Origin of the sequence: Mesorhizobium sp. LNHC232B00 (assembly GCF_000502435.1) — a bacterium.
In the GTDB taxonomy this organism is placed as follows: Bacteria; Pseudomonadota; Alphaproteobacteria; order Rhizobiales; family Rhizobiaceae; genus Mesorhizobium; species Mesorhizobium opportunistum.
Window position 1 is genome coordinate 57,672 of the sequence record NZ_AYWP01000036.1, and the last position, 57,671, is coordinate 115,342.

General features: G+C 59.2%; 46 protein-coding genes, 10 pseudogenes and 1 riboswitch (1 of these 57 only partly in view). Of the genes and pseudogenes, 28 read left to right on the forward strand and 28 right to left on the reverse strand.

What is annotated here, in order from left to right; genetic code table 11:
• Positions 1-352 precede the first annotated feature (352 nt).
• On the forward strand, positions 353-730 hold the full coding sequence (locus tag X743_RS141530; protein WP_156934529.1) for a hypothetical protein: 378 nt from the start codon (positions 353-355) through the stop codon (positions 728-730).
• A gap of 284 nt (positions 731-1,014) precedes the next feature.
• Positions 1,015-2,670 (forward strand): MFS transporter, encoded by a 1,656-nt coding sequence (locus X743_RS141525; protein WP_031258578.1) that lies wholly within the window; start codon positions 1,015-1,017, stop codon positions 2,668-2,670.
• Between the two features lie 208 nt (positions 2,671-2,878).
• On the opposite strand, the gene X743_RS141520 is transcribed toward X743_RS141525, so the two are convergent.
• Positions 2,879-3,430 carry a valyl-tRNA synthetase gene (locus X743_RS141520; RefSeq protein WP_023768651.1) on the reverse strand — a complete coding sequence of 184 codons (552 nt, stop codon included), beginning with the start codon at positions 3,428-3,430 and terminating at the stop codon, positions 2,879-2,881.
• Between X743_RS141520 and X743_RS1000000170030 the strand changes: the two genes are divergently transcribed.
• The gene (locus tag X743_RS1000000170030; RefSeq protein WP_023768652.1) at positions 3,429-3,977 is read left to right on the forward strand and encodes a hypothetical protein; all 549 of its coding nucleotides are present in this window, start codon (positions 3,429-3,431) and stop codon (positions 3,975-3,977) included. The two genes, X743_RS141520 and X743_RS1000000170030, sit on opposite strands and share 2 nt — an antisense overlap.
• Positions 3,978-4,205: 228 nt before the next feature.
• Entirely contained in the window at positions 4,206-4,397 is a 192-nt protein-coding gene (locus X743_RS1000000173695) for a hypothetical protein (RefSeq protein ID WP_023727257.1), read from the forward strand.
• Positions 4,398-4,573: 176 nt separating this feature from the next.
• Here the strand turns inward: X743_RS1000000173695 and hemN are convergent.
• Positions 4,574-5,918: pseudogene (gene hemN / locus X743_RS01000000169475) on the reverse strand (oxygen-independent coproporphyrinogen III oxidase).
• Between the two features lie 1,007 nt (positions 5,919-6,925).
• On the opposite strand from hemN, the gene X743_RS141510 reads away from it, so the two are divergent.
• The 5 genes and pseudogenes from X743_RS141510 to X743_RS141500 all read left to right on the forward strand — a co-directional run bounded on the left by X743_RS141510 (position 6,926) and on the right by X743_RS141500 (position 10,318).
• Entirely contained in the window at positions 6,926-8,083 is a 1,158-nt protein-coding gene (locus X743_RS141510) for a porin (protein ID WP_023768653.1), read from the forward strand.
• Between the two features lie 33 nt (positions 8,084-8,116).
• Positions 8,117-8,362: pseudogene (locus tag X743_RS1000000171390) on the forward strand (thiazole synthase); the annotation flags it as partial.
• Positions 8,359-8,942 (forward strand): annotated as a pseudogene (locus X743_RS01000000169480) (thiamine phosphate synthase); the annotation flags it as partial. The pseudogenes X743_RS1000000171390 and X743_RS01000000169480, both read left to right, overlap by 4 nt.
• The gene (locus tag X743_RS01000000169485; RefSeq protein ID WP_084555635.1) at positions 8,930-9,415 is read left to right on the forward strand and encodes a bifunctional hydroxymethylpyrimidine kinase/phosphomethylpyrimidine kinase; all 486 of its coding nucleotides are present in this window, start codon (positions 8,930-8,932) and stop codon (positions 9,413-9,415) included. The pseudogene X743_RS01000000169480 and the gene X743_RS01000000169485, both read left to right, overlap by 13 nt.
• 408 nt (positions 9,416-9,823) lie before the next feature.
• Positions 9,824-10,318, forward strand: a complete 495-nt coding sequence (locus X743_RS141500) for a MaoC family dehydratase (protein ID WP_031258580.1) — start codon at positions 9,824-9,826, stop codon at positions 10,316-10,318.
• An 801-nt stretch (positions 10,319-11,119) separates the two neighbouring features.
• On the opposite strand, the gene X743_RS141490 is transcribed toward X743_RS141500, so the two are convergent.
• Together X743_RS141490 and X743_RS141485 are read right to left on the reverse strand one after the other, a co-directional pair.
• Positions 11,120-11,596 (reverse strand): type II toxin-antitoxin system VapC family toxin, encoded by a 477-nt coding sequence (locus X743_RS141490; RefSeq protein ID WP_023768659.1) that lies wholly within the window; start codon positions 11,594-11,596, stop codon positions 11,120-11,122.
• On the reverse strand, positions 11,593-11,895 hold the full coding sequence (locus X743_RS141485) for a hypothetical protein (RefSeq protein ID WP_023768660.1): 303 nt from the start codon (positions 11,893-11,895) through the stop codon (positions 11,593-11,595). Before X743_RS141485 ends, X743_RS141490 begins: the two co-directional genes overlap by 4 nt.
• A gap of 399 nt (positions 11,896-12,294) precedes the next feature.
• On the opposite strand from X743_RS141485, the gene X743_RS141475 reads away from it, so the two are divergent.
• The 7 genes and pseudogenes from X743_RS141475 (at position 12,295) to metE (ending at position 20,284) form a co-directional block, all read left to right on the forward strand.
• On the forward strand, positions 12,295-12,606 hold the full coding sequence (locus X743_RS141475) for a recombinase family protein (protein WP_023768661.1): 312 nt from the start codon (positions 12,295-12,297) through the stop codon (positions 12,604-12,606).
• A 290-nt stretch (positions 12,607-12,896) separates the two neighbouring features.
• Complete coding sequence (locus X743_RS1000000171405) at positions 12,897-13,226, forward strand: winged helix-turn-helix domain-containing protein (RefSeq protein ID WP_245264328.1); 330 nt, start codon at positions 12,897-12,899, stop codon at positions 13,224-13,226.
• A gap of 28 nt (positions 13,227-13,254) precedes the next feature.
• The gene (glyA, locus tag X743_RS141470; RefSeq protein ID WP_023768662.1) at positions 13,255-14,592 is read left to right on the forward strand and encodes a serine hydroxymethyltransferase; all 1,338 of its coding nucleotides are present in this window, start codon (positions 13,255-13,257) and stop codon (positions 14,590-14,592) included.
• Positions 14,593-14,645: 53 nt separating this feature from the next.
• On the forward strand, positions 14,646-15,821 hold the full coding sequence (metK, locus tag X743_RS141465; protein WP_023768663.1) for a methionine adenosyltransferase: 1,176 nt from the start codon (positions 14,646-14,648) through the stop codon (positions 15,819-15,821).
• Positions 15,822-15,926: 105 nt separating this feature from the next.
• Positions 15,927-16,984, forward strand: a pseudogene (locus X743_RS01000000169490) (adenosine kinase).
• Entirely contained in the window at positions 16,985-17,281 is a 297-nt protein-coding gene (locus X743_RS141460) for a hypothetical protein (RefSeq protein ID WP_023768664.1), read from the forward strand.
• Between the two features lie 355 nt (positions 17,282-17,636).
• Positions 17,637-17,838: riboswitch (cobalamin riboswitch) on the forward strand.
• A 94-nt stretch (positions 17,839-17,932) separates the two neighbouring features.
• Positions 17,933-20,284: a 5-methyltetrahydropteroyltriglutamate--homocysteine S-methyltransferase gene (gene metE, locus X743_RS141455; protein ID WP_031258584.1), complete on the forward strand. Its 2,352-nt coding sequence runs from the start codon at positions 17,933-17,935 to the stop codon at positions 20,282-20,284.
• A 443-nt stretch (positions 20,285-20,727) separates the two neighbouring features.
• Here metE and X743_RS141450 read toward each other — a convergent pair whose 3' ends face one another.
• Positions 20,728-21,783 (reverse strand): cytochrome-c peroxidase, encoded by a 1,056-nt coding sequence (locus X743_RS141450; protein ID WP_023768666.1) that lies wholly within the window; start codon positions 21,781-21,783, stop codon positions 20,728-20,730.
• 886 nt (positions 21,784-22,669) lie between these two features.
• Between X743_RS141450 and X743_RS141445 the strand changes: the two genes are divergently transcribed.
• Positions 22,670-23,023: a hypothetical protein gene (locus X743_RS141445; protein WP_023768667.1), complete on the forward strand. Its 354-nt coding sequence runs from the start codon at positions 22,670-22,672 to the stop codon at positions 23,021-23,023.
• A gap of 136 nt (positions 23,024-23,159) precedes the next feature.
• Here the strand turns inward: X743_RS141445 and X743_RS1000000171410 are convergent, their stop codons facing one another.
• The 3 genes and pseudogenes from X743_RS1000000171410 to X743_RS0137210 form a co-directional block, all read right to left on the reverse strand.
• On the reverse strand, positions 23,160-24,128 hold the full coding sequence (locus tag X743_RS1000000171410; protein ID WP_084555637.1) for a glycosyltransferase family 10: 969 nt from the start codon (positions 24,126-24,128) through the stop codon (positions 23,160-23,162).
• 117 nt (positions 24,129-24,245) lie between these two features.
• Positions 24,246-24,436: pseudogene (locus X743_RS1000000173700) on the reverse strand (ISL3 family transposase); the annotation flags it as partial.
• 770 nt (positions 24,437-25,206) lie between these two features.
• Positions 25,207-25,734: pseudogene (locus X743_RS0137210) on the reverse strand (IS5 family transposase); the annotation flags it as partial.
• Between the two features lie 265 nt (positions 25,735-25,999).
• Between X743_RS0137210 and X743_RS141440 the strand changes: the two are divergent.
• Entirely contained in the window at positions 26,000-26,470 is a 471-nt protein-coding gene (locus X743_RS141440) for a MucR family transcriptional regulator (protein WP_023768670.1), read from the forward strand.
• Positions 26,471-26,697: 227 nt separating this feature from the next.
• On the opposite strand, the gene X743_RS141435 is transcribed toward X743_RS141440, so the two are convergent.
• Entirely contained in the window at positions 26,698-26,910 is a 213-nt protein-coding gene (locus tag X743_RS141435; RefSeq protein ID WP_023679670.1) for a cold-shock protein, read from the reverse strand.
• A 710-nt stretch (positions 26,911-27,620) separates the two neighbouring features.
• On the opposite strand from X743_RS141435, the gene X743_RS1000000174175 reads away from it, so the two are divergent.
• The 3 genes from X743_RS1000000174175 (at position 27,621) to X743_RS141430 (ending at position 29,881) form a co-directional block, all read left to right on the forward strand.
• Positions 27,621-27,806 (forward strand): insulinase family protein, encoded by a 186-nt coding sequence (locus X743_RS1000000174175; RefSeq protein ID WP_023768671.1) that lies wholly within the window; start codon positions 27,621-27,623, stop codon positions 27,804-27,806.
• A gap of 82 nt (positions 27,807-27,888) precedes the next feature.
• A complete protein-coding gene (locus tag X743_RS1000000174180) occupies positions 27,889-28,074 on the forward strand; it encodes a hypothetical protein (protein WP_023768672.1) in 186 nt (61 codons plus the stop codon).
• 262 nt (positions 28,075-28,336) lie between these two features.
• Positions 28,337-29,881, forward strand: coding sequence for an NAD-dependent succinate-semialdehyde dehydrogenase (locus X743_RS141430; RefSeq protein WP_198028504.1), 1,545 nt, complete (start codon positions 28,337-28,339; stop codon positions 29,879-29,881).
• On the opposite strand, the pseudogene X743_RS141425 reads toward X743_RS141430, so the two are convergent.
• From X743_RS141425 to X743_RS1000000172460, 9 genes and pseudogenes are all read right to left on the reverse strand, one after another.
• A pseudogene (locus X743_RS141425) lies at positions 29,791-30,759 on the reverse strand (IS1380 family transposase); the annotation flags it as partial. The gene X743_RS141430 and the pseudogene X743_RS141425 overlap by 91 nt on opposite strands.
• A gap of 882 nt (positions 30,760-31,641) precedes the next feature.
• Complete coding sequence (locus tag X743_RS141420) at positions 31,642-33,645, reverse strand: class I tRNA ligase family protein (protein ID WP_023768675.1); 2,004 nt, start codon at positions 33,643-33,645, stop codon at positions 31,642-31,644.
• Positions 33,646-33,982: 337 nt separating this feature from the next.
• On the reverse strand, positions 33,983-34,762 hold the full coding sequence (locus X743_RS141415; protein ID WP_023768676.1) for a phytanoyl-CoA dioxygenase family protein: 780 nt from the start codon (positions 34,760-34,762) through the stop codon (positions 33,983-33,985).
• A gap of 505 nt (positions 34,763-35,267) precedes the next feature.
• The gene (locus tag X743_RS141410) at positions 35,268-36,599 is read right to left on the reverse strand and encodes a lysine N(6)-hydroxylase/L-ornithine N(5)-oxygenase family protein (protein ID WP_348625909.1); all 1,332 of its coding nucleotides are present in this window, start codon (positions 36,597-36,599) and stop codon (positions 35,268-35,270) included.
• Positions 36,600-36,839: 240 nt separating this feature from the next.
• Positions 36,840-36,968, reverse strand: a pseudogene (locus tag X743_RS01000000169510) (iron-sulfur cluster assembly accessory protein); the annotation flags it as partial.
• Between the two features lie 777 nt (positions 36,969-37,745).
• A pseudogene (locus X743_RS01000000169520) lies at positions 37,746-38,103 on the reverse strand (hypothetical protein).
• A gap of 591 nt (positions 38,104-38,694) precedes the next feature.
• Positions 38,695-39,213 (reverse strand): IS110 family transposase, encoded by a 519-nt coding sequence (locus X743_RS01000000169525; RefSeq protein WP_348625910.1) that lies wholly within the window; start codon positions 39,211-39,213, stop codon positions 38,695-38,697.
• Complete coding sequence (gene tnpB, locus X743_RS1000000173705; protein WP_245264330.1) at positions 39,150-39,563, reverse strand: IS66 family insertion sequence element accessory protein TnpB; 414 nt, start codon at positions 39,561-39,563, stop codon at positions 39,150-39,152. The genes X743_RS01000000169525 and tnpB overlap by 64 nt, the downstream gene beginning before the upstream one ends.
• Positions 39,564-39,645: 82 nt before the next feature.
• The gene (locus X743_RS1000000172460; RefSeq protein WP_023768679.1) at positions 39,646-39,840 is read right to left on the reverse strand and encodes a hypothetical protein; all 195 of its coding nucleotides are present in this window, start codon (positions 39,838-39,840) and stop codon (positions 39,646-39,648) included.
• Between the two features lie 408 nt (positions 39,841-40,248).
• Between X743_RS1000000172460 and X743_RS01000000169535 the strand changes: the two are divergent.
• Together X743_RS01000000169535 and X743_RS141400 are read left to right on the forward strand one after the other, a co-directional pair.
• Positions 40,249-42,358, forward strand: a pseudogene (locus tag X743_RS01000000169535) (prolyl oligopeptidase family serine peptidase).
• Between the two features lie 119 nt (positions 42,359-42,477).
• A complete protein-coding gene (locus tag X743_RS141400; RefSeq protein WP_023768680.1) occupies positions 42,478-43,173 on the forward strand; it encodes an OmpW family protein in 696 nt (231 codons plus the stop codon).
• Positions 43,174-43,575: 402 nt separating this feature from the next.
• Here X743_RS141400 and X743_RS141395 read toward each other — a convergent pair whose 3' ends face one another.
• The gene (locus X743_RS141395) at positions 43,576-43,794 is read right to left on the reverse strand and encodes a helix-turn-helix transcriptional regulator (RefSeq protein ID WP_023730016.1); all 219 of its coding nucleotides are present in this window, start codon (positions 43,792-43,794) and stop codon (positions 43,576-43,578) included.
• 122 nt (positions 43,795-43,916) lie between these two features.
• On the opposite strand from X743_RS141395, the gene X743_RS141390 reads away from it, so the two are divergent.
• Positions 43,917-44,183, forward strand: a complete 267-nt coding sequence (locus X743_RS141390) for a DUF2285 domain-containing protein (RefSeq protein WP_023768681.1) — start codon at positions 43,917-43,919, stop codon at positions 44,181-44,183.
• Positions 44,184-44,546: 363 nt separating this feature from the next.
• Here the strand turns inward: X743_RS141390 and X743_RS141385 are convergent, their stop codons facing one another.
• From X743_RS141385 to X743_RS141365, 5 genes are all read right to left on the reverse strand, one after another.
• Positions 44,547-45,287, reverse strand: a complete 741-nt coding sequence (locus X743_RS141385) for a LuxR family transcriptional regulator (protein ID WP_032923481.1) — start codon at positions 45,285-45,287, stop codon at positions 44,547-44,549.
• 190 nt (positions 45,288-45,477) lie between these two features.
• Complete coding sequence (locus X743_RS1000000172465; protein WP_156934532.1) at positions 45,478-45,801, reverse strand: hypothetical protein; 324 nt, start codon at positions 45,799-45,801, stop codon at positions 45,478-45,480.
• 4 nt (positions 45,802-45,805) lie between these two features.
• Positions 45,806-46,861, reverse strand: coding sequence for a GlxA family transcriptional regulator (locus X743_RS141375; RefSeq protein WP_023768684.1), 1,056 nt, complete (start codon positions 46,859-46,861; stop codon positions 45,806-45,808).
• A complete protein-coding gene (locus tag X743_RS141370) occupies positions 46,861-47,970 on the reverse strand; it encodes a mandelate racemase/muconate lactonizing enzyme family protein (protein WP_023768685.1) in 1,110 nt (369 codons plus the stop codon). The genes X743_RS141375 and X743_RS141370 overlap by 1 nt, the downstream gene beginning before the upstream one ends.
• 5 nt (positions 47,971-47,975) lie before the next feature.
• Positions 47,976-49,529, reverse strand: a complete 1,554-nt coding sequence (locus tag X743_RS141365; protein WP_031258593.1) for a trimethylamine methyltransferase family protein — start codon at positions 49,527-49,529, stop codon at positions 47,976-47,978.
• Between the two features lie 770 nt (positions 49,530-50,299).
• On the opposite strand from X743_RS141365, the gene X743_RS141360 reads away from it, so the two are divergent.
• Genes X743_RS141360 through X743_RS141355 form a run of 3 tightly spaced genes read left to right on the forward strand, consistent with a single transcriptional unit; the run spans position 50,300 to position 53,244 of the window.
• Positions 50,300-51,844, forward strand: a complete 1,545-nt coding sequence (locus tag X743_RS141360) for an adenylate/guanylate cyclase domain-containing protein (RefSeq protein WP_084555638.1) — start codon at positions 50,300-50,302, stop codon at positions 51,842-51,844.
• 40 nt (positions 51,845-51,884) lie between these two features.
• Positions 51,885-52,652, forward strand: a complete 768-nt coding sequence (locus X743_RS0137255) for an E2 domain-associated cysteine-rich protein (protein WP_156934533.1) — start codon at positions 51,885-51,887, stop codon at positions 52,650-52,652.
• 7 nt (positions 52,653-52,659) lie between these two features.
• On the forward strand, positions 52,660-53,244 hold the full coding sequence (locus tag X743_RS141355) for a Pycsar system effector family protein (RefSeq protein WP_156934534.1): 585 nt from the start codon (positions 52,660-52,662) through the stop codon (positions 53,242-53,244).
• Between the two features lie 220 nt (positions 53,245-53,464).
• Here X743_RS141355 and X743_RS1000000173015 read toward each other — a convergent pair whose 3' ends face one another.
• Positions 53,465-53,665, reverse strand: a complete 201-nt coding sequence (locus tag X743_RS1000000173015) for an XRE family transcriptional regulator (RefSeq protein ID WP_198028505.1) — start codon at positions 53,663-53,665, stop codon at positions 53,465-53,467.
• Positions 53,662-53,799, reverse strand: a complete 138-nt coding sequence (locus X743_RS1000000173020) for a hypothetical protein (protein ID WP_198028506.1) — start codon at positions 53,797-53,799, stop codon at positions 53,662-53,664. Before X743_RS1000000173020 ends, X743_RS1000000173015 begins: the two co-directional genes overlap by 4 nt.
• Before the next feature lie 579 nt (positions 53,800-54,378).
• On the opposite strand from X743_RS1000000173020, the gene X743_RS141350 reads away from it, so the two are divergent.
• On the forward strand, positions 54,379-55,290 hold the full coding sequence (locus tag X743_RS141350; RefSeq protein ID WP_023768690.1) for a LysR substrate-binding domain-containing protein: 912 nt from the start codon (positions 54,379-54,381) through the stop codon (positions 55,288-55,290).
• Here X743_RS141350 and X743_RS141345 read toward each other — a convergent pair.
• Positions 55,287-56,609: an FAD-binding oxidoreductase gene (locus tag X743_RS141345; protein WP_023768691.1), complete on the reverse strand. Its 1,323-nt coding sequence runs from the start codon at positions 56,607-56,609 to the stop codon at positions 55,287-55,289. The two genes, X743_RS141350 and X743_RS141345, sit on opposite strands and share 4 nt — an antisense overlap.
• 13 nt (positions 56,610-56,622) lie before the next feature.
• Positions 56,623-57,671, reverse strand: partial view of an aldehyde dehydrogenase gene (locus tag X743_RS141340; protein WP_023768692.1) — the 3' portion only. It continues 478 nt past the right edge of the window; only the last 1,049 of its 1,527 coding nucleotides appear in the window; its start codon lies beyond the right edge, outside the window; it ends in the stop codon at positions 56,623-56,625.

A 57,671-nucleotide genomic window follows, 5' to 3' on the forward strand; every position in this document is an offset into this window, starting at 1 on the left:
CGCCCGGCTGAACCAGAATGGCGCGGCTATTGAGCATCGCCGATTGGATCGAACCTCTTATTTTAGTTTCGCGATAATCTTGTCTGGATGCTTGCAAGCGTCCATCATGCCGCCGTACATACGCTTAAGGATCTCGCCCATCACCGTACGAGCAGCAAACATTTCCAAACGCGATCTTGCAACTTGAGACTTTGCGTTACTGCATAGCTGCATTGCACAAAGTGTGTTTGCGCATTGCACAGCCGTTAAGCTTACGGCTGATGCATGCGATGGTTTCCTCCCATTCCATCGTATCAGCTATTCCCCTCTGAAGGTTTTGACTTATATACCTCGGTTTCCGATGGCCCTTTGTTTGGCGGTCGCCACGTCGTTAATTGAACGCGGCTCGATCGCCGGTTCGGCCATCAGGCTTTGGAACCCGTTCTGCCCGGCCGACCCCTCCCGACAACAGTCTGACCTTCGCCAGCCTTCTACGGGCAAGCGTTCGCGCCAAAAGTTCAAAGCCGCGTCCGTAACATTCGACGATGAAAGCCAATGTCATCAGGTCGAGCAGAAACTCGTCGATCGCATGTGTGAGCGCATCAGACCTTTGTCCGAACTGAAGGAGCAGGGCGCGCGCGTCTCGATCGCGGCCTGGCAATCGTCTGCATCTATCAGGGAACTGATCCTGTCAAAGATCTGCAAGCGTCCTCACTTTTCGGAAGCCACACTCAGTATCGAACGGCGCTGATGAGTGAGTTTCCAACAAAAGAACAGGGTAACGTTTCGCGAAAAATCGCTCGGCAGCGCGTCGATCGAGCATGATGCCTCAAATGACATGTGAATTCCGGCTCACCAACATGTCGTCGGAGGCGAGTGAGCCGGCCCATTTCTGCGTCCCGGCCGCCTGACAACTGGTCAGGAGGAACTGTGGCCACATTCGTCGTAGGCAAATGGGCCATCTATTCTTAAGCCGCCACGGTTCAGCCTAGATTACATGGGAAGCGACAATAACGGAAAGAAAAGGTTCGCAAAATGAGTAGGGTGGCTGGATCAAACGAAGATTTGGCTGCACCAACGACCTTTGGGCCACTTCTGCAGCCCACCTTTCGCTCGATCTGGCTCGCCACGCAGGTTTCAAGCCTCGGCTGGTTGATGCAGACTGTCGCCATCAGCTGGCTGATGGCAACGATCTCGACTTCCGATCTGATGGTTGCGTTGGTTCAGGCTTCATCGAACCTGCCCGCTTTCGTCTTGTCCGTTTTTGCCGGAGCTCTCGCCGACAATTTCAGCCGGCGCAGGGTGATGTTCGCCGGTCGGTGCCTTATGGTGACTGCCTCCGCGATGCTGACCGCATCGGTGGCGCTGGGCTTTGTCAGTCCGTGGATGATCCTCGGCTTCAGCTTCTTGATCGCAAGCGGCGGTGCTCTCAACGATCCGGCCTGGCAAGCGTCGGTTGGCGATATTGTGGATCGACGAGATGTTCCCGCTGCCGTCACCCTGCTATCTGTCGGCTTCAACACCGTCCGGACTGTTGGCCCGGCGCTCGGCGGCATTGTGGTTGCCTCATTTGGCCTCATGGCGGCATTCGCGGTGACCACGCTTACCTATTTCGTACCCTTGGCCACTATTTGGCGCTGCAAGTGGAAGGTTCGTTCTTCCCCTCTTCCACGCGAGTCGATGAGGACGGCGATCTATGACGGGCTGCGCTTCACGGCGATGTCATCGGAAATCAAGGCAGCGATCGCGCGCGGAACCCTCTTTGGCTTGGCGAGCATCGCCATACTCGCGCTGCTGCCGGTGGTTGTCCGCGATCAGCTGGGAGGAGGCCCGCTCGCCTATGGCGCGCTCATGGCCGGCTTCGGGACCGGAGCCGTCTTCGCTGGCCTCTCCAACAGCCTGTTCAGACGGAGCTTGTCGCAGGAGCGGCTGATGAGGCTCTCCTGCGTCGCCTGCGCGGCGTGCTCACTTTCGCTGGCACTGACAACTTCGATCGGGGTGGCGGCAATTGCACTCGCTTTGGGCGGCGCGGGCTGGGTCACCGCCTGGTCAGGGGTCGGTGTGAGCGTGCAGCTGGCAAGCCCGCGCTGGGTCGTGGGGCGCACCATCTCGATCTACTATGCTTTGATAGATGGTGGCATCGCGCTCGGCAGCTGGGTGTGGGGCACGGTGGCCGAAAACCATTCGCTGGCCCTGGCGCTGGAGGGTTCCGCTGCCTCCCTGATGTTCGTCGCTGCAGCCGGCGTTCTGTTTCCTCTTCGCGAGCGCCGCGACTCAGAGCCCGATCCTCTGGAGGAATTCGATGCCCCGGCTGTCGCGCTCAACCTGAAGCCGAGAAGCGGCCCGATCGTGGTCAAGGTCGAATATCTGATAGCCGAGAGAGATCTCGAGGCTTTCCTCGACCTCATGCGGCAGCGGCGTCATGTACACAGCCGGGTCGGTGCTCGGAATTGGACGCTCCAGCGGAACTTGCAGAAGCCTATGCATTGGACGGAAACGTTCCGCACGCCGACCTGGACGGACTACCTTCGCCTCAATCATCGTCTGACGGAAGTGGACAAGGAACTGGACGAGCGTGTCTTCCAGTTGCACGCGGGAGAGGAAGCGCCTCAGATGACACTTTCCATCGAGCGACCGACAAGCTCGGCCCGCAAGCCCGAGCACTCAGCTTTTCGCCATCCCCGTCATTGAAGCCCGGCCGGCACAGAAAACGCGATTCTTGTCTATCGCGCTCAAACCGGTGCGGGAGACGGACAATCCACCAAAATTCGATGATGGGTGGCAGAGAAGAAGCACAGGCTGAGAGTGCGGCCGATCGGTCCCCACCGTGAAGCGGAGCCTGGGGCTGCAGCGGCACGCGACTATTGCCGCGTGTCACATTTCGAATTTAAAGTCTTCATCAGCCCGCCTCGCTGATCCGGGCCAACGCTATCTTGAGGTTGGCATTTTGTCCCACCAGCTCGCTGAGACGATCACGTTCGGCGGCGACCACATCCGGACTGGAGTTGGCGACGATGCACCCGCGCGGAGCGTGCTGTTGCTGGAAGCAGGAAGGCATGATCGGCCAAAGCCGGGAGAGGTGCTGCCGGCAGGAGCGAATGGGCTGCTGCGTCAGCTTGGTGTCTGGACGCCGTTCGCCGAGGCCGGCTTCGTTGAAAATCGTGCGCTTGTTTCGGTGTGGGCCAATGAAGTTCCCAGCGAGCGGCACGGCATGTTTTCCGCTCAAGGTGCCGGCTGGCAGCTCGACCGGACGCGATTCGACCGGCTGATGGTGCAGGCGGCCAAGGCGGCAGGTGTGGACACGCGGTTTGGCTCCGCCGTGGGTTCGGCAGTGCGCGACGATCAAGGCTGGCTGCTCAAGCTGGCCGATGAAGCTATCGTTGCCCGCCCGTGGTTTGGGCGACCGGTCCAGTTGGAGGCTGGCCCGATGTTTCGGCGCCAAGCTCACCATGCACGGACATCTTGCCGCCTACACACGCTTTTTCGACCGCGCACCGGGCGATTGCAGCATGGTCGTCGAGGCGCGTCCCGAAGGCTGGTGGTACAGCGCCGACTTGCGCGTGCCTCACCGATCCGGATCTGGGCAGGAACTGCGCAAAGCCGGACATTGGTACCGCGCTTTAGCCGCAACGCAGTCCATCGCGCCGCTCGTGCCGCCCAACGCAATCGAGACCGCCAGCATGATCAAGGCGGCGGGAACCGCAACGATCGATCCCGCCGCCGGTGACCGCTGGGTCGCGGCGGGCGACTGCCTGTTCTGTGCCGATCCACTGTCATCACGCGGGATCGTGCATGCACTCCGCTCAGGGATCCTGGCGGCCTACGCGGCATCGGACATGCTGGACGGGCGTGGCGATTCGCCTGCGCCCGCTATGCAAAATCGCCACACGCGGCTTTGCCGATTTGCTCCCGGCGCTGGCTGCCCACTATGCAGCCGCCGCGCGACGGGACACGCCTTTCTCGCCGCGGCGGCGCAGCCATGTCTTCCACGCGTCTAGCATCGAAGGAGGGAGGTCAGAGGTGGTCTCGGGACGGGGTGCTCGGCATTTATGAACCGACCGAGCGCCAGCGAGTGGTCGTCGGCGGGCTCGATGGCGGCATCAGGTCAGGGAACTCGGCCTCCATGATCATCTCCGATTTAATTCAAATTTGTCTGTATATATTGACGATTGCACTACCTTCACCTCGTAGACGGCAATGCGGGCGGGTAGAGAGGGTTCTATGATATGACAAGCGATTTTTCCGCCGCCCGAGTGCATTTAGATCGAGCGTATGACTACCTTTGTGGGGATGACCCGATGAGTCAAAGGGGCCGCGAAGCCTTGGACCTGCTAATTGAGGCGGTTGCCGTCGAAGAGTTCAAGCAGCCACGCCAAAGCGCTGAGGTGCTAAGGTTTCCGATCGGGCGCCGCTGCTGAGGTAATCTCCACGGCCGCCATGTAGCCTCGCGGGTGAGGCGCTCACGGCAGGGACTCGCCGCCCCGTGAAGGCCGGGAACGAACGCATTGGCAAACGGAAAGCCCACTTGCCAGACCAGCGCCCGGCCGGCGTGGCAAGTAGGCCGGCGGTTCCAAGCGGAGACATTGATGCCGGACTATGTCGTGCTTTGCATCGCATTAAGCTGCTGCGGGATATACGTAACGCCATCCCTAAAAACATCGAATGCGGCAGCGACAGCGCGAATCCCAAAGCGATGCTCCCGCCGTACGCGGACAAAGCCGTTTTCGAAGTCCACTATCCCGTCCTTGGCCAGCATGGCCACGCGCTCAGCCGAATCGCGAAGACGGATCGGATCAGATCCGTGGGCGACACAGATTGCCGGCACGTCAGCCTCGAAATCGCACATTAATCGCTCGATAATTGCGGCTCGCACGCGGTCGTCGTCTGTGANTAGCCAGTCGGCCAGCTGCGATGTGCTGGATGTAGGAATCCCGTGTAACTTCGTTTTGAACGTATCCCTGGCCGATGCGGCCGATAGCCGACGCGCCGAAACCGATCAGGGTTCTGCAGGTATCGGCCGAGTAGCCCAACGAGTTACGTCGCAGGCGACCTGTTTCCTGTGCCAGCGCGAGCTCGTCGTCCGGCAAGGCGAAATGGTCGAGCCCGATCTGTCGGTAGCCGGCGGCAATCAGCGTCACGGCGACAGCCGCATACTGTTCAGCGCGGGCAGCGCTGTCGGGAAGAAATTCCGCCTCGATGAGGCGCTGATTCTTTACTTGAGATGGGATGTGCGAGTAGCCGAACAAGGCAAGCCGGTCGGGGCGCATGGCGACCGCCGCCCTCACTGTTTCGACGCACGACTCCACCGTTTGACGCGGCAGGCCGTAGATGAGGTCGAAGTTGATGCGGCTTACTCCATGCCGGCGCAGCACTTCCACGGCAGCCGACGTCTGGGCCTCGCTCTGGATTCGGTTGATCGCTTTTTGAACAATGGGATCGAAGCTCTGTACGCCCAGGCTCGCGCGGTTCACGCCGGCCGCTCCCAAGCCTTCCGCCATCTCGGGCGTGAGCGTGCGTGGATCGATCTCGATGGCGACCGTAGCTGTTTTCGAGATGGCGAAGCGGCATCGCAGGAACTCCATCAGAGCGAGGAACTCGGCTGGTCCGATGAGAGACGGCGTTCCGCCGCCGAAATGTATGTCGCTCACGGGCAACGTCTTCGGCACTCGCTCCGAAACCAGACGGATCTCGTCACGCAGCGCCGCCAGATAGTTGAGGATGGGCGCATCACGGCGGGTGATGGTGGTTGGGAAGCCGCAATACCAGCAGGCTGATCGGCAGAACGGAACGTGCAGGTAGAGTGACACCGGATCATCAGCCGGCAGGTTCCTGAGCCATTCCTCATAAGCCTCGGCGCCGACCGCCCCAGAGAACTCCGACACAGCCGGATAGATAGTGTACCAAGGCAGCCGGGCCTCTCGAAATTTCGTGGTCTGCAACGGTCACCGTCCCATGCTGATAACATCCAACCTTACCGCTGCGCTCGCCTGCGTCTTTGCGCTATGTCAGTCCGTTCCGCTTTGGGCTCGAAATTTTTTAGCAATGGGCGCCGTTCAGTCTTGGCTGGACAGCGATGGTCTGAGCGCACTCGGTCAGCGACTGACGATGGTGTTCCCGCCGAAACCCTCACGCGCACCGTTTTGTTCGACGTCCCTTCCCATCATCTGCGCGTGGGAGACTCTTCTGAGCGCAGATGCCGCATCCGATGAGACAATACGGTGTTGGGTCCAGACTTTGCACGCCAGCTAGCGCCGCCCATAATGATCTCTGCCGTCTCGATGAGCTCGTTGTGTGAATTGCTGGCAAGAAGCATTAGCTGTGCCGCGCCGCTTTCAACACGAAAACCTGCTCGACGCGACCGTCAGGTCCGCCGCAATGCCAAGGCTTGCGCCTACCGACTCAGTGGTGCAAGGCTGCGGCGCGTGGTTATCGACCATCAGCTCGCCAAAGTGACGGCGTCGTACCGAGCGGTGGCCGCCGCATGATGCCTCAACGGCGGGGCTCACAGCAAACAATGCCGTCGCCATTAAGCCAAACTGTCGCCAAGCGAACAGACGAACCGTAGCCGAAACGTTTGCCGTTCGTGCTTGGGTGGATCCGCAAGGCAAAAAGAACGGAAGCGCGAACCAAGGTCCGCCCGCACATTTGAGCTTCAAGCCGCAGTTGGGTCGTCAGGGTGGCACGTCATTTGCAGTAGCACCCTTTGTGAGGCCCGCCGCGGAGGTGAAAAGGGTGATTGTACAAAAATGTTGTATGACCGTCTGGGAGTGATAACTACTTAATACATGTGACAACAAGTCTCAATCACATTCTAAATTCTCCTGAGCATTAGCACGACAGGTGCAGCAACACTCCTAGAATTAAGCTTGATTCGCTATCAATCGTTTGCTTAGCAAAAATCATTTATCGGTCTCGATTCCTTTTACTATTTAGACGGAGATCAACAATGACCATTGGGAGCCTCCTCCTCGGCTCAACTGCGGCACTGATCGCCGCTTCCGACGCTCGCGCCGTGATCATCGTCCCCGAGCCTGATCCCACTGAGTACCTCAAGATCTGCGACGTCTACGGCTCCAGCTACGTCTATATTTCAGGCACCGAGACCTGCCTGCGCATCGGCGGCTATCTTAGCTACTACGTGGGCTTGGGCGATGTCGGATTGTTTTACCACGCAAGAACCTCAGATGTGAGGACTGGTGAGGATCAGGGTACATGGCAAAACAACACGCGCTTTACACTGAAAGCTTGGACCGGCCAGGAGACCGAACTCGGCACGTTGAAGACCTACACCGCAACCCGCGTGAATTTCGGTAACCGCCACACTTCGGTTTCGGACAGTTCTCGGTCCTATGCCTTCAACGGAGACAGCATCTTGACTTTCGCCTGGATTCAGCTTGGTGGCCTCCGAGTTGGTAAGGACTGGTCGGCCTTCGACATGTTTATTGGCGGCGCGGGTGACGTACTCAACCAGACGCCGGTTCCGTACGGCGCTTTGGATACCAATGTGGTCCAGTACTACTTCGACGCCGCGAACGGCTTTTCCGCCGTGGTTTCGCTCGAAGAAGGCTTAGGCGTGGTGGGCACAATCGACAACTACGCTCCGCACATAGTCGGCGGCTTGAAATACACACATGGCTGGGGAGCGATCACCGGCGTTGCTGGTTATGATAGCAACTACGAATCGGTAGCCGCCAAGGTCCGTGTCGACATCAATGTCACCAACGAACTGTTGCTGTTCGGAATGTTCGGCTACGGTTCCAATGGCAAGCTCAACGACGACTCCATGAACGCGATCGACGCTCATGGTCGCGGCTTCTATAAGATTTGGGGCGGGAACTGGGCTTTCTGGGCTGGCGCCGCTTACGAGCTCAACGAGACAACTTCGTTCAACCTTCAGCTCTCGGGTGATCAGCTCAAGAACTATGGTGTCGCTGCGAACGTCGCCTATGCGCTTCTTCCAGATTTCACAGTTACGGCTGAACTCGACTATGACCGCTACGGAGGCTCCGCCGTCGGAAAGGTGAAAGCTTCCGAAGTGAACTGGGCCAATGCCAACAAGAAGAGCAGTGTCGGCGGTATCCTGCGTTTCGAACGCTCATTCTAATGCGATGAAGCGTTGAGCTCCGAGGTCCAGTTGATGCGCGGACATTTCCCCTACATTCCGTTGATTGTGGATGCGTGGCTCGGACGGCCGTCGTACGCGGCGACGTCATGGAGCTCGGGTTTGACGCCGTGCTCCTGAACACGGCGGTCCCGAGGGCGGCCGATCCGGTCGGCATGGCTTGTGAGTTCGGCAAGGGCGGTCGATGCCATTCGTGAAGCTAGCACTGGAATGCTCGAACCGCGCTACTCACCGACGGTCGGCAGGGCTTTCTTCTCATGAAGCTCGATCCCTTCTATCTGAATTTCGACGTGCCGGCTGGGTTGACCGGCTGGCGCCGCTCGGCGTGAGTCTGCTGCAGCTCCGGATAAAGGATATGGACGAGAAAGGACGGCAGACGGAAATCCGCCGCGCGAACGACGCCTGCGCGGTCCATGGTTGCCAAGTGAGCGTCAACGACAATTGGCGCACGGCAATCGAGGAAGGCTGCGACTTCGTCCATCTTGGTCAAAAGGATTTGGCTGCCGCCGATGCTGACGATTAAATACGCCGGATTGAAGCTCGGCCTTTCGATCCACGATCACACCGAACTGGAAACGGCGCCAGTGGCCGAGCCGGAGTATGTGGCGCTCGGCCCAGTCTATCCAACTAGCCTCAAGAAGATGAATGGGCGTCGCAAGGGCTCGAGCGGATCAGCGAGTGGAAGCACCAGGTCGCGCCGATCCCATTGGTATCCATCGGCGGCCTCAACCTGACCGGCTCGAAGGCGTTTTTCGAGGCTGGCGCGGAAAGCGCAGCCGTGGTCACCGACTTTGCGCTGAACGACGCCCCAGAAGCGCGCACGCGAGAATGGATCGAAAGACAGAACAATGGCGCTGGGGCGAGAACCGCATCTGCTCGTTGTTGTCGGGTCAGATTCCCGCGGTGGGGCTGGAATTGCCCGCGAGATCGAGACGATCGCTTGCCTTGAACGTGCGCACCTGCCTTGCTGTCAGCGCGCTGACGGTGCAAAACCAGGAAGACGCCTTGGAAATCCAAGTTACGCAACCCGGTCTGGTGACGGATCAGATGCGCGCTGCGCTTCAGGCTAACAGAGTGGCCGGCACCAAGGTTGGCATGCCCGCAACGGCTGAGATCATCGTCGCTGGGGTTGCCGCTGTGCTGCGCGAATATCGGGCGCATATCGACAGTCCAGATCCGGTGCCGGCTTCCACGTCAGGCCGAGCGCTTCTTGAAGCAAGCGCCATCCCGGATCATGAAGTAGCATCTGATGCCGCTTTGCCGTGTCGACACCCAATGTCATTGAACTGGCGCTTCTTGTCGGCTCAGAGCTAGCGGCCAATGAGGTCGGCGAGCTTCAAAAAGGACCACAAGCCACCCCGTCTGCTGGACTACTCCTCCACCATTCGAGACACGGATGGTTCCTATCCAGACAATTGATTTTATCAATCTGCGACAATACCGCATAGCGGCGCCGGCGGAATGATCATCCGTAGCAAGACGAGCTGCTTTCGGCGGCCTGCAGGACGCGCACCGCGACCGAGTACAAGCCGGCTCGTCTGCAGCCATGTTCGGATCGGCCGCATCGGTGCGCCGAATGAGATTGCCGGCGGAACGCTCTATTCGTGCAGCTGTGACGGCAGTCATCTCACCGGGGCCAGCCTGCCGATGGATGGCCGGCAGTCGGTGCAGCATGGGCTGACACTGTTCACGGAATGAAGCCGCTCGCGCTTCGCGGTTGAAATGGAGGACATTAGCTTGGAACCGATTAGTCTCGACGAGCTTCTGGCCAGCGTCGGCAAGGAAGTCGGCGTGTCGCCGTGGCGGGTGGTCTCGCAGCGGATGATCGACCAGTTCGCCGAGTCCACCGATGACCACCAGTTCATCCACTGCGATCCGAAGCGCGCCAAGCGCGAGACGCCGTTCGGCGGCACCATCGCACATGGCTTCCTGTCGCTTTCGCTTTTGTCGGCGATGACTTTCGAGACCATGCGGCCGCTCGAAAACTGCAAGATGGGTGTCAACTATGGCTTCGAATCGCTTCGCTTCCTGGCGCCGGTGAAAACCGGATCGCGCATCCGCACCCGTTTCGTACTGGCCGACGTCAAGGTCAGGCCGTCGGGCTGGGTGCAGACGGCGCTGGGCGTGACGATTGAGATCGAGGGCTCGAAAAAGCCGGCGCTGACCGCGCGCTGGTTGACGCTGACGCTGATCAAACGCCAGCCGAAGGCGGCCTGAATTGCTCAACGAGCGTCAGCAGAGACGATCTTCACGTGCCGGGGCGATGTAGGCGACCAGTGCGCACCGATGGGCAACGCGGCCACGGGGGTCGGCTAGATAGAGTGGCAGGAATGCCTAATCGGGGCTCCGTCTCGGAAGGGGCGTCGATGTATCGGAAGCGCTTCGGCTTTCGGCGCTGCATTCCTTCTTCACGAAGTCCATGGAGAATTCCCGACCACGGGGTCGAAAGATCGGCTTGTGATCGGAGTGGGCAGATCCTCCCCGACTGAATCTGCCAATAGGGTGTTATCGAGTTAACCGGGTCGAACTTGAGGTCGCGGGTGTCGCTGATCGGCTGCTCGTCGAGCTCGAGAGCTGCCAGCTAAAGGCAGAACACGGCGATGCCAAGAGCTCCGCAGTTGATGTGGACGCCCAGAGCTGGGAGTACAGACCGACGAGTTCCCGGCGGGCGAACTTGCCATTGGTAGCGCGCCAGACCAGTCGCGAGAAAGCCTCGATGAGAAGGCCCCGAGCCGCGCGCGGCATCGACTACAGTGGCGTTTGGCGAGAGGCCTTCGAAGACGAGATCGAGTGTAAGATGGACGAGCTCGACACGCATATCGCGCAGTCCCTGCGATCGCGCCTTGTCCGGGGCGCTCGTGCGTGCGAACTGTTGGTAGATCGAGCTGACTAGATGAACCGGGATCGCGTTAAAGCGGAACTGGAAGACACGCCCCTGGCCGAACTAAGCAAGATCAATCCAGCCATCGCTAAAGGTAGGCGAACACGAGACGTTCGGACTCCGTGCCGCTGAAATCCTCAAGTTGAATCGGCCGGACCATTGGAGCTATCATCACCCGCTTGGCTTGCAGAGCTACGGAGCGGGTTGATTATCTGAACGTCCTCGAAGTCCTTTTCATTGTCGGTCACTACGACACACTCGTTGGCTTCAGCTATAGCGGCAATGATTGTGTCTAGGGCGCTCCGCGAAGGGCCTCTGGCTTTGCCGTTGGCCATCAGCCGCGCCCACACGAGGCCGGCTTTCTCGTCGAACGATAGCACGCGGCCAGCGAACAGCGCTTGCGGGCCTTCGGAGCCCTCGAACCAAGTTTCAAGGCTGCTGCGCTTTTTCCCCTTCGGCTTCTCTAGGATGCCTCGGCGAATTTCGGCGACAGTAAGCGAAGCAATGAAGAGGTCTTCGTCCTTCTGCGCGCCCATCCAGGCCAGCAACGAGCCCGAAGGCTCCGGCTTTATGACGTTGCTGATGATATTGGTATGAAGAAGGTAGCGCGTCACAGGTCGATCTTGCGCCCCTCTTCGCGCGGCCGGCTGAGGTCGAGACTGGAGCCAACCAGAGGCGAGCGACGCAACGCGGCGAGAATGCTGCCCGCTTTCGGTGGCTCACCCGCCACGGCTTGCTGTATGGTCCGACGAAGCTGTCGGGCATCCGGCCCGCTCGCCGTTAATTTTCGGGCAAGAGTTCGCAGTAGATCGCGGTCTGCGTCGAACGCCTGGATCTCGAACCGCGCGATGCCGCGCTCAGCCAGGCGAGAGCGATAATTCTCGATGGCTCTCTTCTGTGCAGTGTTGCCCATCGCGTGCCTCCGTTCTCTATCCGGATATATAGCCACGGCTTCTTCGGAGCACAAGGTGCCCCGTCATCGGCCAGCACTGGCTCCTGCGCGACGCGCGTTATTGATCACAAAAAATTTTCATCTTATCGAAGCACTGTGACTTGGCATCATTGTCGCGAAACGGAGTATTTCGCGTCAGGACAGGAACGCGATTATAGCGCGACCGAAACGTGCAACAGCCGAAAAGCTTCGTGTGGTCGCCGGCGCGGCCCGCGAATCGGCTGTGCCTGCGTCGCCGAAGCCCGATCGACGCTTCGTCAATCTGGTCCGGCTGCTGGCGCGACAGGCCGCACGGGATTTCGTTCAAGCCGAAACGGATAGCCAGACGCGAGACCGCGTCCCGGAGTAAGGGGCCGCCTCATGAAGGTCGCGCTTGGCGCTCGCTACTCAACTGACAATCACCGAGACGCCTCGATCGAGCATCAGTTGCGGCTCTGCTGCTTGCGTGCTGAAAAGCAAGGCTGGACAGTCGTCGACAGCAATACCCACCGCGCGATCTGCGGCGCGTCGCTGTTGCGTCCCGGCCTTCAGGAGCTGATCAGCGATGCGATGCAGGGCAATTCCGTGCTCGCAGAGGCGATGGATCGCCTGACCATGACCCTGCAAACCGGGAGCAGGCCAGGCTGGGCAAACGTTGCAACAGATCCTTCAAGGAAATTCATAGACTCTTAGCAACTTCGGCTCGCTGTGAATGGTAGGCTTATTGCAACGTCTGAGGTCAGTGGTTCCAAACCGTGGCCCCGCTTATCTTCGACTCGCCGAACTGCTTGCAAATTCGGCTAAAGGCAAAAAGAGCGCCGATTTGTTTGTTCGACACAGGATATCGACGGTCGTCACGGCCACCGAGATTTGTCCGGTCGTTGGACAACCTTCGAAATCTGCAACTTCTGTGGAGAACGCGAAATGAGAAATTCGGTAGGACTTGGTCCTGAGCCATGATGACACTGGTTAGTCGCCTACGCATGGCAGCGCATCCTGACCGCCTTCGAATCCTGGGCCTTTGTGCGCATGCGGACCTAACTGTCTGCGAGCTAGCGGAGATTCTGGGCGTGTGTCGAGAGCGGGTTGCGCGACACGTCCGGCTGCTCGCCAGAGCCGACTTTCTTTGCTGCAACGAACAGCCTCCGTGGCGCTCGTACCATCTCAAAGCAGGATCCAACGACGGCGGGCTGGTTCAATTATTGGTCGATCTCCTGCCCCATCGCGACGGCTATCATAAACAGGACCTGCAGCGGCTCGAAGCGGTACGAGACACGCGGCCGAAGGGGACCGCGTGCTTGATCGTGAAATAGGTCAATCCAATTGGAGCGCGAAGCGACCATGGACAACTCCGCCGACGGCGCGATCGCACAGCCGGACACCCACGGACGGTCTTCCTTGGCCGCGGTTGATCGCCGCGTTCACGAGCTGCTTCTGAGACAGGAGCGGCAGGAGCGGACGACCCTCAAGCTCATCGCCTCAGAGAACTTTGCGTCCTCGGCCGTGCTGGAAGCGAACGGCTCGATTTTCACGAACAAGTACGCCGAGGGGTACCCCGGCGCGCGCTACTACGCTGGAAACGAGATCGTTGATGAGCTTGAGAATCTAGCCATTGAGCGCCTGAAAACGCTATTTGGCAGCGAGCATGCCAACGTCCAGCCTTATTCCGGCTCGCCGGCCAACCAGGCTGTCTATCGTGCGCTTTTGAGTCCCGGTGACAAAGTCATGGGCTTGCCCCTTCCGGAAGGGGGCCATCTGACTCATGGTTGGGCCATCAACTTTTCCGGAACTGACTATCAACGCGTGCCCTATGGACTAGATGAAAAGACACAGCAGATTGACTATGACCGCTTGCGCGAGACAGCCAAGCGGGAACGGCCGCGGCTCATTTGGGTCGGCGGAACTGCTTACCCGCGTGTCTTTGACTACGCGGCAATGGCAGAAATCGCCCTGGAAGCGAACTCCTATCTCGTAGCCGACATTGCGCACATCAGCGGCCTGATTGCCGCGGGAGCGCACCCGAATCCCGTGGGCCATTGCGACGTGGTCAGCAGCACGTCCCACAAGTCGATCCGCGGTCCCCGCGGTGGCTTCATTTTGTCAAGGAACGAAGATCGCTATCAGGCCCTGTATCATACAAAGAGCAAATACAATCTCGCCAGACGAATAGACCGGGCGGTCTTCCCTCACCTGCAAGGCGGGCCCCACATGAATGCCATCGCTGCGCTAGCGGTTGCCTTGCACGAAGCCGCGAACCCGTCCTTCCGAAGCTACGGCCAACAGACGGTCAAGAATGCCAAGGCTCTGGCACATGCACTGCTTGAGCGAGGTTATGACCTGGTGACCGGGGGGACGGACAATCACATGCTGATCCTTGATCTTCGCGATCGGCCACTATCGGGCAAGGCCTTTGCCGAGCGACTAGCAAAGGCAGGAATCATCACAAACTTTAATATGGTGCCCGGCGACCCGCGGGATCCGGCGGTCACAAGCGGAATTCGCCTGGGGGCGCCAGCAGTGACGTCAATGGGCATGCGCGATGTGGAAATGGTGCAAATTGCTGGCTTCATTGACTCCGTCCTCCAGCGGCCAGACGACGAAGATCTCCATGCCTGCGTGCGAAGAGACGTTGCCGACTTGTGCGCTGCGTTCGAGGTCCCGGGCATCTGCGACAAGTAAGGTCGGCCAAGCAAAATGCCCATACCACATCCAACATCCGAAGCGAGGTATTCATGGCTAGGCAGTTCGTGTTCTCTTCCGAATCGGTTGGCGCGGGGCACCCGGATAAGTTGGCCGACAACATCTCGGATGCCATCCTCGATGCCATCCTCCGCACAGATCCCAAGGCGCGCGTCGCCTGTGAAGCGTTGGTAAAATCAGGGATAGTCGTTCTGGCTGGCGAGATCACCAGCGATGCCCAGGTGGATTACAGCCAAGTTGCGCGCGATACGATTCTCGGCATTGGGTACGACGACGAGGCCGTCGGCTTTGACGGCCGGCGTTGCTCCGTCGTTCATGCCCTCACCGAGCAGTCGCCCGACATCAGCCAAGGCGTTGACGAGGGAAGAGGGCAAGACCTGCAGCAGGGAGCGGGAGATCAGGGCCTCATGTTCGGCTACGCATGCCGCGAAACCGATACCCTGATGCCTTTGCCGATCCAGCTCGCTCATCGCTTGACGAAACGGCAGGCGTATGTCCGGAAGGCACAACAGCTTGGCTGGTTGCGTCCTGACATGAAATCCCAAGTCTCAGTGCGCTATGAGGGGTTGCGCCCGGTCGCCCTGGATACCATCGTCGTGTCGACGCAACATGACGAGCAGGTCTCGCAAGAGACTGTCCGCGAGGGCGTCATTGAGGAAATCATAAAGCCTGTCCTGCCGACCCACCTGGAGACGGAAGGCATCAGAATTCTGGTCAACCCGACGGGGCGGTTCGTAGTCGGCGGGCCGCGCGGCGACTGCGGTCTCACTGGACGCAAGATCATCGTCGATTCCTATGGCGGGATGGGTCGTCATGGCGGCGGCGCCTTCTCGGGCAAGGACCCGTCCAAGGTTGACCGCTCAGCTGCCTATGCAGCCCGCTATGTCGCAAAGAACATCGTCGCTAGCGGACTTGCGGACGTGTGCGAGGTGCAGCTTGCTTACGCAATCGGCGTGGCCAGTCCGGTTTCCGTCATGGTCAACACGTTCGGGACAGCCAGGGTCGAGGAAAGCAGGATCGAGCGCCTCATTCTGGAGTTGTTCGATCTCAGACCGAAAGGCATTATCAAGATGCTTGATCTCTTACGCCCTATATACCGCGATACAGCGACCTATGGCCATTTCGGCCGTGAAGAGCCTGATTTCACCTGGGAGAAGACAGACAGGGCCGACGAATTGCGTCGCGAGGCAGGACTTGCCGCCCCGTGAGGGCTGGCGCCGAACGGATTGGCAAGCGGAAAGCCCATTCCCACTGGCCAGACCCGCCCGCGCCCGGCATGCCAGAAAGCCGGTGGGTTTTTGGCGGAGACATTGATGCCGGATTATGACGTGCTTTGCATCGGCAATGCCATTGTCGACATCATCGCCCAGTGCGACGAGGCATTCCTGGAGACCAACGGCATCATCAAGGGCGCGATGAACCTCATCGATACGAGGCGCGCCGAACTGCTCTACATCCGCATGGGCCCGGCGATCGAGGCCTCCGGCGGCAGTGCCGGCAACACGGCCGTCGGCGTCGCCAGCTTCGGCGGACGCGCAGCTTTCTTCGGCAAGGTCTCCAACGATGCGCTGGGCGAAATCTATGCGCACGACATCCATGCGCAGGGCGTCGCCTTCGACACCAAACCGCTCAAGGGCGAGCCGCCGACGGGACGCTCGATGATCTTCGTCACCCCGGACGGCGAACGCTCGATGAACACCTATCTCGGCGCCTGCATCGAGCTAGGGCCGGAAGATGTCGAGGCCGACAAGGCATCTGGCGCCAAGGTCACCTATTTCGAAGGCTATCTGTGGGATCCGCCGCGCGCCAAGGAAGCAATCCGGCAGACAGCCAAGCTGGCGCATGCGGCGGGCCGCGAAGTCTCAATGACCCTGTCGGATTCGTTCTGCGTCGACCGCTACCGCGACGAATTCCTCGACCTCATGCGTTCGGGCACGGTCGACATCGTCTTTGCCAACAGCCACGAGATCAAGTCGCTCTACCAGACATCGTCGTTCGACGAGGCGCTGGCGCAGATCNCAACAGCCACGAGATCAAGTCGCTCTACCAGACATCGTCGTTCGACGAGGCGCTGGCGCAGATCCGCAAGGACTGCCGGATCGCGGCGGTTACCCGCTCCGAAAAGGGCTCGGTTATCGTGCGTGGCGACGAGACAGTGGTCATCCAGGCGACCGCCATCAAGGAACTGGTCGACACGACGGGCGCCGGCGATCTCTACGCCGCCGGTTTCCTGCATGGCTACACACAGGGGCGCGACCTCCAGACCTGCGGCGATCTTGGCTCACTGGCGGCCGGATTGGTAATCCAACAGATAGGCCCTAGGCCAAGGAAGAATTTACGCCGCGAGGCGGAACGGGCTGGGTTGCTGTAGATGCGCGGTCAACTAACCAGCCGCCCTACTGACGCGATCATCGCAGTGGCGGAACTGTGTCAAAGCTCGCTGATAGCGACAGCCATTCGCTTCGGAGAACTGACCGATTCTGCTGCCGTGAAGCTCGCTGGAAGAGCGGTGCAAGACGGGCTTGCCTTGACGGCATTCACCGTCATCGAGATCGCCACCGGCATTTTCCAGAAGCTCAGCTTGGGGAAGGCCAGTAAGGTTCCTGAGGTAACGGAGAACTCGCGGCGTCCGTCGGAGCACTTGAACTTGCGATCACGTCCCGCGTAGCAGCGAAGGATGCCGAATGCGGGCAGACTGGTTCGCCATTGGTCTGGGACCAGCGGAACTGGCAGCTGGGCTTCATCCTCGTCAATCTCATTACAGGACGGGACGGGCCAACTTCGGCTTGTTGTTCTGCCGGCATGGGACGGACGAGTGGATGCCAATAATCTATGAGAACAGGTCGTTCACCCAAGCTGCGTCGCAGCCCGACAGGAATCCGCTAGTTGGACAATGGTGGCAGGGGTGCAGCTCCGGCAATGGGCGGACTGAATATTTTACAATGCAGACAAAGACGTAAAGGACGTACTATATAACGACATAAACATTTCGTTATGCGGTATTGACGAGGTGCGGGCTGCTGTGATTGTCTGCGCGTCGTGGTTCTCCGCACGGCGCTGCCGCGGCGGAGCTAAGAGGGAAGCCGGTGCGATGCCGGCGCTGCCCCCGCAACTGTTAGCGGCGAGCCAAACCCACTCATGTCACTGAGGCGAATAGCCTTGGGAAGAGGGGTAGAGGCTATGACCCCGCGAGCCAGGAGACCTGCCACGGCGAATTACGTCCACGGGCGGGGTGTCTCGGTGGCCGCTGCCACCCGGCGTTCGTGCCGGCCTGCTAGCGCCTTCCTTGTCATCGACGCCTCAACCATCGGGGTATGACATGACTGACTCTCAGCAAATTCCTGTAGCAACGCTCGGCGTGCCGCGCTTCGGTCGTCGGCGAGAACTGAAATTCGCGCTTGAAAGCTACTGGTCCGGAACATCGTCCGCTGGCGACCTTCTCACGACGTCGAAGGCGCTCCGTGCCGCTAGCTGGGAAGAGCAGCGCGATCGCGGCGTGTCGAAAATACCGTCAAACGACTTCTCGCTTTACGACCATGTGCTCGACACCGCAGCCATGGTCGGCGCCATTCCCTCCCGTTACGGCTGGAATAGCGGCGAGGTCCCACTTGACATCTACTTCGCAATGGCGCGCGGCAACCAGGGTCAGACGGAGGATTGTGCACACGCTGGTCACCAGGAGGCGGCTCATGGGCCCGGTGTAACCGCGATGGAAATGACCAAGTGGTTTGACACAAACTACCACTACATTGTTCCGGAACTGGATGATGATCAGACGTTCGCCCTCTCGTCGACGAGACCCGTCGATTACTTCCTCGAGGCCAAAGCTCTCGGCATTCACACACGCCCAGTCATCCTTGGACCCATCACCTTCCTCAAGCTGGCGAAATCGCCTGCCGAAGGGTTCGATCCTATCGCGCTCCTACCGCGGCTGCTGCCCGTTTACGAGCAACTCCTGCAGAGGCTGAAGCTGTCGGGAGCCGACTGGGTGCAGATCGATGAGCCAGCGCTTGTCCTCGATCTGAACTCCAACGAACGAGCTGCGTTCGAGTTCGCCTATGGCCAGCTGTCGAAAGCCGCGCCCGAGCTGAAGATCATGCTGGCTACGTATTTCGGGCATCTGGGAGACAATCTCGAAACCGCGGTTTCTCTGCCCCTGGCCGGGCTGCATATTGATCTCGTGCGCGCTCCCGAGCAGCTGGAAACGGTGGGTCGGCTCGCTCCGAAGGATCTGGTGCTCTCGCTTGGCTTGATCGACGGCCGCAACGTCTGGCGTGCGAACCTGCCCGCCATTCTCGACCGCATCAAACCGATCGTCGCCGGCTGGCCCTTGGACCGCGTCGAGATCGCGCCTTCTTGCTCGATGCTGCATGTGCCGATCGACCTGCGCATGGAGACGGAACTCGACGCCGACATCAGCTCGTGGCTCGCCTTCGCGGCCCAGAAGACCGACGAATTGGTGTTGCTGGCCCGGGCCCTGTCCCAAGGCAGAGATGCGGTGGCTGGCGCGTTGAAAGCGTCTGCCGAGGCTGCCGCCACGCGCGTGACATCCACGAGGATCCATGACCCGCTTGTTCAGGGGCGGATCGCTAGCATTGACGACAGCGCGAAGCGACGAGAGAGCGCTTTTGCCGAGCGCTCCAGAGTCCAAGCCGGCTCACTCGGGCTGCCGCCGTTCCCGACGACGACCATCGGGTCCTTCCCGCAGACGCCGCAGGTACGCAAGGCGCGGGCCGCTCATGCGAAGGGCCAGCTGAGCTATGTCGACTATGAGACGTTCCTGAAGAAGGAGATCGAGGCTGCAATTCGCTGGCAGGAAGAGATCGGGCTGGACGTGCTGGTGCACGGTGAGTTCGAGCGAAACGACATGGTACAGCATTTCGGCGAGCAGTTGTCCGGCTTCGCGCTCACCCAGCATGCCTGGGTACAAAGCTATGGGTCGCGCTACGTGCGTCCCCCCATCATTTTCGGCGACGTATCGAGGCGCAATCCGATGACAGTGCGCTGGTGGCAATTCGCTCAGTCGCTTACGGAAAAGCCCGTGAAGGGAATGCTCACAGGCCCAGTCACCATTCTCAACTGGTCTTTTGTTCGCGACGACGTACCCCGCTCCGAAGCCTGCCGCCAGATCGCGCTCGCCATCCGCGACGAAGTGACGGATCTCGAAAGGTCCGGCGCAAGGATGGTCCAGATCGATGAGGCCGCGTTTCGCGAAGGATTGCCACTGCGCCAATCTGACTGGAAAGTCTATCTCGACTGGGCTGTCGAATGCTTCCGGATCGCTTCAACGGCTGTAAAGGACGCGACTCAAATTCATACCCACATGTGCTATTCGGAGTTCAACGAGATCATCGACGCGATCGCTGGAATGGATGCGGATGTCATTTCGATTGAGACGTCGCGCTCGAAGATGGAACTGTTGGACGCCTTCACGAGCTCCAAATATCCGAACGAAATCGGTCCCGGCGTCTATGATATTCACTCACCACGCGTCCCGGAAGTCGGCGAGATTTCGGACTTAGTCATGCTTGCCCGCGAGCGACTGTCCGACGGCCAACTGTGGATAAACCCGGACTGTGGCCTCAAAACACGCAAATGGGAGGAGGTCCGCCCTGCCCTCATTAACATGGTCGCTGCAGCACGCGCGCTCCGGCAGAAAGTGCAGGCGTGAGGCTTCTCTTCCTCACCGTGTGGGGAGTTGCCGGCTGGCGGATGTCGGCCGGGAATATGCCAAACCGATCAAATTCTTGGAAATAAGCCACTCGGCGAAAATGTGCGATTTTCCTTCGGCACGTGTCCTCATCCCGCAGAAATATGAATGTGACACTACGCTATGGTATTGGTCCTTGGGAACATACAGGCCCCGCGCCTCGAACAAATCGTACACACGTCGTTTCTCAAAGTAGACTGCTCGGCGCGTTCGCTCAGGCGGCGACAATATATGATGCTGCGCGTCTGTCCGCTTCCCTAGTTGATTTGCGCAGACTACGGGCGAGGTGGCAGGTTTCGGGTATTGCTAGCGTCTCCCGCCAATTCGGAAATGGACCTCGCGATTCGTCCGTCCAAGTAAAAGTTGCATCTTGTCGATTGCCACGTCCGCAGCCAGCTGGCCCTTTATTTTCCTGAGATCTGCGTTACAGGCCGGGGCGTTGTCGCCGTTTCGGAGGGTAAGATGGGATAGGCGACCTCGGGTGCCTCTCCGGTCAGCGAGTTGAGGAAGGCAACAAGCAGGTCAACTTCTTCGTCCGCCAGTACTACGCCAAGCTGGGTGGTCCCCATGATGGCGACGGCCTGTTTCAGATCCCAAACCTTGCCCGAATGAAAGTATGGCGCGGTGAGTGCAACGTTGCGCAGCGGCGCCACGCGGAAAACATAGTAGTCATCGGCTGCATTGGTGACCGCAAATCGGCCCTTGTCTTTTTCCGGCAGGACCTCGGCGCTGGGCTGTTCCACGAGGCCGAATGGGAAATAGGCTTGCCCACCAACGTTGATGCCGGCATGGCAGGACGAGCAGCCTTTGTCCATGAAAAGCGCCAGGCCCTGTTTCTGTTCGGAAGTCATGGCAACCTCATCACCATTCAGGAAGCTGTCGAAGGGGGCCGGCGTGACCAGTGTCGCCTCGAAGGCTTCGATTGCCTTGGCGAAGTTGTCGAAGGTGACCCGATCCGCTTCAGCCGGAAAAGCTGCATCGAACCACTCGACATATTGCGGCATGGACGTGAGCGTGGCGATGACTTGGCCCGGTGTATTGGCCATTTCGATGCCGGCTTGGACCGGTCCCTTTGCCTGAGCCTTCAGGTCTTCGGCACGACCATCCCAGAACTGGGCGATGTTGAAGACAGCGTTCAGTACAGTCGGCGCGTTGCGCTGTCCCTTCTGCCAACCATGGCCGATCGAGGTTTCGTGATTGTCGTCGCCGCCGGTGGCCAGGTTGTGGCACGAGTTGCACGACAAGACGCCTGACGCCGAGACGCGTGGATCGAAGAACAGTGCCTTGCCGAGAGCGATCTTTTCCGGGGTGATCGGGTTGTTGGCGACTGTCGGCGTGATGGATGGCAAAGCCCTGAAGGTGGCCAATGCCGTATCTCTGAGATCGGTGGGGATCGAATCCGCAGCAAAGGCGGTGGGTGCCAGCAAGGTGACAGCCATCGTTCTGAATAGGATTTTCATAAATGGTCTTCCTGCGTCGTGCACGCAGCCACTATGCGATCTGCGGCTCATGAAGGCCCTGAGCTAGATCAGCTGAGGGAGAGGACCGGGGTCTGACACCTGTTTTCGCTGCTGAGCTGGGACCCTCTTGGAAGTGATCGCTCTTCTCGATTGGCTTCAGGGAGAAGGAGTATCCCTGCTCGGCAACCAGTTGTATGCATCAAAGCACGCCCTGAGGGCGGCTTCGTAGATTCGGTCACTGCGATCTTCCAGCCAAGGTTGAGAAAGTCGATAGCATCCGCAAGACTGGCAATCTCTTGCACGATGTGCGCTGCACGCCTTGCGAAAAGTGAGCTTCTGAAACGTCAGGGTTCATTCGTTCCTCCTGACCTGCTGATTGCGTGAATCGGCCTTGTCGACACCCGCCGACTGCACATTGTGATGTCACCAGCGATGGCGGTTTCAATACCGACGGTCTATGCGACAGTATGGATGCCGTATCGGAATAGCCGTTCTGCTTTTATCGATCGTCACACCGGCATATAGCTCCGCTTCTACAAACTCCCATTACGCGAGGACGGCGCGGCGCTTGAGCAGGTCCACCCGCTGTAACTGCCTCACACCTTGATTCAGGATCCTAGGCGATGACCATGTTGTCGTCATCATTTGACGGGCGCGGGGAGCCACCGCAAACTGTGCGGTTGCCAATGCGTAATGAAGTGAATTGGAATGATCTTCGGTTTGCGAAACACGCACGTCCGACGCAGCTTGCGTTGACAGAGGCGGTTTTAGGCGCAATAGCACTGCCGCTGGCCTATTTTGTGGAGTTCAATTGTGGTTCGGCCAAGGGCGCGGGGCGCCGGACCGGCCCCTTGTAAACCTAATTAAAGAGAGAGAGAGACCCTGCATGGAAGAAATCTTACCGCGCATCGCCACTGGTGCCGGCATCGGCCCGGCTCTCGCAGAGAAGGCCGTTGGGTTAATGCTGGGGTTCCTGCGGAGCCACGCGGCCGACGGTCACGGCGCGCGCATGATCGAGGCCATTCCGGGAGCTTCGGAATTAGTAGCGAAGTATCATGGCGACGACCCAGAGGGTGGCGGCCTTATGGGGCTCGGGCAGCAATTGATGAGTGAGGGTCTCAGCATGGCAAAGATCGCCGCCCTCGCCAACGAGACGATCGCCTGCGCCAAGGAACATGCCGGCGACGAACTCGTGGACGAGGTCCTCAATTCCGTTCCTGGCCTTCCCCAGTTCGTCTGATCAGCGGCAGCCGGGGCGCATGACCTTGTGCGCCCGTGCCGGCCCGTCTGCGCAGCAGGCATTCTCCGCCGAGCGTTCCGCACCGATCTCGCCAGACCACCAACCGCCGGGCACGCGAAGCGAGCGTTGGAGTACTTCATTCGTCTATCGAAAAATCAACTTCAGGCGATTCGATGTGTATAATTTCTGGCGGTAAGGGTTTATCCTGAACGCTTTCGATGAAGCCCGCGAGATAGGCAAACGTATTGTATTTCTCGAGGACTAGCCGCTTCGCCTCTCTTATTGCGCCGCGACGTTCCTTCCAGAGGTCCGAGTCGATGATTTCTTGAATTTTTTGGATTACGTTCTTGTCCTCTGGGTCAATCAGAACCATAGAGTCCGAAGGGAAGAACCTCGTGATTGCCGGGCTGCCGTAATAGATCGGCATTGTTTCAGCAACGAAGCAGTCCATAAGCTTCTCTGTAAAATAGTAATCGGCACGAGTATTCTCGAACGCTATACTGTAACGGTAAGGTGCGAGTGCGTTCCATTTATCTCCAATCAGCCGAAAACCTCGGCCGAACAGGTCAAAATCGAGCTCCTTTCTCAGCCGTTCCAGAAACGCCAGCCGATATCGATGTCCTTTAAGCAGGGCGATGTCACTGGTAATCCATGAGAGCCGAAGCGGCTTATCCACGACTTCGCTGACCAGAAGTTGGTCATATGTCTTGTTTACCGACCAAGACCGAGTGATAGGTGGAGACAAAACGAATCGGCGCGCTGCGCTCTGCCGAGCAGCCAGCTCTGCGTCACACGTCAGGACGATAGTATTGTTCCCCTGCCCTTCATGAAATGCGCGATGAGCTTTCGTCGGCGGTTCGCCGATTGCAAAAATTGTCCTGTTTGGGCTCGCCTCGATATCAACAGGGAGCCCAAAAAGAGAAGCAGAGTTAAAGACAATATGCCAATCCGGCACGAAGGATGTCGTGCGTACAAAAGCGACATTGTTCCAGATTCCACTGCCCTTTGGAGTGAGATGGTGGATTGCATCATCCAAAACGCCCCAAGAATCTAGACATGTAGCAACAATGGGCGCCGGGCGTTCCGTCAACAATTTGGCCGACAAAGCAGTTCCACTCCCTCACACGTGAAGGTACTCAATCGCCATTCCGGATTGCGGTAACATTGGGCAGCATAAACCTTCCGGGACCCGCTGTCGAGGCAATTGTCGCTTTGCACTTGACTAGGTTCTTCCTCGCTTTGTGTGGTGATCAGGCCGGCTGAGTGGCAGCATGCGTGCCCTAAGGAGTTCGCAGCCCGCTCTGCCTACATGGTACGTTTGATCGTCTTCAGGCGGTTGATCAGCCCTTCCGCCTGGCCGTTGCTCCACGGTAGTTCAATGGCATCGCGAACGGCGTCAGCGTCACGGCGTAGGACCCGACCGAAACGCGTGATGGCGACGAACCCGGAGTTGACGCCACGTCGATCGAAGTGTCGAGCTTGCCCAATTCACAGGCCCCGCAAAATGCCGCGGAAGCGCATGGCAAGGCTGCGCATAGTGGCAAACTCATGTGGCCCCTGCTTCAGGACGTCGACCTTTGTGGCCTGGTTGATCGTCAGCACATCCCGAGGCTTCGTGCAGAGGGCCGGGGCGACTACCGGCGAGATCACACGGCCGGTCGCGGGATTCCATATGGGACAGCGTCGCTGGCTGGTTGACGCGTATGATTGAAGCAGGCGACGCACTGTCCTTGCCCGGCCTCTCGGCGCGGCGCCAGCTTGCGAGAAGCCGCTCCAGACTCGAGAAGCTGCCCGTGTCGCCGCGCTGTTCGATATCGTGGAACAGCTGTCGTCCGCAGCGATTGCTGTCTCTCCAGGACCGGCTAAGGAAACGCCTCGAAATACATTGATGTCCTTGGTTTTACCAGCGGCGGTTCCCAGCAAGAGCGGCTCACCGGGCGATGAACTTACGTCGCTTTGGCCATTGCCAATGAACGTTTGATCCATCGTCCCTGACGCCCACCAGCAAGCGATCACGATCGCTCTATTTCACAGTCCAAAGAAGTAATACTGAGACAAAATACCGCGCTTAGGCCCGAGACTACTAGCAACTTCGACGCAAAGTTAGAGTCCGTTTTGAAATTCACGGATGAGCGTTTCGGCGGATGAGATTGCCGCCCATTGCGACAAGGATCATGNATACCATCCAGGATCGCCTGAGCGCCGGCACTGTCGGAGATGTCGGCGGTGGTGAGATTGACCATCAACAGCCGCCCATCCGTATCGACGGCAATGTGTCGCTTGCGGCCGACAATCTTCTTGCCGGCGTCATAACCCCTTGTTTCAGCTTGCGGAGCCTTGACCGACTGGCTGTCGATCACACCAGCCGTGGGACTGGCCTCGCGCCCGGCTCGCTCGCGATCCAGCATCAGCGCCACGTCGTGGATGGTCTGGAACAGAAAGCGCCGAGCCAACTCGCGGAACCAGCCGTAGACCGTCTGCCAGGGTCCGAAATGGATCGGCAGCATCCGCCAACCGCAACCCGAGCGGACCAGGTAGCGCACGGCGTTGACCACCTCCCGGAAATCAACCTCGCGCGGACGGCCGCGACGCCCAGGCTTGGGCATCAACGGTGCGAACTGCTCCCACTCTTCGTCCGTCAAATCAGACGGGTAGCGCTTGGTCTTCTTGGCAATCTGGGCCATCCGCCCACGGCTCTGCTCTGTCCACATCAACAGCTTGAATCATAACCAAGCCTCAGACGGAACCCATAGCCAGCCGATTTTCAAAACGGTCTCTTACAGCCGGGACGCGTCACGCACCTCGGCAGCGTCGCCAACAACGAGTGGCTCAGCGTCACGACGGGAAATACGGCGCATCGATGTCGCTTCTGGACGAGCATTGGCAATAACGCTGTCGAGACATTGTTGCTTTCGGCGGCAACCGGCCCTATGAAGCGACGCTTCGCTGACTATGTTTCACCGCCTGGAGAGTTTCATGACAGAAGAAGCCGGAAAAAACGTCGACACCCTCATTGAGCTTGCCGCCGATGTCGTGTCGGCCTATGTCTCCAACAATCCGATCCCGGTGGGGGATCTCCCTGCCCTCATCGGCCAAGTGCATGCGGCTCTGAGAGCGACGGCCGGAGGTGTCTCTGCGCAAGAGCCGGTTGCCCTTACGCCTGCAGTCCCGATCAGGAAATCGGTGACACCGGACTACATCATCTCCCTTGAGGACGGGAAGAAATTCAAATCGCTAAAGCGCCATCTGTCGACCCACTATGGGCTGACGCCGGATGGATATCGGGCCAAATGGGGCCTGCCCGCGGATTATCCCATGGTCGCGCCGAACTACGCCGCGGCGCGCTCGTCATTGGCCAAGACGATGGGGCTCGGCCGCAAACCGAAGGCGCCGGCAGCGCCGGAACCTGCGCCGACGAAGCGAACCCGCAAGAAGGTCGCGGCTTGATTTCGGCAATTGAGATTCGTTCTGGAGCGTTGCAGCCATCGGCTTAATCTGCGCGTCATATAAAAAGGCGGGGCCAACCCCGCCTTCCTTTCAAACAACTTTGTTTCATGAGGAGTTCGCGACGCCTGCAGCAATCTGCCGCCCTCAGTTTTTGCTCGCCCCCATCGAGCGGCCGTGAGGACCTCCGGACCTACGTGCCTACTCTTGCCAGGACGCAGGAGAAAATTTCAACCAGCTTTGCTCAGGCTGCCAGCTGAGGACTTGCCAGTGCGGCGGTCCTGCTCGATCTCATAGTTGATCTTCTGGCCGTCAGCGAGGGTCGAGAGGCCCGCGCGTTCGACAGCGGAAATGTGGACGAAAACATCCGGACCGCCATTGTCGGGCTGGATAAATCCAAACCCCTTGGTGCTGTTGAACCACTTTACCGTTCCAGTCGGCATATACTTGTTCCTTCTTTTACAATGCAAACGTGGGCAGGCCATTGGGCCTGTCCGAGTCATAGCCGAGACTTGGGCGCAGCAAAAAGCGAAAAATTGTTAAGCCCCGATCAGCTGGCGCACTCCATTGTGGGCGTACCCCTCTCCGGCAGCGCGCCTAATCGTCTTCCGAAGGAAGAAGATATTCTCAGCCGTGCTCGCGTCGCCTTCAGCCCTGTTCGATCGCCCACAATGTCGGATGCGCAACATGGCAGAGCCCGATTTGTCGACAGCCTCCAATGGTTTTCTGATCTGGCACGGTGCATGCCTGGTCGTCCGCGAGACGTCGCGGACCAAGGAAAATCCCTCCAATGGCCACCTCCCCAAGAACACCGCCGCAGGTCTCCTGGGTCCAGCCGAAGATGGGGCTCGAGTAGGGCCTGGCCCATAATTCATCTGGCTCGGCGCTGCCCGCCGATCCTCCTACGGGGAGGCGAAGACGCAGCGCGTTCAACAAAATGAGGACCAAATCACTTTGCCTCGAACCTTGCCTTTCCAACCGGAGCCATCGATCGCCCCCTGGCTGCGCAAGGCGTTCACTGCCACCGCCCTGGCCTGGTGACGACCGCTCCGGCTCTGGCCGCCACCGACGGCGGCAAGATCGCGGATTTCCTGCTCGGCAATGGCATGGAAGGGTCGACATCCCCGATCACCGCGCGCCAATCATCACTCATATGGTCTGGTACAAGGTCGGCAGCGCCGACGAGCCACCCGGCAAATCCGGACTTGCCCATTTCCTCGAGCGTCTGATCTTCAAGGCGACCACCAACCGCGCCGACAGCGAGTTCGACCGAGCGGTCTCAGTCAGCGGCGGCTACAATAACGCCCTCACCGCCTATGGCTCGTTTTGGGCGAGATGATGGGCTTCGAGGCCGATCGCATGTTCAACCTCATCCTCAACGAGAATGATCAAGACCGAGCGAAACGTGATGAGGAGCGCCGTTGGCGCAGAGAGACGAACCCGCAGGTCTGCTGGACGAGGAGGTCAACGCGACATTGCGGCCGAACCAGCCCTACCGCATTCCGGTCAACGGCTGGATGCAGGAGATGGAGAAGCTGAACGGCACCGACGCATTCACGATCTACAACAAATATTGCCGACCGAACGACGCGGTGGCCGGCACGTAGAACCAGGCGCTGGCCGCGAAGACCTTTGGCAGGGTTGTGCGCGGGCCGGACCTGCCCGCGCGCAACCGCCGGTCGAGCCCGGCTAGTAGAACCGCGACTCATCTTCTAGCGAATTCAGGTATTCTCCCTTTCCAGTTGGCAACCGTGGTCTGCTAGCTGTCTGGCCGAGGTCCTATGAGGAGCTTGGACGTCCGGACTACATACCGAACCTGCTATATACGCCTAGCGTTGAGGAGGAAACCGATTGCCCCTGTGCCCGCCGATGATCCGTCACCTGAGATCCCCTGACCTGTTTAGACCCATCGATCGCCTGCCGGCACTTGGCATGCGGATTAGAGAGCGGACATTCGAGGTTCTCAACCCGTCGACCGGTGAAGTGCTGGCAGAACTACCTGACATGGGAGTCGAAGAGACATGCGCTGGAATCGAGAAGGCCTATATCGCGCAGCCTGGATGGGCAGGGTTTACCGCACGTGAGCGCAGCGATGTTCTATGGCGATGGCATGAGTTGATCATCGACCACACCGACGATCTCGCTGCAATTCTCACCGCGGAGATGGGCAAGCCGCTTGCCGAGGCCAAATCGGAGATATCGCATGCTGCGGCGTATCTGCAATGGTACGCCGAGGAGGCAAATCGCGTCTATGGCGAGACGATCTCCGCACCATCGACGGACCGCCGAATGCTGGTGATCAAGCAGCCCATCGGGGTGGTCGGCACGATAACCCCATGGAATTTCCCGGCCTCGATGGTGGCGCGCAAAATCTCGCCAGCCTTGGCGGCGGGCTGCACGATTGTCCTCAAGCCCGCTGAACAGACGCCGCTCGTGGCTGGAGCAATGTTCGCCCTCGCCCATCAGGCAGGCTTCCCCGAAGGCGTCGTCAACCTGATCTATGCGTCCGAAGGTGACGCGGTCGGCCGCGAACTTTGCACAAATCCCAAGGTCCGCAAGATCAGCTTCACCGGGTCTACTGAGATCGGGCGCTTACTTATGCGCCAGTGCTCGGACCAGATCAAAAAAGTCAGCCTAGAGCTCGGCGGCAATGCACCCTTCATCGTCTTCGATGATGCCGATATCGATGCCGCGGTTGACGGTGCGATCCAGGCGAAGTACCGCAATGCCGGCCAGACCTGCGTTTCAGCGAACCGCCTTTACGTCCAGTCGCGCGTTCACGACGAGTTCGTCGAGAAATTCGTGGAACGGGCTCGCCAACTTCAAGTTGGTGACGGTTTCGCTCCCGGAGTGGACATCGGGCCTCTCATCGACAAGCAGGCTTTGGCCAAGATTGAATCCCATATTGCCGATGCCGTAGCTAAAGGCGGCGCAATTCGATGCGGGGGCAAACGCGTCGGCACGAATGGCACGTTTTTCCAACCAACGGTCCTGACCGGTGTCACCAGCGAGATGACCGTGGCGCAAGAAGAGACATTCGGGCCGCTCGCACCGATTATTCGCTTCAACGATGCGGATCAGGTCGTGCGTGATGCCAATGAAACGATCTACGGCCTCGCGGCGTATTTTTATGCCTCTAACCTGAAGCGTGTCTGGCGTGTCGCCGAGGCCTTGGAATATGGAATGGTCGGGGTAAATACCGGCCGGATGTCTTCGGAAGCGGCGCCGTTCGGTGGGATAAAACAGTCCGGCATCGGGCGGGAGGGATCCCGCCATGGCCTCGAGGACTACCTCGAATTGAAATACCTCTGCATGGGCGGCTTGGTGACGACGAAGCGGATGTCGAGGCCGAGGGTGGTTGCCTCAATGCGAGCGCAGGTGCGGCGTTCGGCCTTCCAGGACTTCGCCTTGTAGCGGGTCTCGGCATAGCCGCGCAGCACAGACTTGCGCTCGAGCGCGCGGCGGGTGCGGATGTCGTCGGCGCTCTCGTCGACGAGCCGCTGCAGAACCTTGTTGCCGGGTAGGCCGAAGAGGTAGTCGATCGCATTGTTCTCGCACCAGGCCATGACTTGGGCCCGGCCGTAATGGCTGTCGCCACGGATCAGGATGCGGGTGGTCGGCCAGCGCGCGCGGATGCGGCGCACGAGACGGCGCAGATGGCCGCGGATCTCCTTGCCCGTCGGGGTCTTGCCAGGACGCAGGATCATCGCGACCGGGCGTCCTGTCGCGGCGTCGTAGATGTGGATCGGCAGGAAGCAACGCTCGTCGTAGTGGGCGTTGAAGAGCGAGAGCTGCTGATGGCCGTGAACGACATCCAGCGTATCATCGATGTCGAGCGTGACGCTTTTCGGCGGCGCGGCATAGCTCGACAGCCACAGATCGACCAGCACCCAGCCGAGCCGGATGACGGTCCTGAGGTCGGGCAGGTTCTCCAGCCGCGAACAGGTCGGCTGCGAGCACAGATCAATCCCGCTGTCGGGCAGCCGCCCGCAGGCGAGCTTGAAGGCCGGATCGGTGCGCAGCCGGTCGAGATCGTTGGCATCCTCGTAGCCGCAGGCGATGGCAAAGATCCGGGCACGCAGGATGTCGGCCATAGCGTGCGTCACGCGCGCTGGATCGCGCGGATCGTGGATCGCAGCGGCCAGCCTGTCGGCCAGTTGCAGGCGTCGCTCGGCCGCGGCCAAAAGCATGACGCCGCCATCCGAGGTGATGCGTCCGCCGTCAAACGCAGCTGTGACCTTCTTGCGTCCGACGGCTGGAAAAGACAGCGGCAGCAACGTATCCTCGGTCATGGCGGGTGTGGCTCGCGAGATGCGGTGGAAGGGTTGGCCTAAGCAACCGAATCCTACGTCAAATCAATCGCTTAAGCTACATCCGTCAGCCTCAAAGCCACATCGTCGTGCATAAGACGGGCTAGCGAGCGATCTCCAAACATGTGAATTGTAGAATCGCTCCTCGATTGGGAACTGAGGGGCGGTCCGCACCCGAGCAAACACGCAATCCTGAGGAGCCCCCTAAAATAGCTGGATGTATCTCTCGACGAGGCAAGCGTCTGCATTTTCGGCGAAGACGGCGCGCATGCGACGCGAGGATACGCTTGCGATTTGGCGGCCCTCGCCGACTATCCTCAGGCGACGGGCTGTCATTGCGCGGTCTGGTTGGAAGCTTGTGCACCAAGCCATCGTCAACGCTGATTGAGCAATATCCGGCTTCAGGGGCAGAATTTGGACCTGCTACATTCCGATCAGCGGTTCTTCGGCTGACTGCCGCGCCGGTACACGCTCGGACAGAATCGAAGGCATTCGCATCCACATTGGTGATCGGCGCACGGTCCAGGGCGCGCCAGCTTGACCAAGCGGGTCGAACCGCATTACAGCCTTGACCGGCTGGAGGACGGAAATCCCGATGCCGAAGAGGTTGGTCAGCCCAGTCGAGCCCACACGGCATTTTCGGCACGAACAGCACGGGCTGGGAAGCGATCGGCCGAGCGGTCCTTGAAGGGGCGGGCCAGGGTTGTTTGACGACGCGTTGGTTCAGGTCAGCTAATCTAGTCTCTACCGTTCAGAGCGGCTTCCCTCGCCAGTGACAGCGAGTCAAGATATTTGGCATCGTCGGCTTTGATTGCCGCGCAGATCTGGTCGAGATGGGGACAGCTCACTGGTGCACCATTGGGCTCATAGTGTTTCCTCGTCATCGAGATGAGGATTGCCGGATTTCGCGTAGAACACCAACACGGGTCCGAGATCAAAGCGCGTCCCGGGCGCAAGGCGCTGGACGGACCGGGGCCATGTTTCGGTTGAGGCGCCATCGATGCCTCGCGCCAGCGTTTTGGCGAAGCGGGGCATCAGCGGAGCGAGTGTCGGTGCCAGGATCGCAGCGGCCGTCGTCTGAAGGGCTAGCGAAGTCCGATTGCGGGCAGGATAGAAACGTCGCGCCGCCGCAAAGTCTCGCGCCCCGCGGTAGATCACGCAATCGCGCACGAAATCGCAGACCTGAGCGGCCGCGCGTCGGACCGAGAAGCCTTCGTCCGAATATGCCCGCTCCATCGCAGCGCGATAGATCTCTATGCGAGCAAAGAAGGCGCGGTCGACTGGGCTCCAGTCGCCTGCATCGGGTACACGGCCGGCAAAATCCTGCTTGATTTCCTGGTCCAACGCATCAAGCCAGTTCAGCCAAATCCCTTGGAAGACCTCCTTCTCGGTGCGGCGCAGCGCGTCCAGCGTGAAATCCGACCGCTCACCTTCCGGGCGTGTCAGGCCCAAATGGAGGCGCACGACGTCGACTGTCTTTGGGCTCAGAACCTCCTTGCCCCAGACCGCATGGCGGCAGCTAGTTGAGAACTTCTTGCCGTCGAGCAGGTAGAACTCGTTGACGTGATAGCGGATGCGTGGCGTCCAGTGGGAGAAGACCTCGGCGTAAAGAGCGGGGTAGAGTAGCGCGTGGTAGAACGAATTGTCGAAGCCGAAGAAATGGACAATCTGCCAGTCCTTGCTGGGCATCTCCGCCTTCCAGTCACGACCCAGCGAGCGGCCGAGCGCCTGGATGTTGTAAAGAAAACCGAAGGCCATCTCCGGCCAGACCCAGATCACTTGCCCCGGGAACCCTTCGGCCGGCAGGCCCCAGTCCGAGGGGTGGGTAATGGGCACTGAAAATTCGCCGCGTTGGCGAAGGCGCGCGAAGAGATCCAAGATCCGTAGCGGGACGCCCGACGCCCTTAGATGCCGGTCAATATTGTCGTAGCATTGGTCCATGGCAAGTTCCGGACGGCGGAGAGAGCCGACCAGCGGCACCTCGGCAGACTGCCGTGACCGCGCTGCACGCAGGTCGTGGCAAAGGTTTGGGGCACCGCATTCCTCGCAGATGTTGCCTGCGGCGGAGCCGCCGCAATCGGGGCAGAGGCCGCCAACATCGGGCTCGTAAAGATAGTGGCCTGTCACGGCATCGAAAAGCGCTGGGCTCTGGCGCAAATCTACAGCCTTGCTGCTCAGAAGGTTCCGGAAACACGTGGCTTGAAACTGGCCGTAACCGTCATCGTCCATTGTGGCTTGGAAGCTGTGGATGTCACAATCGAGAAGTGCAAGCGTGGCGCGAATCTCGTCGGCGTAGTAGCGCGCGACTTTTGCAGGCGTCGATTGATCGGCATCGGCGCGTGTCGCGACGTAGCTCTGGTAATCGTCGCTTCCGGTCAGGTGATAGGCCTCGACTCCTTTCATGCGCAGGAAACGAGTATAGACGTCAGCGCCGAAATAGGGGCCAGAAAGATGCCCCAGATGCAGATCGCCATTTGGCGTTGGCGGCGTGGAGAAGACGAAGATTGGGCCGCGTGGAGCCGTGGTCTTTGCAGCGGCATCAAGGGCGGCCTCGCCGTCTCGCCAGTAGACAGCGACGAAATCTAGGTCTTTGTTTCCGTCGTTTCGCAGCACATGCGCTTCAAAAGGGTGGAACAGAACGACATCGCCCGCCTCGACCGAGATTTCCCCCCGGTCGGTCCTGACATTGCCCGATCCTGACAGGAACACGAACGCCTCGATTTCGTCGTGCCGATGGGGCTCGGATGTGACGCCGAGTCCAACCTTTCCGAATGAAAACCCCGTGCGAGCGCTGCCCGTTCCAAGCGTGGCAGTGTCGATACCGAACGCCCGCGACAGTTCCGTTCGAGAAAACGTGTATTTGCGCATGACAACGAACCTAAGCTGTTGAAGAGTGGGACGGACCTTCGGCTGCCAACGCGACAGCCTCCCGTGCAATTCGTGGACAGAAACGGCAGCCCGACCATTGGCGGCCCGGCCAGGATAGTGCAGCTCTGGGCCGGCAAGCGGGCGACCAAGGGGGGCACTAGTCGGGCTGTAGGCGCACAGAAGACCTGCTGCGACCACCTCCGCAATCCACGTGCCAAAGCGTCGTAACGGGCTGCGGTCGATGCTCCGCGAGCCCGCAAATCAGACGGCCATACCGTCCGCGCATTTTTGAGCGGTCGATCAGTCGTGTGCATGCCTCCGCCTGGCCTGCGTGAGCTCAATCGCGATAGAAGATGCCATTTGGCGGCTTGAGATTGTCGAGATCGGCCACTTTGCCCTCGGGTGGGTTAAGGGCGCGCTTAAGCACGTTATATTCCGCGCGGGTCGGCCCGCCGGTTGAAGCACGCTGGAACACCAAGTAGAGTGTCCGCCGAGAACGATTGCTTTTGTTCGGTCGTGAGTAGTGCGGTGCGTAATCGTCGAAGATGAAGATGTCGCCAGCCTTCCATACTACGGGTTCCCAGGAGAACTTTTCGGCAACTTGAGGATAGATCACCCCACCGGCATCCATAGGAAACACCCCCTTTTCGTGGTTGCCGGGGCTGAAGAAAAGCCCGCCGTTTTCCTCGTCGGAGTCGTCGACGCCTATGGCAACCACCGCATGGACCATCCGGTCGGGGAGTTTGTGTGGAATGTGATAGATGTCCTGATGCGGGAGATAGCCGCCGCTGTCTGGATAGTGGAAAATCAGCAACTCCTTGAGCCTGCGCGAAGCCTCTCCAAGCAAATCCTCGACCGCTGACTTTATGCGCTGATCTTCTAAGAGCAAGCGACGCAATGGATCATGGAAGTCGAGAAAATTCTCCATCTTGGAGGTGATCTTTCGATTGTCCGTCGTCTTCTCGAACCACATGAGCCATTTATCATCGCTAACGGCCCAGCGTGACATATCTTCGACAAAGGTAGAGATATCTTCCTGAGCCGCTGGATCGAAGAACCTTTCGAGCCTGACGTATCCGTCCTTCTGCCACTTTTCTCTTTGTGCATCAGTCAACATGCGAAAGCCTCCTGTTGGAAAGACTGGTTTGGTTGGACATGCCAATTAGGGCGGTCGGGCGCTGATCAAGTTGCGGGTCCACGGAGACGGACTCACGTGATGAGGGAGGCGATGCTAAGTGCGTTCCGCTCCGGCGGATACTGTCCGCAGAAGCTCGGCGCGAGACTGCCTATGTCAGGCTCAGCCGGGTCTAGGGGTTCCGCAAACTGGGCCGGATCAATCGCTTCACCCGGTTCAACCACGACACGCATCGCCAAAGGCTGGCACCATCCGCTACCTGCCGACCCAGCCATGGCCGCCAAGACCACGGCGGTCTTTCGAGTGAGCGACTTGGTACGGCCTTGGCAACCGTAGGGGAAATGCACGCACCCAGAGTGATGCGATGCGCCGCTTGGTCGAAGGGCTTGGTCGGTCACGATGATATCGGAGAAGCCTCCGGGGTTCGCCGCAGCGCAGGCGGGCATCATTCCTAGGATGCCACCGCCGATCATCAAAAGCATACGAGTCATATTCCACTGCCCATTTCTTCGGCTGCGTGGTCGGGCCAGCTCTCGATCGAGGTATGAGTGATGAAGCCAGGATGCTCGGGGTTCGCGCATGGCGCGCGCCCAAGTAGGCTATCGAGGATGCGACGCGCGCGCCAGGCCAGCAAGCTTAGGTTGGGATCGGCCAGGCCGCGCTGCCCGAGGCTCGCATTTTGTACGAAGATGCGTCTGTCACACGGTCCGTCCCAGCTCACCGAAAAATCCTCGCGAATAGCTAATTCATTGTCGATCTGCTCCAAGCGGCCCATGATCGGTTCCAACAAGCTTGGGACCGCGTTCTCGTAACCGGTGGCCAGGATGACGATGTCAGCCGTGACTTCTTCGACCTCGTCCATGCCATGCTGCAGGGTCAGCCTGTGACCCGGTCCGGCGTTGATGCAGTGCGAGACGGTGCAGCCCGGCCGCAGTGTGATGTCGCATCGGTATGGCTCGAAAAATGCATGGCGGTACAGCGCCTGATAGATCGCGCGCAACGTGCTTTCCGAAATGCCGTCCGAAGCAAGCACGAAACGCCGCAGGAGCAGCTTACGCTGCGACTCGCTCATCGCCGCGAAGCGACCCGAAAAGCAGGGCATGAACAACTCGTTTGTGAACGGGCTGTTGTCCAGAGGCAGATAGTTTTCGCGCTGCGAGACCCAAGTGATCGAGGCAGGCCGCCGTTCGTTCGGTAGGCCGACAAGGTGCAACATCACCTCGGCTCCCGACTGGCCTCCGCCGACCACGCAGACATGCTTTCTCCGCACCTCAGGGTGGATGTGCAGTAAAACAGATGAGTGGAACAGGTTGCGTCCGATCCAGCCCTGAAATTGAGGCGGAATTTGCGCCTGCTTGCCAATGCCGACCACAACGTTTCTGGCGCCGAGAACCGCCTTATCGGTCCGCACCTGAAACTCGCCGTCAAAGCGGATTTCGCGCACTGTCTCGCCGCCGCGCACAAGTGGGTTCCTGTGGAAGACCCAGTTCAGGTATTGTTCGAACTCCACTCTGAGCACGGCTTCGAACTGTGCGTTCAGGAAGTGATACAGACGCCCGTTCTCGTGCAGGAAGTTTACGAAAGTGTAGGCTGATCGCGGATTCACTAGAGTGACCAGGTCCTTGAAGTGGCTGACCTGGAGCTCCGAGGAATCGAATGCGATGCCTGGATGCCAGCGGAAGTCGACCTGCCGATCCAGGAACACTGCCCCTTTCCCAACTTGCTCGTGTATCTGACACGCAAGGCTCAAATTGGACGGGCCAGCACCGATCCCAACGCAAGATGACTCCACCTGCTTCCTCCTATAGCGTCTTCCCACTAGGCGGCTTGTTCGCGGCGAATATCGGCCATAGCCATTAGCCTCCGCTCACGGACTTCGAGCCCCAGTCCCGACCGGGCTTGCGAGAATTTGTCCTGCGCGCTCGGGTCTTCGCATGTAGACCCGCGCATTCCAGCGCGGTGACAATCGACGGGTCATGCCGGCGACGTGGGGCAACGACGTTTGTCCTTTCCGCCCGTCTGGATGCCCCCCTCGCCGTCACGCGAGGAGCTTTCCAGGCCCACTAAGGTGTTTGAAGCCGGCGCAATCGCCTGTCTCGACCATGACGCGCCGGCCTTTCGGCGGCTTGATGGCAGGCGAGAGCGCGGTTTTCACTGCGGCGACGGCATTTTCGGTGCGCATGATCATGGACGATGTCTCGCTGATGCGTTCGCAGCGTCCCATGCATGGGCCGTGCCAGAGAAGGAAATTTTATTAAACAATGGGTTGGCGGATTTACGATCCTGTCGGAAATCCGACATTGGGGGGACGCCTCACTGCGGCGCCGATTTGCACGTCGATGTCGCCTTGTTCCGATAGCTAATCGGGCACCTTCTGCACCAGAATACTTCTCTTGTGGAGACCAGCACGGAGTCTTCATGAACGGACAGTGCAGAACCTTCCGTCTCTGCCGGACAGAGTACCCGCACGATCGGCATCTGTTCCCCGCCGACCAGCCGACCGCGTGGCAAAGATTGAGAGCGGCGAAGCTTGCGGCTAACGGCCACATTTCTCCGGTATTTCAGCGATGCATTCCTCAAGACGCTTCAGGCGGCACTTCGCATTGCAGAGTTCATGTCCGGCTTCGAAAGGCCGATGGCGCCCCTGAGGTGTGATCGCCACGAGATCGCGCTCCAGTTCGGCAATGCGCGCACGCAACCTGCCGAGCCTCTTCCTGACGCCAATGCATTTATCCATCCACGCCCGCAAATCGGTCTTCCTGGCAACACCCTAAAAGCTATGCCGGTTATGCCACCGAGACGAAATTTCCGGCAAGCCCACGCTCTAAACATCCGCTAATGCAATCTAGAGAAAGCTTTCTTCCGGAAGAAGGCTGACGCTGGTTGAGGGAAAGCACTAGGAACCCTCGGATCTGACGCGTCGCGTCGGCCGATTGCGGCAGCTCCAAAGCGCAGGGACTGGCCGTCAAGCGCCGGGCAGCGTGCCCTTCATCGACATTGCGAAAACATCGAGCAGGATGGCCAGCCCGACGCCGCACGCGGTCAGGATAAGGCCGGCCATGAAGATGCGGTTGGCGCGTTCGTAGATGGGTCGGCGCAACGAACTCATGTCGAGTAGCAGGGACAGCGCCCGCAACTGCAAGCGTGATGCCGACCAGGATCGGCACAACGGCGAACAGGTCGTAGAGCCGCCATGGCATGGGGTTCGCCGCCCAATGCGTGACGAAGCCGAGCGAAAAGGCAAGCAGAATGCCGACGACGGTGATTGTGCCGTTGCGAAAAATCGTCTCGATCAGCTCTTCCTTCGGATCGTGTTCGTCCAAGCGTCCCTCCTCTCACTCAGCAGTTGCAGGCCTTTGCACGGTCGACGTAGGCTCTCGGGAAATCCCTGTACATCGCCGCCAACTAGTCAAGGGCCGAGGACCGAAGCCGCGAGGCAAACGTTTTTGGTTTGCGCTGGCCTCATCACTTCCTCAGGCGCCATCGGCCTTTGCCGCGAAGTGAACGATGGAAGCGCCGCCTGCCACGGGTGCTGCGCTCAGAGCGGCAGGGTCAAGAGCGTCATTTCAGCTGGAGTGTCTACACTGAAATAAAAAAAGCTGAATGGCACCCTAGGTGTTTGGTCCCGAGCTTTGATGGTGCATTATTTTCTTCCGAATGGAAGGAGGCACTATCGGCCAGGTTCTACACGGCAGCGCCACGACGACAGAGGCAGTCCGTCGAGCAATACAAAATAGTCATGTCTGGACGGCGCCCGCTGATCAAGGGTTGTTTTCAGCGATGGGATTGTGGCGGGTGCGGTCATGTCTCCGGCCTGTTGCTGCGGTCTTGTGACTGCTGGCCCTGATGGTATCCGCTGATCCTTTGCCCTGATCAAGAGAGCGAGCTCGAAGCTCCGACTATGCTGCAGGCTTTCAGGATCTGTCCTCGTCTGTTCCCATCACGTCATTGTCACCCTGGATTCCGGTTCGCGGCCTTTGCCGATGCTGTTGGTACGCCGGTGTGCCGGCATAGTGTGTTGCGTCGCGCATAAGTGCGAAGACGATACGGGCGAGCTTGTTGGCGGTCGCCACGGCGACAAGCTTGAAGGGCTTGGTCTCCATCAGGCGATCCGCCCAGTTTCTCAACGCATCGCCGGAACGCTTGCGATGGAACAGAACGGCATGAGCGCCGACTACGAGCAGCTTGCGCAAATATCGGTTACCCATCTTGGAGACGCGTCCCAGCCGTTCCTTTCCGCCGGAGGAGTTTTGCCGGGGCGTGAGCCCTAAGAAGGCGGCGAATTCGCGCGAACCTGAGAAGGTGGAGATATCCTGGATGCTCGCCGCAAGCGCGGAAGCAGTAATGGGGCCGATGCCGGGAACGGTCATCAGACGGCGTGCCATTTCATCAGTCTTGGCGAGGGCCAGAATAGCCTGATCGCTCTGCCTGATCTCGGCATCAAGTCGCTCAGTTGGCGCACCAACGGCAACAGTGCCGAACGCACGGTCGCCGGGATCATGTCGTTGCCCTCAATGACGAGGTAAAGGCAAACCCCAGACCCGTCCCACCAAACGATCATTACCCTGTCAGCTCTTTTGGCGCGGTAGACGTAAAGCGCGCCGTTGAACGGGTCCGAGCTGGCATGGCGCACCAGTGCCAGAAGTCCGTCGGGACGTTTTCTAAAATCGACCGGATGGCCGGCGACCAACACCTTCACGCCGGCCGGGATCATGCCTGGCGGACCGCGCGTAATCCTGGCCAAATGATCCTGGCCGACATCGGCGCCAGCCCGAATGACCACATCACCCAAACAGATCTCCACCGTTGAAGACGCCGCTTGGGTGACCTCGACAAAGCCATTCGATCCGCATCCCGCTGCGGCGTCACCGCACCGCTCTTGATCGCCTTGCGCCGCCAGCCAACAGCTGCGAGGTCGCCACTCCAGCCTCTCGCGCGATCGCCGACACATTCGCGCCCGGCTTCAGCGTCGCCTCGATCAGAGCCGTGCCTTCGCTTGCGCCGACCAGCGCCACAGACGCTGCGGGCTTGCCTCCGGTTCGGAACCGCCTCAAGAACATGGAAACTTCTATCATTAGACATAGGCGCAGACATAGAAATTGACACCGCAAGCTCCTCGCTCCTTCAGTGTCATCATCTCTCACCCATGATCTGATGCCGCGCCAGATGGGATTGGCTCCGCGCTTACACTAGATCGATCAGGCGCCTACCGTCGCAGTCGTTGTCGGAACTACGACGATGTCGGACATAAGACACAGCGCTATCAAAGTGATCGTATTGTTCTGAAAAGATTTTCCTGGTTGGCACGACACATGCAAGCCTATGCGCAAACGCACTGCCGCGCCGCACCAACTGAGAAGACCTCATCCCATGATCACGCTCGCCGAGCATGCGGTCGCCGCCGCAAACACTGAGCTTTCCCGAGCGGAAGGAAGCCTTTGCGCTGTCATTCTTCAGGTTGTACGGACATGACCGCGTTCGATTTCCGTCCAACTCTGAATGCTCCCGACGATGATCCCTATCTTTGGCTTGTAGATATAGAAGGCGAACGGGCACTTGACTGGACCGCCAGCCAGTCGGCCAGGACACTGGGGCACTTCGATGGAACGCAATTCGAGCGCGACCGCGCGACCCTCACAGCGATGTTCGACCGTCCGGACAAAACTCCCCAGATCAAGCGCCACGGTCATTACCTCTACAATTTCTGGCAAGATGCCCGCAACCGGCGCGGACTGTGGCGCCGGAGCACCCTAGCCGCCTACATGAAGGCGGATCCCCAATGGGAGGCACTGCTCGATCTGGACGCCGTCGCCGTTAGCGACCGAGAGGACTGGATCTGGGGCGGCGCGTCGATCGAGCCGGAGAGATGGGAAAGAGCCGTTCTGCGCCTGTCGCGCGGCGGAAGCGATGCGGTCGTGCATCGCGAATTCGATCTGAAGTCTCTTAGCTTCGTCGCCGACGGTTTCAACCTCGCGGATGCCAAGGGCGGGGTTAATTGGCTCGACCCTGACACGCTTCTGCTTTCTAGTGCGTTTGGTGATGGCATGGCCACCCGCTCCGGCTACGCGCGCACCGTGCGGCTGTGGAACCGTGGCGCGGATCCGCTCACCTCAGCGGTAATCTTCGAGGCCGATTCCGAATCCCTCGGCGTATCTGGTCATTTGGACCGTACTGCCGGGAGCGAGCGCCTTTGGTTCATCGAGACGCCGGCCTTCTTCGAAATGATAGGTCATATCGGCGACAGGAGCGGGCCGAAGATACAGATGGGCCTCCCACGGGACGCCCGCTGGAATGGATTCGGCGACTGGCTGGGGGTAAGGCCGCGCAAGCCGTGGACGGTGGGAGGGGCGACCCATGCCGCCGACGCGCTGATCGGCATCCCGCTTTCCTCGTTCATCGCCGGCGAGCCCAGTCTTGCCGCCCTCTTTGAATCAGGCGACAGGCGCTCCTTGCAGTCATTCTTCTGGAATGACGGGAAGCTCATCATCTCCTACCTCGTCAACCTCGTTCCGCATTTCGAGATGTTCACCCCCAGCCGCCAGGAATGGACGCGCCGAGCCCTGGACACCGTGCCCGCCGAAGGGACTGTTCACCTCTGGTCATCCGATGCGGAACGTCACCAGACCAATGGAGAGGTCCTCGTTTCGGCTCGAGACCCGATCACGCCGCCGCAGCTTTTGCAGATCGACCTCAATACCGCGCCACCTCTCAGCGCCCCAGTGATCCTGAGGCGCAGCCCGGAGCATTTCGACGCATCCGGACTGGCGGTCACGCGCCACGAGGCAGTCTCGACCGATGGGGAGATGATCCCCTATACGCAGGTCGGCCCGGCGAGCGGGAACGGAGATGCCCCGGTTTATCTCACCGCCTACGGTGGGTTCGGCGTATCGGTCCTGCCCTACTACAACTCCTCGATCGGCAAGCTGTGGTTAGAACGCGGCGGCCCGTGCGTGGTCGCCATCATCAGGGGCGGCGGCGAGTTCGGCAGCCGTTGGGACGACGCCGGGCGCAGACAGGGCAAACGCCTCGCCCATGACGATTTCGCGGCTGTTGCCACCGACCTGGTGCGAAGGGGCATTACGCGGCCGAGGCGGATTGCCGCCGAGGGCGCCTCAAATGGCGGCCTCCTAATCGCCAATATGCTGACACGCTATTCTTATCGTTTCGGCGCACTGTTTAGCACAATCCCACTTACCGACATGCATCGCTACACCAAGCTTTTGGCGGGTGCGAGCTGGATTGACGAATATGGCGATCCTGACAAGCCGGACGATTGGACTTTCCTGAAGGAAATCTCCGCCTATCACGCCGCGGCGCCGGGACAGCCCTATCCGCCTATCCTGCTCGCCACCACGAAGCGGGACGACCGCGTCCATCCGGGCCACGCGCGTAAGATGGCCGCGAAGCTCTCGGCTAGCCGGCCGCGCACGGCTAGGGCAAGGACAACCGGGGGCGAACCGCGTTCATTGCGCTGGGTACAATTTCCTTCGCAGTTCGATCGGCTGGCAAACCGATATCGGTCGATGGGTGACCGGTGTCAACACGAGCAACATTTCAATAGTGAGTACGGATTGCTGATCACGAGCACGGTGAAAATATGTGTGCACAGTCACGCGGATGCTCCGTTAATCTCCAGCAATCCAACAGGGTTTTTTCATAGTGCAATCGATCATTTCTGAAGAGCAAGGAGAGATATCATGGCGAGAAAGCAAACGGGCGTGGCGCGGGGAGCAACAGCGGCCGTCGTGCTCATGGTGGTGGGACAGCAAGCCGTTGCGGCCGACCTTGTGCAAGCCCCGAGCGTCCCGCAGGCAGGAGCCTCGGTCCCGGAACGGCCAAGCCCTTGGCAGATCCGCCTGCGTGCGTTGGGGGTCGTCACTGAGGATTCGGGCTACGTCAATGCAGTGCCCGGATCCGGTCTTTCCTATTCGGACACTTTGACGCCGGAACTCGATATCTCCTATTTCTTCACGGGCAATATCGCCGCCGAGCTTATCCTCGGCACCACCTACGCCAACATCGAGGGCCAAGGAGCGATCGGCGCGCTGGGCAATATTGGCAAGGTTTGGCTGCTGCCGCCCACGCTTACATTGCAGTATCATTTTACAGATTTAGGCGCGTTCAAGCCCTATGTAGGCGCCGGCGTGAACTACACGATCTTCTATAACCAGGGTGCCGGCAGCGCCGATGCTCTCAAGGTTAAGAATACGTTCGGCACGGCCCTGCAGGTCGGATTCGACTACATGGTGGATCAACACTGGGGTGTTAACTTCGACGTGAAGAAGCTGTTCCTCAAGCCAGACTTCGACGTAACGGTCGACGGGGCGAAGCTGACTGGAAAGGCGGAGCTCGATCCCTGGTTGATAGGCGCAGGTGTCACCTACCGCTTCTGATGCGCAACGCGAAGGCGGGCTGCTGACAGCCTATCTAAAATGAAGGGCGCCTCGGGCGCCCTTTTCCACGCCGGCGCTGCACGGGCCAGTCGACCGAATAATTAGGGGGGCCTTGTAACTTGGGGGACGTGTCCGAATGGAGGAACGTTCTGATGAATTTATGCAATAGCCATCCAACGCATAGCAGCCGATTGTCGGGTTACTTGAAGAAGCCGTTGTTGAGTGGGCGTTCCGGCTGCAGCCGACAGGTACTTGCCAGTAGCAGCCGACAGGCTGCCCCGCGCCAGGGGCGCGATGCCGAACGGGGTGAGATCACTTAAGCCTCTCGAAGAAGGCGGGGCGCGGTTGACGAACATCCCTGCGGCGCGCGGGGCCGTAGCAATTACTTGGAAGTCAGGTGCGTCAGGCCTGTTTGTCGGGCCTAACCAGATCCGTGTGGCTGACGCCGAGGGCCAATGCAAGTTCATAGATCGTTATGATCGTCGGATTTCTTCGGCCTTTCTCCAAGCCGCTGATGTACTGCTGGCTGAACCCAGAAATCTCGGCAAGCTGCTCCTGTGTCAGACGCTTCCTTAGCCTGATCCTCTGCACATTACGTCCGACCAACCTGCGCATATCCATGCACGACAGCCAGCGGATTACGCAGCTTGAGTTTATCAACTATAATATGTAATCCACATCGAGCATCTAAATCCGCTAGCGGAGGGCTTCGCGGAGGCCGTTTTCCGGAGGTATAACCAGCGATGTTACAGCCTAAGTCGAACACGCCAATTGCTGACGAAGTGCACTGGTCGGACAGCCTCACGGCCTACGATAAAGCGCATTTCACGACTTATATGCGGCTCCTAGACGCCTCCGCCGATGATGCGAGCGAAGAAGAGATGGCCCACGTCATCCTCGGCATCGATCCAGCACGCGAACCGGAGCGCGCCAGGAAGGCTCTTCGTAGTCATCTCGACCGTGCGAACTGGATGGTCACTACTGGCTACAAGAAATTGTTCGCCGGTTGAACAATTACACCGTGCGCTCCATTTCGCCTCAGCAAGGAAATCCCTGTACTCGTCTCTACAAGCGCGTGCCGTCCTGGATGGCGCGGCGAACGCCTCCACGCAGATGATCGGCAGGATTCTCACCGGCCGGCCTGAACCCGTGGCTCGTTATATCATCTGTTTAGCTACGCCCGGATGACTGCCAGATCCTTGTGTCCACCGCAAGCGGCCGATCAGGGTTTCGGCATTTCCCGTTCCACCCCGGCAGGCGAACCGGCCGAGCGCCTGGAAGACGAGGCAGAGGCGACCTTGCATTGGAGGCGAATGGCCAGCCGAAAACAGCCTGTGCTCATGCTCAACAGAACCAAAGACGAATTCAGCTTCTCAGAGAATTGAAGATCGGGAGGAGGCCAGCAGGGCTACGGCCTGATCCTTGGTGTGCACGCCGAGCTTCTTCTTCGCATTGTCGAGGTGGAAATCGACGGTACGCGGCTTGATGCCCAAGATGCAGCCGACAGCCCAAGAGGACTTGCCGCGCGAGGCCCATTGAAGGCATTCATATTCACGAGGTGTCAACGAAACGCCGTCCACGGTTCGATTGCCGGACAGCTTTCGACGAGCATAAATGTGAAAACATGTCGCCATGAGTTGGAGCGCCTGTTCGTATCGCCCAGCAACGCGCAGGGAGGCGGAATTGGGCTTATCAGCGGCAAAGGTCATAGCTGCAACACAGCCTCTGCGATCGATAATCGGGATCGTCAAACCGCACCGGATGCTGAACTGGGCCGCCTCATCGAATAGCTTCTTTTGAGCCGGCGACATCTCAACGCAACGCAAATCCGACCCCGGCCATTGAAACGGGGAGCCGCCACACCGCGCACGCATAATGACGGGATCGACTTTCTGATACTGGTTTTGCAGATAGTGCGCGGTCCAGGGAGGTGGATAGTTTGAGATCAGCTTGGGCTCGCCACAAGACTGCAATGGCAAAGACAGATAGGCAAAGGTGAGTAGATCAAGTGCTGCGGCCGCCCCAGCCATGGCATCCCGGAAATCTGTTTCATCGACACTCTCCGATAACTTTTCCAGAAGTGTCTCGAAGAGAGGCGGCATGTTCTTCGTCATTGTCCTAGCTCAATCGCTTTGTCCGTCTGCTGCGCGCCGTTCTGACCTGGAGACTCGCCATAAGCCGGGGCCGCATAACTGCGGCCGGTCTTAGCAAGCAGAGCTGACCGCTTTAGAATGCCACAAGGCGTTGCGTGATCTTCGCATAGTCGTCACCAACCGCAGCTGCGCTGGACTGTTGGAACGGCCATCACGGAGAAGCTACAGCATCTTCCCAACGCAATAACGCAATCGGAGAGATCTTCTTGTGAAATGAAATCATCGCCGCCCCCGCATCATGCAGTCGTGAGAAGTCATCCTGCGCCACCACGGTCGGGGCGGCATCAAAGCCGTCATCAATCCAATGGTTGGCGCTGTCGACACGGAAGAGAACAACGGATAAGCCCATCTCGCCGCTGTGAGCGCTATGATCCGGACGTATCGTTGCGCCGCTTTCCGATTGTTGGTGGGCAGATCGACTCCAAACATTGGCATGGATAGGGGCGCCGCTATTCTCCGCTAAATTCAATACCAAGATATCATCTTAAGCCGGGCCCAACCCAGGCCGGCACTATCGCTCGACACTGCTGCGGCGACATTCCATTGAAGGCTCTGAAGCACTTCGCGAAATGCGAAGCAGACGTAAACCCGCAGGCCATGGCAATGTCGATGATGGGCATCCGCGTGCCTTCGATCAGGCGCTTCGCATGGTCTGTGCGGATCCGGAGATAGTGGCGCACCGGCGGAAGTCGGACATGGGAAGCGAACAAGCGTTCCAGCTGGCGCCGCGATACTCCGGCCCGTTGCGCAACCTCTTCCATTGTCAGCGGGAACTCCACATTTTCTTCCATGATCCGCATTGCCATCAAGAGCTTATCGCTCACACCGGCAAAGGCCAGACCTGACGGCCCAGTCTGGCGGTTTGATCCTGAGCGCTGACCTTGGACAGTCGCGTGGCGGCAGACCTCCTGTGCAATATACCCGCCGGCATGGCTGCCGATCAGATCCACCGCCAGGTCGAAGGCTGCCAGTTCTCCTGCGCAGGTTGAATACTGGCCGTCCTTGACAAACAAAGAATCGCTTATGCGGGGTTGGTTGAACACTTCGGCAAAAGCAGCGAGCCGCGACCAGTGTATCGTGCAGCGTGTACCTGCCAGAAGGCCCGTCCGAGCGAGCAGCCATGTCGCTGTCCCAACCGCAGATATCGGCACCGCGCGACGCGCCATCGTTCGCAGAAATCCGTTGAGCTCAGGCGTCAGTTGCTGTTCTACCGGCTCGCCCGTCACGATTGCGAGCTGGTTCGGTCTGCGATCGTCCGAGCCGAAAGCCAGCTCGTCTATCCCGACATCGACAGCAACCGAAAGGCCGTTGGCGCCCTCAATTGGCCGAGCGTCAAGCCCCGCGATTCGCCACCGGAACAGCGGCAGCCTCGATACCGTGTTGGCGATGCGAAAGGGTTCGATATATGCGTGAAGCGCCAGGTGCGAGAACCCGGGTAACAAAAGAACCACCAGGTCAAACGGTCGATCGGCCGCCGCCGAAATTTTCGGCGTGGCCAACGACGTAATTGCGCTGATGTTGGCGGGTGCGTTCACTAGGATGCGTACGAGGCTACTGGCTGACCGAACAAGCCGGGTTCCGGTTTGACGCCGAGGCCAGGCAGCTGCGGCACCGCGATGTGACCATTTTCGATGACAATCGGCTTCTTCGCGTCGAAGTGTCCTTCGATATATTCCTGCGCGATCCAGGCGCCCTCAAAACGGCGCGGCTCCACAGTGGAAGCTAAGTGTACGCAAGCCGCCGCGATTATGTCGCCACCCCATGCGTCATCACAGCTGTGCGGTAGCGAGCGGATGGCGCAAACGTCGCGGATTGTCGCCATTTTGGTGAGGCCGCCGAGACGCGTGACCTTAAAGCCGAAGCCATCCGCGATGCCGAGGGAGATCGCCCTGAGTACCGCGTTCTGATCTTCGGTGTTCTCGTCCAAATATACCGGATGCGTCACCCTGCCCTTCAGGGTGGCGATCTCATCGATAGTGTTGCAGGGTTGTTCGAAAACGAATGGGATCGCCTGGCAAAGCCGGTCAAGATGAATGGCGGCAGCGACAGTGAGGCCCCTGTTGCCATCCACTGCGATACGAGCTTTGTAGCCGACCGCCTCCCAAACCTTGTGAATCAAGGCCACATCCTGTTCGAGATTTAGCCCCGAGATTTTGACCTGCAGGCGTGGATAACCTGACTTCACCTTGTCGGCGGCTATCCTGGCCGTTTCGTCAGGCGGGCCAACAATGAGCGAATAGTAGGCCGGAACACGGTCGGTAAGCGCACCGCCCAGCAGCGTCGAGACCGGCACTCCAAGCCGCTGGCCAAGGAGGTCGAGAAACGCTATGTCGAACGCTGCCTTGGCATAGCCATGCCCGTTCAAGCGCTCGTCCATGCGTTTGGCGAGAAGCCTGATCGAGGCAATCTCGGCACCCATAAGACCTGGGGCGATTTCGGCAATCGCCGCGCGTGCGCCGAGTGCATGATGCGGCTGATAAACCGGCCCTACCGGGCAGGTTTCGCCCCAGCCAGTCAACCCGTCATTTGTCACAACCTCGACAAGGGTGCTGTCAAGCGCGTCGACGTCGGTGCTTGCCATTCGATAGGTGCCGCCTTTAACAGGCAGCTTGGTACTATAGACGTTGATCCGGTCAATGCGCATGATGCTCAGTATTCCTCGTTGAGTGCGTCGACGGCGGGGATTTCCCTTGAGCGACGATCGATATAAGCGCGCAATTCCTCGTCCTTCGCGACATCGAGCTTAGGTTCTTCATATTCGGCAAGAAGGCGGCGCGCATGATCGAGGGCACGTTGCTTGATATCCTTGGAGCCATCAGCGTACCACTGCTCGATCGAGTTATTGTCGAAGAGTTTCGGAATAAAGAAGGCCTTCTCGAAGTTCGCCTGTGTATGCGGATGTCCAAAGTAATGGCCGCCTGGCCCGACATCGCGAACCGCAGCCAGGGCTTCATCAAAGTCGTCCCACTGGATGCCTTGCGTCATGCGATAGCCCATGGCACAGACTTCGGCGTCGACAACAAACTTTGCGATCGAGCAGTGCATGCCGGCTTCGTTCCAGCCAGCCGAATGCCAAATGTAGTTTGCGCCTGACATCAGCACGGCCATCATCGTCATCGCACTTTCATAGCCAGCTTGCGCATCGAACACCTTGGCGCCGCCGAGCAAATTCGAGGTACGCCAAGGCACATTGTAGCGGCGAGCCATCTGGCCGATCATGAAGTTCATCAGCGAAATCTCAGGCGTTCCCGCCATCGGCGCTCCCGATTGCATCGACACGGTCGACAGGTAATGCCCATAGATCGCAGGGCAGCCCTTGCGCACCACCTGCGTGTAGGCGAGTGCCGAGAGCGCCTCCGCATTGAGCTGCGCCACTGCCGCCGCAGTGGAGGCTGGCGTGTTCGCGCCGCCGAGAACGAACGGCGAGCATAGCACGGGCTGATTGCGCCGGCAGAAAGCACGCATGCCGCCTAACATGACCTGGTCCCACACGAGCGGCGAATTGCCGTTGCAGTTTCCGGTGGTCACTGCATGAGTCTCAAGGAAGCCTTCGCCAAAAAGGATCTCGCACATATCGAGCACGTCCTCGGCATTCTTGGGAGAGGTAGTCATGCCCATGAATATCTTGTCGGAGTGCTTCATTGACGAATAGGTGATGTGCAGGTGCCGATGCGCGACAACAATGTCCATAGGCTCCACGATGTGGTGCGCCGATGAATGCAAGGCTGGCATCATGTGCGCCAGCTTGTGGAAGGTCCCAAGGTCCGCGATCGTCGGCCCACGCCTTACGTCATCAAGGTCGCGCATGTAAGGCGCGCCGGTCATCGGCACGAAGATGGATTTGTCGCCTCCGAGCTCGACATTCTTCGCTGGATCGCGCGCGAAATATTCGACATTGGGGGGAATGGTCTTGATGAGCTCCATGACCAGGCTGCGGTCGAGATGAACGCGGTCATCTGCTCGCACGTCTGCTCCGGCTCTCTTCCAGTCCTCAATCGCGATCGGATCGCGAAACACCACGCCTACTTCTTCTAGGATCGCTAGAGAAGCCTCGTGAATGCGTTCAACCTGCTCGGCATCCATTGGCTCTACCACCGGTAGGCCGCGCCTCAGCGTCGGCAACATATCGACCTTTGGCGCCTTGCGGATCGTCCGCCGCGCTTCCCGCCCTCCCTTACGAGAAAGTTGTAGTTGAGCAATCATGCCGGCCTCCAAGAAAAACGATGCGGCCTGTGTAAGCCGGCCGGAACTATTGCCGGAGTCCGAAGATTCGACCTACTGCAAAAGTCTCACTCGTCTGTTGACTGAAGCGCCGCAGCAGACTGGCACGTCGATCAGGTGGCTTGCGTCGGAGGGCAGTTTCGTGCGGGCAGTATCGGTCGCCGACAGCACTTCGGCTTTGCTCCAGAGCCGGTAGATGGAAGACCCCACCCAAGACAGCGTTGCAGGTACAATCGACGAGACGCCACCGAAATAAAGTCAATCGGGAGGCTACTTTTTTGCGCCGACGAGCTTCCGCGGTTCCGTGCTAGCTTTTGCTTGGTATTGGTGGGGGACTCAAAATTGTGCCAATGTTGTGTACTTGAGGGCTGATTTCGCAGCATGGGGTGGGAAGGAATGAGATTTGCGGGGTCTGCGACAGCCGCCGTAGCAGATTCGTCGCGAACTCCTGAAAAAAGGCCCAACCCCCTGATATCGGTGCGCGCGTCCAGCTAAACCGCCTCGAAAGACACAACAGTACGCCTCGACACGTTTTCCGCCGTTCCGAGGGGTGGGTGACCGAGTCTTTTAGGCGAAGGACCGATTTTTCCGGATGCAAAAGTGTCCGAAAAAATCCCCTTCAGAACAAACGGGGAATTGAACGCAACGAGGCATCTCGCCCGATGCACAACTCCACGACGGCTCGCACCTCATGACGGAGTCGTCGGACAGAACTTGATCGAAATCGTTGGTGCACCAAGCCCCCGGAAGACATGGAGTCGAAGTTGTCGAATAGCTGGAAATATGAACGCGCCAAGAACGCCATCGATGCCCGTTTCAAAGACGTCGAAACGGTGACGGTTGTCGACTACACCCGTGACACGTCATTGACGTCCATACCGACGAACAAAGCCTACCGAATGGATGCGGTTCACCTCTATGTGGACATCTTGAACCTCCGTGACATGCTCGAAAGCACCGACGTGGAGGGCGAGACCTGTCACAAGAGGACGCTCCGCTTTCTCAATCTTCACTACAGGGCCGTACGCAGAATCTTAGCGGCGTCGGATGCCCTGCGTGTCGATTTTCACAACCAGCGCCTCCACGCGGTTGTCGCCAAGCCCTACGGCGAAGATTCGGAAGGCGATCGCGTGAACCGAGCGGTGGCGATTGCACGATTGATCAGCGACGTCCTGCAGGAAACGGGCGACGACGATGAGAACATTCCCGCAGCACAGGTTCGCATCGGTATAGACAGCGGCCGCGCGCTGGTCGTCAACAACGGTCGCGGCGGCAACCGGGAACCATTATTCCTTGGCCGCCCTGCCAATATGGCTGCAAAGATCGCGTCGAACGGAACCGACGTCGGAATTTATCTCAGCAATGAGGCACGATCTGCAATCGGCCTTGAAGAGCTCGATGCCGACGACATCCCGCTTACGCCATTGACCGAGGAAGAGATCGCCGAGTGCCAGGATGCAGCGCAGCTCGGCTTGAGCAAGGACACGCTGGTGTCCGAATGGCGCGCTGACAACAAGAACAATCCGATCGGCTCCTTTGTTTTCGCGCGAGTCACGCCACCCCTGAGAGATCTCGACATCTCGCTACTGACGCCGGGCAACTCAAGGCGCATGGAGACGATTTCGGTCTACGCTGACGTCGACAATTTCACGGCCTACGTGGATGCCCATATCGACGACGATCCGGAAGACGTTGTTCGCTGTCTCCATGTCATCCGCTCAGAGCTTGATCGAGTTCTTTCTTGCGACTTCTCGGGACGTCGTATCAGGTTCATCGGTGACTGCATCCATGGCCATTTGATGGAGGGAACCGCCTTTCAGACCTACACCGAGGACACGGTATCGACTGGAACACTCTGCGCCGGCGCCCTCAGGAGCAGCTTCGACCTGACGCTTGAGCGGCTGCGCGCAAATGACGTGGATACGGACGATTTGGGACTGGCGATTGGTTTTGAGTTTGGACCAACTGCCATCACCCGACTTGGCATGCAGGGCAATCGTGTTCGCTGCTCCACTGGACGAGCAGTCTTGGGATCAGAGGACGAACAGAAACGCTGCACTGGCGAGCAGACGGCAATCGGCCAAACCGCATATGACGGAGGCCCGGCATCGGTGCGCACGCTCTTCGGAACGTCGAGGCGAAAGTCCGGCCTCACCTATGATGTGGTGCTCGAAGCGCTCGTTGCCGATGAAAACAAGGTGGCCAAAGCCATCCACGGTGCCGCTTACGCGGTGGTGAGTCCTTCAATAGCCAGAGCTGCCGAAGCGCCATTTCGACCTTACTTGGAGAAGCGCTAACTCCATGTCGGCCGTGCGGCTTCTGACTGAGACTGCAACCTTGAACCATGCCGTCCTCATGCGCGAGAGCGGCGACAGCGCAATCTTTGCTGTCCAGCCCGCGCTTGCTTCCGGTGCCCCAGCGACTAAATTTCTTATTGAGATCACGCGGGTCGGCGAGACAGTCAAAGCTCGCGAGGTGAAGCCAGACCGCCTACCGTCATTCTGCCCGGAACGTCACATAAACTTCGATGGAAGCTTCTGCCTTTTCTGGGCGGAGCTCGAGCGTCACACCATCGACAATCATGAGGCGGCGGCGGGATGGTGGGGGAAGTTGCTCATTTTTCTCCTTAGACAGGGCACTGCGGCGGTGCTCCGCTCATGGCCAGGGAAAGCCGATGCTAGAGCCCATGGGCCAGAGGCAGCGAGATTTCAAGCGGTCGCAGAATTCAATGCGTCCAATCTCGGCAAAGCATTCATATCCTCTCTCCGAGAGGAGCGTTTTTCGACCGTGGAGAAGCGAGTAAACAACGAGCGTCGGGTCCGACTGCTCCTGAACGGTAAGAGGATACTGTCGGTAGTTCGAAACGATCGTCGCGTCATGACGCTTCGGCAAAGATGCAAATGCGGCGATGGGAACCGGCCGATTTCCGCCTGCTCGGACCACGCAGATGTCCTCGCCGATTTCGCGCTGGCGTTAGATGGCTGGCGTGAGGCGGAGCAGTCGTTCTTCTACAGTTTCAAAAACACAACGCTGAAATGCTGCGGGACAATGGACAGCTGCCCTCTCGCCGACTTTCTGGCCGTGCAGTTGGATGAGGCAGCATAGGATTTCAATGGCCAAGAACGACCAGCAAGATACTTACGAGAAACTGCTTTCGGCCAATCACGGCCGGATGCTGGACCTTGTAAAATTTGCAGAAACGAAGAACGCGGCTCTGCTCACGTTTTGCTCGGTTTGGATGGGATCGATCATCACGATGCTCCGATCTCCGGACGAACTAGCCATGGGCTACCGCGCAGCGTTCCTCGTCGTTCTTCCGCTCTTGGCGGTGGCGGCAGTCATATCGTTGGCTTCATTCCTGCCAAAATTCCTACATCACTTTCATCGGGCCGCAGATGGCTCGACGAACCTCCTCTATTTCGGCGACATCGCAAAACTGGAAGCCGGGGAATTCGGTGAAGCCGCCAAGAAGCGATATTTTCCGGAGGAAGGGCAATCCGCAACCGATGACTATCTAGACGACATGGCTCTCCAGGTTGCGATACAGGCCCGCATCGCAAATCGTAAATTTAAGACTTTCAACGCAGCCGGCCGACTCGTCCTTGCTTCATGTGTCTGTATGGCAACGCCACCGGTTGTCTGGGCTCTTCAAACAACATGGGCAACCGTTCAGCGTTGGGTTATTGCAAGTGGCTAGGCGGTTGTCGACGTCAGAATGTGCGGCCAGGTTCGCTGGAAAGCTCGGTATGGCCAAGGACGACGCAGGATCGGCTAACATCGCAACCGCCTGTAAGGAGTTTTTGACCAGATCGCAAAACCCGAACGCCGTACACTGCGCAGGCATGGTCGACGGCTGCGGGCACCAGTGGCAAGTCGCGCCATAAACCTCAAATGCCAGTGTCTTTCCGACGCTGCCTTCAGCCGACAACCAGGCGTACTGGTTTGCCTACGCGGGCCAGCATGCTCACCAAGGCATCCATCGTGAATTTGCTGGTCTTCCTGTTCACGACATCGGAGATGCGCGGTCTGGTCACATGAAAAATCTTGGCAGCCTCCTCCTGTTTCAAGGGGTTCTCCGTGATACAAACAGCCAGCTCTCCCATGAGCTGCTCCTTCAAGAGAGGAGCTCCTCGATATGCTTTCTGGACTCCCCGTGATAAAGCTCGGCTTCATTTTCCGAAAAGCCCAGTTCCGCGAACAGATTAGCTCCCGGATTCGTAACATGCCTGATTTCGGTGGCAATTTCACTCATGCTCAAACCTCTTCCGAATGACTGCCTTGTGGCGTCCAGAAGCAATCTCCTTGTCGTGTTTTGACGTGGCCTCCGTTTCTTCTGGAAGCAGTGAAGGACATCGATCGCTCGACGTCGCCGGCAACCACACGCCCCCCCGCAACGAACTCTCTGGAGATCGCTTGCCCGGTATCTCCCCCCGCGCCTGTTATCATCGCAGTCTTCGTCTTCTCAACGCCAGTCACAGGCTAGCCATCTTTAAAGGGATAGTTCGGTTCATGGTCTCTGAAAGGCTGCTGAAGACCAGTGGGGCAGCCCTGCAAAAGTCTCACCCCCTTGTTTTGTTTAGTTGCCAAGCGCAGACAATTCCCCGGGCATGTTCCGCTGCAGCCGCGTCGGACATGGATTTGGCAGAGTCGCAGATCGCGAAGCATGGTTCATACAAATCTCCTATGTTCCGCCGCAAATGGGTGGGGATCGCAGCCATAGTCGGTCGAAACGCAGGCTATCGCGTCGCCTTGTAAATGGTTGTCCCAACATATTCAGCCCGCTTGCTCTATTTGTCGCGCGGCGCGATTATCGAAGTGTTTGGAGCTTGAGATGGTTCGCCGCTATTATGACCTGCCGTCCCTGACTGCTTTAGCTGTTTTCGAGGCGTCTGCCCGGCACCTGTCATTCAAATTGGCTGCTGCGGAACTGAACGTCACTCCTGGCGCCGTCAGCCGACAGATAAAAGCGATCGAGGACGAACTGGGGGTTCCGCTGTTTACCCGATTGGGAATCGGTGTGGCGCTGACAAGCGCTGGCGAAGATCTTTATGGCGTGTTGGCCAGCGGTTTTTCGCGGGCCGCAGACATCGTCCGAAATGTGAAACGCGGCGACCGTTCCAAGAACGTCACGCTGGCGTGCACGGACGCCTTCGCGTCGACGTGGCTGATCCCACGGATGCCGGACTTCTGGACACGGCACCAGGATATTGCCGTTGACCACCTTATCTCGGACAATCCTCGCGATTACCGCCGAGCCGAGGTCGAATTGCGCATTCGCTACGGGTTCGGATCGTGGTCGAATGAAGATGCTGAGCTCCTTTTCGATGAAACAATTTACCCGGTATGCGGGCCGGGATTTGCAAGCAAGCATCGCGATGCAACGGCAGAGTCGTTGGCCGACCTCCCCTTGCTGCATGTTGACTGGGTCGATCCCGACTGGGCTGGCTGGGACGAGGTCTTACGGCGCGCGGGGGTGTCGCATGGGCCGACCCGCGGCCGGCGCTTCGGCAAGTTCTTCGTGGCGCTTCAGGCTGCTCAAGCCGATCAAGGGGTGGCCGTTGGCTGGCACCGGCTTGTCAAGGCGCAGATTGACGAAGGGAAACTCGTCAGACTGACCGATCTCGAGCTCCCAGCCCCTGGCAGCTACTATCTCACCTGGTATCAAAATCGCACCCTTTCCCCTGCCGCCCAGAGCCTCCGTAGCTGGATCCGGGAAGCGGCCGCGCAAGAACGAGAAAGCTAGAGCTCTATGCCGGCGCGCTTCTGCATCGCCCACAGCTTCAGCGGCGCGCCGATCGACATCAGCGGTTCTGGATAAAGCCGAGCCGGGGCTGGCTCTTTCAGGGCGTCTGCAACCATTGGCTCGTTAGTACCAAGGGCAAGATCGGCAGCCAGCATTCCGTAGAGGGTGCCTTGCACCGTTCCGAGACCATTGCAGCATCCAGCTACGAACACCCTCTCATCGACTTCGCCGAATGCAGGAGCGGAGTTGAGGGAAAGGCAAAGGTGGCCTCCCCATCGAAACTCCATAGGTATTTCACCCAGCATCGGGAAGCGCGCCTGGAATGATCGCTCGTGCACGGCGCCGATCCGACGGATCCTCTTCTCACTGGTGGACATGTCCGGATTATGGGTGAAGGTGTTGCGGACAACGATCCGATCGCTGATCCTGCGGATGGTTGACCCCATCGGGTCGGCCGGGATCAAGCCCCAATGCGGCTCACCTCCCAGCGCTGTCTGTTCGCTCTTGGAAAGCGGCGTCGTCATGCTGGCGTAAGTGAACACATGCAGCAGGCGTTTCTTGAAGAAGCCAAAGCTTTCGAGATGACCGTTAACGGTGAGGATCAACCGCGGCGCGGTGATCTCGCCCTCGGCCGTCTTGGCAGTGTGCAGTTTGCCTGTTTGCAGAGAAGTCACCGGTGAATTCTCGAATAGCTGCACACGCCTCGACAAACCTTCGGCGAGTCCACGAATGAAGCCGGCCGGCTGTGCCATTACCGTTCCAGGCGTAAACGTACCGCCGACGAAGAACTCGGTTCCGGTGATTTCCTTCAACTGCAGCGCGTCGAGCCGCTCGAATGGCTCGCCTAGCCCCGTCAGGTGTTTTTCGAATTCGCGCAGGACGGCAACACCGTGATCGGTTGCGGCTCCGTGGTACTTGCCGGCCCGAACGAAGTATTTCTGCAACGCATATTCGTCCGCGGCAGAAGCCGAAAATTCGATCGCGGCGCGGTTCATGCGAATGCGCCTGCGGTCGCGGTCCTGACTTCCGCCGTAATGCTCCCCACCGAGCTCGTGCGGCAGATCGATCATGAAGCCGGAGTTGCGCCCGGCAGCACCCCAGCCGACGCGCTGAGCATCGATCACCACTATGCGCTCGTTCGGCACCAGTTGTGAGAGGCGCCGCGCGGCCGCCAAGCCAGCAAACCCAGCTCCTACAATGAGCCAGTCCGCCTTGTGACGGCCGCGCAGCACCTCAGGTGCCTTGGGAGGCGGCAGAATACCGTACCAGCCGGGCATGGATGTGTCCGCAGGCGTGCGGACAGCCTCATAATCGCTCATCGATGCGACCAGGCTAGTCTACCGAACGCGAGACCTTAGGATCGGAGATGTCCGCCCAGATGGTCTTGAGTTCAGTATATTGGTCGTGGGCATGCAAAGACTTGTCTCGTCCCCCGAAGCCCGAAAGCTTGAAGCCGCCGAAGGGTGTCGAGACGTCTCCTTCGCCGTAGCAATTGATGGTCACCGTCCCGGCGCGAATATCCCTTGCGATGCGATGCGCCTTGCCGAGATTGGCGGTAAAGATCGATGCTGCAAGCCCGTATTGCGTGTCGTTGGCGACTCGAAGCGCCTCGTCAGCGTTGGCGACTTTGATTACCGACAGCACTGGACCGAAAATTTCCTCTCGCGCAATTGCCATTTCGGGCGTGACATCGTCGAAAACGGTCGGCTCTATGAAATAGCCTTTGCCGTACTTGTGTGCGTTGCCGCCCGTGACGATCCTGGCGCCTTCCTCCCGCCCCTTCTTGATGTAGCCCATGATGCGGTCGAACTGCTCCTTCGACACAATGGCGCCGAGCCGATTGCCCGGATCCAGTGGCTCGCCCAAAGGCCATTCCTTTAGCTTGTGGAGGACGGTTTCCACCAAGCGATCCTTGATCTTCTCGTGTACGATCAGGCGGGAGTTGGACGAGCAGTTCTCGCCCATGTTCCAGAAAACAGCTTGGGTGACGTGCTGTGCAACAACGTCGAGGTTCTCGGCGTCTTCCAGCACGATGCATGGGTTCTTTCCGCCGCATTCGAGCACGACGCGCTTGAGATTGGACTTGGCGGAATATTCCAAGAATTTCCGGCCGACGTCAGTTGACCCGGTGAAGGCGACCATGTCGATATCGGGATGCACGCCGAGTGCCTTGCCGGTCACTTCGCCCGGACCGGTGACGATTTGCAGGACGCCTGACGGCAGCCCGGCCTCATGCGCCAGTTCGGCGATCCGCAACGTCGACATATTGGTCTGCTCGGCCGGCTTGGCAATGACGGAGTTCCCCGTCGCAAGTGCCGGACCGATCTTCCAGGCCAGCATGAGGATCGGGAAATTCCAGGGCAGAACGCAGGCGACCACGC

Bases quoted from the DNA above. Each gene is read 5' to 3' on its own strand.
- X743_RS1000000174175 (WP_023768671.1), top strand. From the start codon at position 27,621: ATGGTCTGGTACAAGGTCGGCAGCGCCGACGAGCCACCCGGCAAATCC.
- X743_RS141400 (WP_023768680.1), top strand. From the start codon at position 42,478: ATGGCGAGAAAGCAAACGGGCGTGGCGCGGGGAGCAACAGCGGCCGTC.
- X743_RS1000000171405 (WP_245264328.1), top strand. From the start codon at position 12,897: ATGGCAGCGCATCCTGACCGCCTTCGAATCCTGGGCCTTTGTGCGCAT.
- X743_RS141370 (WP_023768685.1), bottom strand. From the start codon at position 47,970: ATGCGCATTGACCGGATCAACGTCTATAGTACCAAGCTGCCTGTTAAA.
- X743_RS141395 (WP_023730016.1), bottom strand. From the start codon at position 43,794: ATGGATATGCGCAGGTTGGTCGGACGTAATGTGCAGAGGATCAGGCTA.
- metE (WP_031258584.1), top strand. From the start codon at position 17,933: ATGACTGACTCTCAGCAAATTCCTGTAGCAACGCTCGGCGTGCCGCGC.
- X743_RS141385 (WP_032923481.1), bottom strand. From the start codon at position 45,287: ATGACGAAGAACATGCCGCCTCTCTTCGAGACACTTCTGGAAAAGTTA.
- X743_RS141345 (WP_023768691.1), bottom strand. From the start codon at position 56,609: ATGAGCGATTATGAGGCTGTCCGCACGCCTGCGGACACATCCATGCCC.
- X743_RS141420 (WP_023768675.1), bottom strand. From the start codon at position 33,645: ATGCGCAAATACACGTTTTCTCGAACGGAACTGTCGCGGGCGTTCGGT.
- glyA (WP_023768662.1), top strand. From the start codon at position 13,255: ATGGACAACTCCGCCGACGGCGCGATCGCACAGCCGGACACCCACGGA.
- X743_RS141450 (WP_023768666.1), bottom strand. From the start codon at position 21,783: ATGAAAATCCTATTCAGAACGATGGCTGTCACCTTGCTGGCACCCACC.
- X743_RS141520 (WP_023768651.1), bottom strand. From the start codon at position 3,430: ATGGTGAGCTTGGCGCCGAAACATCGGGCCAGCCTCCAACTGGACCGG.
- X743_RS141355 (WP_156934534.1), top strand. From the start codon at position 52,660: ATGGCCAAGAACGACCAGCAAGATACTTACGAGAAACTGCTTTCGGCC.
- X743_RS141445 (WP_023768667.1), top strand. From the start codon at position 22,670: ATGGAAGAAATCTTACCGCGCATCGCCACTGGTGCCGGCATCGGCCCG.
- X743_RS1000000173695 (WP_023727257.1), top strand. From the start codon at position 4,206: ATGACAAGCGATTTTTCCGCCGCCCGAGTGCATTTAGATCGAGCGTAT.
- X743_RS141525 (WP_031258578.1), top strand. From the start codon at position 1,015: ATGAGTAGGGTGGCTGGATCAAACGAAGATTTGGCTGCACCAACGACC.
- X743_RS141360 (WP_084555638.1), top strand. From the start codon at position 50,300: ATGGAGTCGAAGTTGTCGAATAGCTGGAAATATGAACGCGCCAAGAAC.
- X743_RS141350 (WP_023768690.1), top strand. From the start codon at position 54,379: ATGGTTCGCCGCTATTATGACCTGCCGTCCCTGACTGCTTTAGCTGTT.
- X743_RS1000000173020 (WP_198028506.1), bottom strand. From the start codon at position 53,799: ATGAGTGAAATTGCCACCGAAATCAGGCATGTTACGAATCCGGGAGCT.
- X743_RS01000000169485 (WP_084555635.1), top strand. From the start codon at position 8,930: ATGGATCGAAAGACAGAACAATGGCGCTGGGGCGAGAACCGCATCTGC.
- X743_RS141460 (WP_023768664.1), top strand. From the start codon at position 16,985: ATGCGCGGTCAACTAACCAGCCGCCCTACTGACGCGATCATCGCAGTG.
- X743_RS141365 (WP_031258593.1), bottom strand. From the start codon at position 49,529: ATGATTGCTCAACTACAACTTTCTCGTAAGGGAGGGCGGGAAGCGCGG.
- X743_RS141430 (WP_198028504.1), top strand. From the start codon at position 28,337: ATGATCCGTCACCTGAGATCCCCTGACCTGTTTAGACCCATCGATCGC.
- X743_RS141415 (WP_023768676.1), bottom strand. From the start codon at position 34,762: ATGTTGACTGATGCACAAAGAGAAAAGTGGCAGAAGGACGGATACGTC.
- X743_RS141435 (WP_023679670.1), bottom strand. From the start codon at position 26,910: ATGCCGACTGGAACGGTAAAGTGGTTCAACAGCACCAAGGGGTTTGGA.
- X743_RS141485 (WP_023768660.1), bottom strand. From the start codon at position 11,895: ATGGGCAACACTGCACAGAAGAGAGCCATCGAGAATTATCGCTCTCGC.
- X743_RS141475 (WP_023768661.1), top strand. From the start codon at position 12,295: ATGAAGGTCGCGCTTGGCGCTCGCTACTCAACTGACAATCACCGAGAC.
- X743_RS141500 (WP_031258580.1), top strand. From the start codon at position 9,824: ATGGAGGACATTAGCTTGGAACCGATTAGTCTCGACGAGCTTCTGGCC.
- X743_RS1000000170030 (WP_023768652.1), top strand. From the start codon at position 3,429: ATGCACGGACATCTTGCCGCCTACACACGCTTTTTCGACCGCGCACCG.
- X743_RS141510 (WP_023768653.1), top strand. From the start codon at position 6,926: ATGACCATTGGGAGCCTCCTCCTCGGCTCAACTGCGGCACTGATCGCC.
- X743_RS141440 (WP_023768670.1), top strand. From the start codon at position 26,000: ATGACAGAAGAAGCCGGAAAAAACGTCGACACCCTCATTGAGCTTGCC.
- X743_RS141390 (WP_023768681.1), top strand. From the start codon at position 43,917: ATGTTACAGCCTAAGTCGAACACGCCAATTGCTGACGAAGTGCACTGG.
- X743_RS1000000172460 (WP_023768679.1), bottom strand. From the start codon at position 39,840: ATGTTCTTGAGGCGGTTCCGAACCGGAGGCAAGCCCGCAGCGTCTGTG.
- metK (WP_023768663.1), top strand. From the start codon at position 14,646: ATGGCTAGGCAGTTCGTGTTCTCTTCCGAATCGGTTGGCGCGGGGCAC.